The 55,864-nt window shown below is 54.9% G+C and carries 55 protein-coding genes, 1 pseudogene and 1 other annotated feature (2 of these 57 running past the window's edge); of the genes and pseudogenes, 25 read left to right on the top strand and 31 right to left on the bottom strand.

Annotation, left to right across the window (positions count from 1 at the left end; translation table 11 throughout):
* From oppA to oppF, 5 genes are all read left to right on the top strand, one after another.
* A protein-coding gene (oppA, locus tag ACT3RR_RS07410; RefSeq protein WP_496200021.1) for an oligopeptide ABC transporter substrate-binding protein OppA crosses the window boundary here: on the top strand, positions 1-605 show its final stretch. 1,042 nt of this gene lie to the left of the window's left edge; the window shows 605 of its 1,647 coding nt (coding positions 1,043-1,647); its start codon lies off the left edge, out of view; it ends in the stop codon at positions 603-605.
* A 176-nt stretch (positions 606-781) separates the two neighbouring features.
* Positions 782-1,702 (top strand): oligopeptide ABC transporter permease OppB, encoded by a 921-nt coding sequence (oppB, locus tag ACT3RR_RS07415; protein ID WP_353502369.1) that lies wholly within the window; start codon positions 782-784, stop codon positions 1,700-1,702.
* 15 nt (positions 1,703-1,717) lie between these two features.
* Positions 1,718-2,626 (top strand): oligopeptide ABC transporter permease OppC, encoded by a 909-nt coding sequence (gene oppC, locus ACT3RR_RS07420; RefSeq protein ID WP_034791020.1) that lies wholly within the window; start codon positions 1,718-1,720, stop codon positions 2,624-2,626.
* Between the two features lie 11 nt (positions 2,627-2,637).
* Positions 2,638-3,663 carry an ABC transporter ATP-binding protein gene (locus ACT3RR_RS07425; RefSeq protein WP_353502368.1) on the top strand — a complete coding sequence of 342 codons (1,026 nt, stop codon included), beginning with the start codon at positions 2,638-2,640 and terminating at the stop codon, positions 3,661-3,663.
* Positions 3,660-4,697 carry a murein tripeptide/oligopeptide ABC transporter ATP binding protein OppF gene (gene oppF, locus ACT3RR_RS07430; RefSeq protein WP_051899470.1) on the top strand — a complete coding sequence of 346 codons (1,038 nt, stop codon included), beginning with the start codon at positions 3,660-3,662 and terminating at the stop codon, positions 4,695-4,697. Before ACT3RR_RS07425 ends, oppF begins: the two co-directional genes overlap by 4 nt.
* A gap of 188 nt (positions 4,698-4,885) precedes the next feature.
* On the opposite strand, the gene ACT3RR_RS07435 is transcribed toward oppF, so the two are convergent.
* Entirely contained in the window at positions 4,886-5,209 is a 324-nt protein-coding gene (locus ACT3RR_RS07435; RefSeq protein ID WP_013575941.1) for an HI1450 family dsDNA-mimic protein, read from the bottom strand.
* A 71-nt stretch (positions 5,210-5,280) separates the two neighbouring features.
* Positions 5,281-6,741: a cardiolipin synthase gene (cls, locus tag ACT3RR_RS07440; protein WP_034791010.1), complete on the bottom strand. Its 1,461-nt coding sequence runs from the start codon at positions 6,739-6,741 to the stop codon at positions 5,281-5,283.
* Positions 6,742-7,012: 271 nt separating this feature from the next.
* Between cls and ACT3RR_RS07445 the strand changes: the two genes are divergently transcribed.
* Positions 7,013-7,195 carry a YciY family protein gene (locus ACT3RR_RS07445; RefSeq protein ID WP_072009887.1) on the top strand — a complete coding sequence of 61 codons (183 nt, stop codon included), beginning with the start codon at positions 7,013-7,015 and terminating at the stop codon, positions 7,193-7,195.
* Here the strand turns inward: ACT3RR_RS07445 and ACT3RR_RS07450 are convergent, their stop codons facing one another.
* From ACT3RR_RS07450 to ACT3RR_RS07460, 3 genes are all read right to left on the bottom strand, one after another.
* Entirely contained in the window at positions 7,196-7,357 is a 162-nt protein-coding gene (locus tag ACT3RR_RS07450; protein ID WP_218586968.1) for a YnfU family zinc-binding protein, read from the bottom strand.
* 145 nt (positions 7,358-7,502) lie between these two features.
* Complete coding sequence (locus ACT3RR_RS07455) at positions 7,503-7,799, bottom strand: YciI family protein (RefSeq protein ID WP_353502366.1); 297 nt, start codon at positions 7,797-7,799, stop codon at positions 7,503-7,505.
* Entirely contained in the window at positions 7,787-8,011 is a 225-nt protein-coding gene (locus tag ACT3RR_RS07460; RefSeq protein ID WP_353502365.1) for a hypothetical protein, read from the bottom strand. Before ACT3RR_RS07460 ends, ACT3RR_RS07455 begins: the two co-directional genes overlap by 13 nt.
* A gap of 1 nt (position 8,012) precedes the next feature.
* Here ACT3RR_RS07460 and ACT3RR_RS07465 point away from each other — a divergent pair, with 1 nt between their 5' ends.
* Complete coding sequence (locus tag ACT3RR_RS07465; RefSeq protein ID WP_496200022.1) at positions 8,013-8,756, top strand: energy transducer TonB; 744 nt, start codon at positions 8,013-8,015, stop codon at positions 8,754-8,756.
* A 79-nt stretch (positions 8,757-8,835) separates the two neighbouring features.
* On the opposite strand, the gene yciA is transcribed toward ACT3RR_RS07465, so the two are convergent.
* From yciA to ACT3RR_RS07485, 4 genes are all read right to left on the bottom strand, one after another.
* Positions 8,836-9,276 (bottom strand): acyl-CoA thioester hydrolase YciA, encoded by a 441-nt coding sequence (yciA, locus tag ACT3RR_RS07470; RefSeq protein WP_034791002.1) that lies wholly within the window; start codon positions 9,274-9,276, stop codon positions 8,836-8,838.
* A 69-nt stretch (positions 9,277-9,345) separates the two neighbouring features.
* Positions 9,346-9,885, bottom strand: a complete 540-nt coding sequence (locus tag ACT3RR_RS07475; protein WP_100937215.1) for a septation protein A — start codon at positions 9,883-9,885, stop codon at positions 9,346-9,348.
* A 96-nt stretch (positions 9,886-9,981) separates the two neighbouring features.
* Positions 9,982-10,734, bottom strand: a complete 753-nt coding sequence (locus ACT3RR_RS07480; protein ID WP_396130475.1) for a YciC family protein — start codon at positions 10,732-10,734, stop codon at positions 9,982-9,984.
* Positions 10,735-10,836: 102 nt separating this feature from the next.
* Entirely contained in the window at positions 10,837-11,238 is a 402-nt protein-coding gene (locus ACT3RR_RS07485; RefSeq protein WP_396130476.1) for a YkgJ family cysteine cluster protein, read from the bottom strand.
* A gap of 288 nt (positions 11,239-11,526) precedes the next feature.
* Between ACT3RR_RS07485 and ompW the strand changes: the two genes are divergently transcribed.
* Positions 11,527-12,159, top strand: a complete 633-nt coding sequence (gene ompW, locus ACT3RR_RS07490; RefSeq protein WP_353502361.1) for an outer membrane protein OmpW — start codon at positions 11,527-11,529, stop codon at positions 12,157-12,159.
* 83 nt (positions 12,160-12,242) lie between these two features.
* On the opposite strand, the gene ACT3RR_RS07495 is transcribed toward ompW, so the two are convergent.
* The 6 genes and pseudogenes from ACT3RR_RS07495 to ACT3RR_RS07520 all read right to left on the bottom strand — a co-directional run bounded on the left by ACT3RR_RS07495 (position 12,243) and on the right by ACT3RR_RS07520 (position 19,375).
* Complete coding sequence (locus ACT3RR_RS07495; protein ID WP_034790995.1) at positions 12,243-12,557, bottom strand: BON domain-containing protein; 315 nt, start codon at positions 12,555-12,557, stop codon at positions 12,243-12,245.
* 237 nt (positions 12,558-12,794) lie between these two features.
* Positions 12,795-13,601, bottom strand: coding sequence for a tryptophan synthase subunit alpha (trpA, locus tag ACT3RR_RS07500; protein WP_496200023.1), 807 nt, complete (start codon positions 13,599-13,601; stop codon positions 12,795-12,797).
* Positions 13,601-14,791 carry a tryptophan synthase subunit beta gene (gene trpB, locus ACT3RR_RS07505; protein WP_353502359.1) on the bottom strand — a complete coding sequence of 397 codons (1,191 nt, stop codon included), beginning with the start codon at positions 14,789-14,791 and terminating at the stop codon, positions 13,601-13,603. The genes trpA and trpB overlap by 1 nt, the downstream gene beginning before the upstream one ends.
* A gap of 44 nt (positions 14,792-14,835) precedes the next feature.
* A complete protein-coding gene (trpCF, locus tag ACT3RR_RS07510; protein ID WP_496200024.1) occupies positions 14,836-16,200 on the bottom strand; it encodes a bifunctional indole-3-glycerol-phosphate synthase TrpC/phosphoribosylanthranilate isomerase TrpF in 1,365 nt (454 codons plus the stop codon).
* Between the two features lie 3 nt (positions 16,201-16,203).
* Positions 16,204-17,811: pseudogene (gene trpD / locus ACT3RR_RS07515) on the bottom strand (bifunctional anthranilate synthase glutamate amidotransferase component TrpG/anthranilate phosphoribosyltransferase TrpD).
* A gap of 1 nt (position 17,812) precedes the next feature.
* On the bottom strand, positions 17,813-19,375 hold the full coding sequence (locus ACT3RR_RS07520) for an anthranilate synthase component 1 (protein ID WP_485900912.1): 1,563 nt from the start codon (positions 19,373-19,375) through the stop codon (positions 17,813-17,815).
* A 44-nt stretch (positions 19,376-19,419) separates the two neighbouring features.
* Positions 19,420-19,521 (bottom strand) — a sequence feature (Trp leader region).
* A 289-nt stretch (positions 19,522-19,810) separates the two neighbouring features.
* On the opposite strand from ACT3RR_RS07520, the gene rnm reads away from it, so the two are divergent.
* From rnm to rluB, 3 genes are all read left to right on the top strand, one after another.
* Positions 19,811-20,707, top strand: a complete 897-nt coding sequence (rnm, locus tag ACT3RR_RS07525; RefSeq protein ID WP_278879370.1) for an RNase RNM — start codon at positions 19,811-19,813, stop codon at positions 20,705-20,707.
* A gap of 15 nt (positions 20,708-20,722) precedes the next feature.
* Positions 20,723-21,343, top strand: a complete 621-nt coding sequence (locus ACT3RR_RS07530) for an L-threonylcarbamoyladenylate synthase (protein ID WP_353502355.1) — start codon at positions 20,723-20,725, stop codon at positions 21,341-21,343.
* A gap of 793 nt (positions 21,344-22,136) precedes the next feature.
* On the top strand, positions 22,137-23,030 hold the full coding sequence (rluB, locus tag ACT3RR_RS07535; protein ID WP_485900979.1) for a 23S rRNA pseudouridine(2605) synthase RluB: 894 nt from the start codon (positions 22,137-22,139) through the stop codon (positions 23,028-23,030).
* Positions 23,031-23,137: 107 nt separating this feature from the next.
* Here rluB and cobO read toward each other — a convergent pair whose 3' ends face one another.
* Complete coding sequence (gene cobO / locus ACT3RR_RS07540; RefSeq protein ID WP_353502354.1) at positions 23,138-23,728, bottom strand: cob(I)yrinic acid a,c-diamide adenosyltransferase; 591 nt, start codon at positions 23,726-23,728, stop codon at positions 23,138-23,140.
* Positions 23,729-23,733: 5 nt separating this feature from the next.
* Complete coding sequence (locus ACT3RR_RS07545) at positions 23,734-24,495, bottom strand: YciK family oxidoreductase (RefSeq protein WP_396130481.1); 762 nt, start codon at positions 24,493-24,495, stop codon at positions 23,734-23,736.
* 369 nt (positions 24,496-24,864) lie between these two features.
* On the opposite strand from ACT3RR_RS07545, the gene sohB reads away from it, so the two are divergent.
* Positions 24,865-25,911, top strand: coding sequence for a protease SohB (gene sohB / locus ACT3RR_RS07550; protein ID WP_100937208.1), 1,047 nt, complete (start codon positions 24,865-24,867; stop codon positions 25,909-25,911).
* 149 nt (positions 25,912-26,060) lie between these two features.
* On the opposite strand, the gene ACT3RR_RS07555 is transcribed toward sohB, so the two are convergent.
* Positions 26,061-26,312, bottom strand: a complete 252-nt coding sequence (locus ACT3RR_RS07555; RefSeq protein WP_353503982.1) for a YciN family protein — start codon at positions 26,310-26,312, stop codon at positions 26,061-26,063.
* A 436-nt stretch (positions 26,313-26,748) separates the two neighbouring features.
* Here ACT3RR_RS07555 and topA point away from each other — a divergent pair, with 436 nt between their 5' ends.
* On the top strand, positions 26,749-29,346 hold the full coding sequence (topA, locus tag ACT3RR_RS07560) for a type I DNA topoisomerase (protein WP_496200025.1): 2,598 nt from the start codon (positions 26,749-26,751) through the stop codon (positions 29,344-29,346).
* Positions 29,347-29,705: 359 nt separating this feature from the next.
* Positions 29,706-30,680, top strand: coding sequence for an HTH-type transcriptional regulator CysB (cysB, locus tag ACT3RR_RS07565; RefSeq protein ID WP_034790971.1), 975 nt, complete (start codon positions 29,706-29,708; stop codon positions 30,678-30,680).
* 62 nt (positions 30,681-30,742) lie between these two features.
* Here cysB and ACT3RR_RS07570 read toward each other — a convergent pair whose 3' ends face one another.
* A complete protein-coding gene (locus ACT3RR_RS07570; protein ID WP_353502351.1) occupies positions 30,743-31,144 on the bottom strand; it encodes a RidA family protein in 402 nt (133 codons plus the stop codon).
* 135 nt (positions 31,145-31,279) lie between these two features.
* On the opposite strand from ACT3RR_RS07570, the gene ACT3RR_RS07575 reads away from it, so the two are divergent.
* Positions 31,280-31,867 carry a TetR/AcrR family transcriptional regulator gene (locus ACT3RR_RS07575; protein ID WP_353503981.1) on the top strand — a complete coding sequence of 196 codons (588 nt, stop codon included), beginning with the start codon at positions 31,280-31,282 and terminating at the stop codon, positions 31,865-31,867.
* Between the two features lie 36 nt (positions 31,868-31,903).
* Here ACT3RR_RS07575 and ACT3RR_RS07580 read toward each other — a convergent pair whose 3' ends face one another.
* A complete protein-coding gene (locus ACT3RR_RS07580; RefSeq protein ID WP_441655957.1) occupies positions 31,904-32,824 on the bottom strand; it encodes a LysR family transcriptional regulator in 921 nt (306 codons plus the stop codon).
* Between the two features lie 143 nt (positions 32,825-32,967).
* Between ACT3RR_RS07580 and ACT3RR_RS07585 the strand changes: the two genes are divergently transcribed.
* Complete coding sequence (locus ACT3RR_RS07585) at positions 32,968-33,828, top strand: NmrA family NAD(P)-binding protein (RefSeq protein WP_496200026.1); 861 nt, start codon at positions 32,968-32,970, stop codon at positions 33,826-33,828.
* Positions 33,829-34,099: 271 nt separating this feature from the next.
* A complete protein-coding gene (gene acnA / locus ACT3RR_RS07590; protein WP_496200027.1) occupies positions 34,100-36,775 on the top strand; it encodes an aconitate hydratase AcnA in 2,676 nt (891 codons plus the stop codon).
* A gap of 72 nt (positions 36,776-36,847) precedes the next feature.
* Here acnA and ribA read toward each other — a convergent pair whose 3' ends face one another.
* Positions 36,848-37,438, bottom strand: a complete 591-nt coding sequence (gene ribA / locus ACT3RR_RS07595) for a GTP cyclohydrolase II (RefSeq protein WP_353502347.1) — start codon at positions 37,436-37,438, stop codon at positions 36,848-36,850.
* Between the two features lie 440 nt (positions 37,439-37,878).
* Here ribA and pgpB point away from each other — a divergent pair, with 440 nt between their 5' ends.
* The 3 genes from pgpB to lapB all read left to right on the top strand — a co-directional run bounded on the left by pgpB (position 37,879) and on the right by lapB (position 40,408).
* Positions 37,879-38,649, top strand: a complete 771-nt coding sequence (gene pgpB, locus ACT3RR_RS07600) for a phosphatidylglycerophosphatase B (RefSeq protein WP_486030527.1) — start codon at positions 37,879-37,881, stop codon at positions 38,647-38,649.
* 271 nt (positions 38,650-38,920) lie between these two features.
* Positions 38,921-39,232, top strand: a complete 312-nt coding sequence (locus tag ACT3RR_RS07605; RefSeq protein ID WP_353502345.1) for a LapA family protein — start codon at positions 38,921-38,923, stop codon at positions 39,230-39,232.
* A gap of 6 nt (positions 39,233-39,238) precedes the next feature.
* Positions 39,239-40,408 carry a lipopolysaccharide assembly protein LapB gene (gene lapB, locus ACT3RR_RS07610; protein ID WP_353502344.1) on the top strand — a complete coding sequence of 390 codons (1,170 nt, stop codon included), beginning with the start codon at positions 39,239-39,241 and terminating at the stop codon, positions 40,406-40,408.
* 273 nt (positions 40,409-40,681) lie between these two features.
* Here lapB and ACT3RR_RS07615 read toward each other — a convergent pair whose 3' ends face one another.
* The gene (locus ACT3RR_RS07615) at positions 40,682-40,963 is read right to left on the bottom strand and encodes an Arc family DNA-binding protein (RefSeq protein ID WP_100937199.1); all 282 of its coding nucleotides are present in this window, start codon (positions 40,961-40,963) and stop codon (positions 40,682-40,684) included.
* A 202-nt stretch (positions 40,964-41,165) separates the two neighbouring features.
* Between ACT3RR_RS07615 and pyrF the strand changes: the two genes are divergently transcribed.
* Together pyrF and yciH are read left to right on the top strand one after the other, a co-directional pair.
* A complete protein-coding gene (gene pyrF, locus ACT3RR_RS07620) occupies positions 41,166-41,894 on the top strand; it encodes an orotidine-5'-phosphate decarboxylase (RefSeq protein WP_353502343.1) in 729 nt (242 codons plus the stop codon).
* A 9-nt stretch (positions 41,895-41,903) separates the two neighbouring features.
* Positions 41,904-42,233 carry a stress response translation initiation inhibitor YciH gene (gene yciH / locus ACT3RR_RS07625; RefSeq protein WP_353502342.1) on the top strand — a complete coding sequence of 110 codons (330 nt, stop codon included), beginning with the start codon at positions 41,904-41,906 and terminating at the stop codon, positions 42,231-42,233.
* Between the two features lie 235 nt (positions 42,234-42,468).
* On the opposite strand, the gene osmB is transcribed toward yciH, so the two are convergent.
* From osmB to ACT3RR_RS07645, 4 genes are all read right to left on the bottom strand, one after another.
* The gene (gene osmB, locus ACT3RR_RS07630; protein ID WP_034791472.1) at positions 42,469-42,696 is read right to left on the bottom strand and encodes an osmotically-inducible lipoprotein OsmB; all 228 of its coding nucleotides are present in this window, start codon (positions 42,694-42,696) and stop codon (positions 42,469-42,471) included.
* A 308-nt stretch (positions 42,697-43,004) separates the two neighbouring features.
* Entirely contained in the window at positions 43,005-43,751 is a 747-nt protein-coding gene (locus ACT3RR_RS07635) for a DeoR family transcriptional regulator (protein WP_496200028.1), read from the bottom strand.
* 55 nt (positions 43,752-43,806) lie between these two features.
* Complete coding sequence (locus ACT3RR_RS07640; protein ID WP_496200029.1) at positions 43,807-46,239, bottom strand: formate C-acetyltransferase/glycerol dehydratase family glycyl radical enzyme; 2,433 nt, start codon at positions 46,237-46,239, stop codon at positions 43,807-43,809.
* A 5-nt stretch (positions 46,240-46,244) separates the two neighbouring features.
* Positions 46,245-47,144: a glycyl-radical enzyme activating protein gene (locus ACT3RR_RS07645; protein ID WP_496200030.1), complete on the bottom strand. Its 900-nt coding sequence runs from the start codon at positions 47,142-47,144 to the stop codon at positions 46,245-46,247.
* A 154-nt stretch (positions 47,145-47,298) separates the two neighbouring features.
* Between ACT3RR_RS07645 and fsa the strand changes: the two genes are divergently transcribed.
* On the top strand, positions 47,299-47,964 hold the full coding sequence (gene fsa / locus ACT3RR_RS07650) for a fructose-6-phosphate aldolase (RefSeq protein ID WP_100937193.1): 666 nt from the start codon (positions 47,299-47,301) through the stop codon (positions 47,962-47,964).
* Positions 47,965-48,287: 323 nt separating this feature from the next.
* Positions 48,288-49,286 carry a 2-keto-3-deoxygluconate transporter gene (gene kdgT / locus ACT3RR_RS07655; protein ID WP_353502338.1) on the top strand — a complete coding sequence of 333 codons (999 nt, stop codon included), beginning with the start codon at positions 48,288-48,290 and terminating at the stop codon, positions 49,284-49,286.
* A gap of 747 nt (positions 49,287-50,033) precedes the next feature.
* Here kdgT and ACT3RR_RS07660 read toward each other — a convergent pair.
* From ACT3RR_RS07660 to spy, 3 genes are all read right to left on the bottom strand, one after another.
* On the bottom strand, positions 50,034-50,339 hold the full coding sequence (locus tag ACT3RR_RS07660) for a YbdD/YjiX family protein (RefSeq protein ID WP_496200031.1): 306 nt from the start codon (positions 50,337-50,339) through the stop codon (positions 50,034-50,036).
* Entirely contained in the window at positions 50,332-52,398 is a 2,067-nt protein-coding gene (locus ACT3RR_RS07665; RefSeq protein WP_485900884.1) for a carbon starvation CstA family protein, read from the bottom strand. Before ACT3RR_RS07665 ends, ACT3RR_RS07660 begins: the two co-directional genes overlap by 8 nt.
* A gap of 307 nt (positions 52,399-52,705) precedes the next feature.
* Positions 52,706-53,206 (bottom strand): ATP-independent periplasmic protein-refolding chaperone Spy, encoded by a 501-nt coding sequence (gene spy / locus ACT3RR_RS07670; RefSeq protein WP_496200032.1) that lies wholly within the window; start codon positions 53,204-53,206, stop codon positions 52,706-52,708.
* A 367-nt stretch (positions 53,207-53,573) separates the two neighbouring features.
* Here spy and ACT3RR_RS07675 point away from each other — a divergent pair, with 367 nt between their 5' ends.
* Positions 53,574-54,995: an aminotransferase-like domain-containing protein gene (locus ACT3RR_RS07675; protein WP_353502334.1), complete on the top strand. Its 1,422-nt coding sequence runs from the start codon at positions 53,574-53,576 to the stop codon at positions 54,993-54,995.
* Between the two features lie 17 nt (positions 54,996-55,012).
* Here ACT3RR_RS07675 and ACT3RR_RS07680 read toward each other — a convergent pair whose 3' ends face one another.
* Positions 55,013-55,630, bottom strand: coding sequence for an SIS domain-containing protein (locus ACT3RR_RS07680; protein WP_496200033.1), 618 nt, complete (start codon positions 55,628-55,630; stop codon positions 55,013-55,015).
* A 1-nt stretch (position 55,631) separates the two neighbouring features.
* Positions 55,632-55,864, bottom strand: the final stretch of a protein-coding gene (locus ACT3RR_RS07685; protein ID WP_100937188.1) for an FGGY-family carbohydrate kinase. The gene runs 1,405 nt beyond the window's last position; the window shows 233 of its 1,638 coding nt (coding positions 1,406-1,638); its start codon lies off the right edge, out of view — the gene reads right to left on this strand; it ends in the stop codon at positions 55,632-55,634.

Genomic DNA, 55,864 nt, shown 5'->3' on the forward strand with positions numbered 1-55,864 from the left:
CGCCATACACTGACGGCGCTGACGGCAAACTGACTCCTCCAGCCTGGTTCAAAGAAACTCAGGATCAACGTAATGCACAGGCGAAGAAACTGTTGGCAGAAGCCGGTTACACCGACGCTAAGCCATTGACCTTCAAACTGCTTTACAACACGTCTGACCTGCATAAGAAGCTGGCAATCGCCGCAGCGGCAATTTGGAAGAAAAACCTGGGCGTTAACGTTCAGCTGGAAAACCAAGAGTGGAAAACCTTCCTGGATACCCGTCATCAGGGTAACTTCGATGTTTCTCGTGCGGCATGGTGTTCTGACTACAACGAACCTTCATCCTTCCTGAATATGCTGTTGTCTAACAGCAGCAACAACACGGCTCACTATAAGAGCGCAGCCTTCGACAAAGCGATTGCTGACACTCTGACTGCCAAGACTGACGAAGAGCGCGCTTCTCTGTACCAGAAAGCTGAACAGCAACTGGACAAAGATTCCGCCATCGTGCCTGTTTATTACTACGTGAACGCCCGTCTGGTGAAACCATACGTGGGTGGTTACACCGGTAAAGATCCACAGGACAACGTCTACGTTAAAGATCTGTACATTATCAAACACTAATTAGTGTCTGGCAGGGCATCCCCGAGATGCCCTGCCTATTTTTGATAAAGGTATCGTTCTTGGCGCTGACCGTTTCAGCGCTGAAGCAGAGAGCCACCGTCGTAATATTTTTATTATTACGGCGATAAAGCCAAAACTATCAAGCTGTAGTGCAGGCTTAGAAACAGGTACGGGCAATGTTAAAGTTTATTTTACGCCGCTGTCTGGAAGCGATTCCGACGCTATTCATCTTAATTACCATCTCGTTTTTTATGATGCGTCTCGCACCGGGAAGTCCATTTTCAGGTGAGCGTAATCTTCCGCCAGAAGTTATGGCGAACATTGAGGCGAAATATCACCTCAATGATCCAATCTATAAGCAGTACTTCAACTATTTAGGGCAACTGGCGAAAGGTGATTTCGGCCCGTCGTTCAAATATAAAGACTATACCGTTAATGATCTGGTCGCCGCCTCTTTCCCGGTTTCCGCGAAATTGGGTCTGGCAGCTTTCATTATGGCGATTGTATTTGGTGTCTCTGCCGGTGTTATTGCCGCGCTTAATCAGAACACTAAATGGGATTACACGGTAATGGGGGTAGCCATGACCGGCGTTGTTATCCCGAGCTTTGTGGTGGCACCTTTATTGGTGCTGATCTTCGCCATTACCCTGAAGTGGTTACCGGGCGGCGGTTGGAACGGCGGTGGGATCAAATTTATGATCTTGCCAATGGTGGCTCTGTCACTGGCCTATATCGCCAGCATCGCGCGTATTACCCGCGGTTCAATGATTGAAGTCTTGCACTCCAACTTTATCCGTACAGCGCGTGCCAAAGGTTTACCGCTGCGCCGCATTATTATGCGCCACGCGTTGAAGCCTGCACTGTTGCCGGTACTGTCCTACATGGGACCTGCCTTCGTCGGTATCATCACCGGCTCAATGGTTATCGAAAGCATTTTCGGATTGCCGGGCATCGGCCAGCTGTTTGTTAACGGTGCACTTAACCGTGACTACTCGCTGGTTCTGAGTCTGACCATTTTGGTTGGCGCACTGACCATCTTGTTCAATGCGATCGTCGACGTGCTTTACGCCGTTATCGATCCAAAAATCCGTTATTAATGCTGGAGCTTATCAATGATGTTAAGTAAGAAAAACAGCGAAGCTCTGGAAAACTTCACCGAAAAGATGGAAGTTGAAGGCCGCAGCTTATGGCAGGACGCGCGTCGCCGTTTCATCAGCAACCGCGCGGCTGTCACCAGTCTTATCGTGTTGGCAGTGATTGCGTTATTCGTGACCTTCGCGCCAATGATTTCACAATTTGCCTACGCAGATACTGACTGGAATATGATGTCAGCTGCGCCGGACTTTGCTTCTCACCACTATTTCGGTACCGACTCCTCGGGCCGTGATTTGCTGGTACGCGTGGCCATCGGCGGGCGTATCTCTCTGATGGTGGGCGTGGCGGCAGCACTGGTCGCGGTTATTCTGGGCACCTTATATGGCACAGTTTCCGGCTACCTTGGTGGCAAAATTGACTCTGCGATGATGCGCTTCCTGGAGATCCTCAACTCCTTCCCATTCATGTTCTTCGTTATCCTGCTGGTGACCTTCTTCGGCCAAAACATTTTGCTGATTTTCGTCGCTATCGGCATGGTTTCATGGCTGGACATGGCGCGTATCGTGCGTGGACAGACCCTGAGCCTCAAGCGTAAAGAGTTTATCGAAGCGGCGCTGGTGAGCGGGGTGTCTACCCGCAACATCGTTCTGCGCCACATCGTGCCAAACGTACTGGGCGTGGTGGTGGTTTACGCCTCACTGCTGGTACCGAGCATGATCTTATTCGAATCCTTCCTCAGCTTCTTGGGATTGGGTACGCAAGAGCCGTTAAGCAGTTGGGGTGCGTTGCTGAGCGACGGCGCCAACTCTATGGAAGTTTCACCTTGGTTACTGCTGTTCCCGGCAGGCTTCCTGGTTGTAACTCTGTTCTGTTTCAATTTTATCGGCGATGGGCTGCGTGATGCCCTCGACCCGAAAGATCGTTAAGGAGTGCAATCATGAGCACCATTGAACATTCAACTTTCGCGTCACCGGCGTCCGTTGACGGCAAAGCGCCGCCAATCCTGCTTGATGTGAAAGACCTGCGCGTCACCTTCGGCACGCCAGACGGCGACGTGACGGCAGTTAACGACCTGAACTTTGACCTGCGTGCTGGTGAAACACTGGGCATCGTAGGGGAGTCCGGCTCGGGCAAATCCCAGACCGCGTTTGCGCTGATGGGACTGCTGGCCAGCAACGGCCGCATTGGCGGTTCGGCTAAATTTAATGGCCGTGAAATCTTGAACCTGCCGCCGCGCGAGCTTAACAAGCTGCGTGCCGAGCAGATTTCGATGATTTTCCAGGATCCAATGACCTCGCTGAACCCGTACATGCGCGTTGGCGAGCAGTTGATGGAAGTCCTAATGCTGCATAAGAATATGAGCCGTCGCGAAGCCTTCGACGAGTCAGTGCGCATGCTGGACGCGGTGAAAATGCCTGAAGCGCGCAAGCGCATGAAGATGTTCCCGCACGAGTTCTCTGGCGGTATGCGCCAGCGCGTGATGATTGCCATGGCGCTGCTGTGCCGACCAAAACTGCTGATCGCAGACGAACCGACTACCGCGCTGGACGTGACCGTTCAGGCGCAGATCATGACACTGCTGAATGAGCTGAAAAGCGAGTTCAACACCGCCATCATCATGATCACCCATGATCTGGGCGTGGTTGCCGGGATCTGTGACAAAGTGCTGGTGATGTACGCCGGGCGCACCATGGAATATGGTCAGGCGCGCGATGTGTTCTACCAGCCGTCTCATCCTTACTCTATCGGCCTGCTTAATGCCGTTCCTCGTTTGGATTCCGAGGGTGGCATGATGACTACCATTGCCGGTAACCCGCCAAACCTGCTGCGCTTGCCAAAAGGCTGCCCATTCCAGCCTCGCTGCCAGCACGCGATGGAAATCTGTAACACCGCACCTCCACTGGAGCGTTTCGGTGAAGGGCGTTTACGCGCCTGCTTTAAGCCGGTCGAGGAGTTGGTATGACAGATCACACAGTAATTCACAGCCCGTCCAAGCACGAAGCGCCACCAGACAAAAAAGTTCTGCTGGAAGTGGCGGATTTAAAAGTCCACTTTGATATCAAAGATGGTAAGCAGTGGTTCTGGCAGCCATCCAAAACCCTGAAAGCGGTGGATGGCGTGACGCTGCGCCTGTATGAAGGGGAAACTCTGGGTGTTGTGGGTGAGTCAGGCTGCGGCAAATCGACCTTCGCCCGCGCCATTATCGGTCTGGTGAAAGCCACTGACGGCAAAGTGGCCTGGTTGGGTAAAGACCTGCTGGGCATGTCTGCGGCGGAGTGGCAACACACCCGTAGCGACATTCAGATGATTTTCCAGGACCCGCTGGCATCGCTTAACCCGCGCATGACCATCGGCGAAATCATCGCCGAGCCGCTGAAAACCTATCACCCGAAAATGCCTCGCTCTCAGGTTAAAGAGAAAGTGAAGGCGATGATGCTGAAGGTTGGCCTGCTGCCAAACCTGATCAACCGTTATCCGCACGAGTTCTCCGGCGGCCAGTGTCAGCGTATTGGTATCGCCCGCGCGCTGATCCTCGAGCCGAAGCTGATTATCTGTGACGAGCCGGTTTCAGCCCTCGACGTGTCGATTCAGGCGCAGGTGGTGAACCTGCTGCAAGACTTGCAGCGTGAGATGGGCCTGTCGCTGATCTTCATCGCGCATGACCTAGCGGTGGTGAAACACATCTCTGACCGCGTACTGGTGATGTACCTCGGTCACGCCGTGGAGTTAGGGACATACGATGAGGTGTACCACAATCCTCAGCACCCTTACACCCGCGCATTGATGTCAGCCGTGCCGGTTCCAGACCCGGACAAAGAGCGCAATAAAGTGATTCAGCTGTTGGAAGGGGACTTACCGTCGCCAATCAACCCGCCGTCAGGCTGCGTGTTCCGCACCCGCTGCCCGATTGCTGGCCCAGAGTGCGCAGTAACTCGCCCACTGCTGGAAGGCAGCTTCCGCCACGCCGTCTCTTGCCTTAAAGTGGACCCGCTCTAAGCCACTGGAGTCACTCTTGAAGCATAAAAAAACCTGCCCATGGCAGGTTTTTTTTATCAAATCTATCCCCAAAATCATTCGACCTGAATCAAGGCGGCAACGGCATGAACTCTGGGAGCATACATCAGTATGTGACCGGGGTGAATGTCGGCGGCCAACGCCGAGTTAGGTTGAAGGATGCAGGGGGATTATTCTTTCCACAAAATATGGCACAGCTTGTGGTCTTTTTCGCGGCACAGCAGAACGCGCGCGAAAATATCATTAATCGGCTGATCTTCAGCGTCGGCCAGCCCGATAACCACTTCGGCGAAGAAGTCCGGGTTCAGGTCGAAATCGACGTGCTCAACCCAATCTTCGGCCGGGTCATACAGCTCGGCGCCGCCGCGCTCTTCAAATTGCAGATTGAAGATCAAGATATCCGCCGGATCGAGATTGTCGCCCGCCAGTTCCAGAAAAATGTCATAGGCTTGCTCAAGGGTTTCGTCTTCGGTCAGGCGGTTATTTAAATCCATAACGTTCCTATCAATAAATGGTGATCAGTAAAAGAGTGTCTCGGGCTATTAGAACATTCTCGCTGCGGCTTTTACAGCAGCGGGCTGAAAAAGTAGAACAGCCGTTCAATAATGCGATGCCAGAAGGGGCGTTTTAACCAGGCTTCGACGTCAAGCAAGTGCGAGCGGGCGATATAGTCGGCCTGCACCTGCGCCAAATCGTTGCCAAAGCCGTCATCATCAATCACCAGCGTGATTTCGAAGTTCAGCCACAGGCTGCGCATGTCGAGGTTCACGGTGCCCACCAGACTGAGTTGGCCGTCGACCAGAATGCTCTTGGTATGCAGCAAGCCATCTTCGAACTGGTAGATTTTCACGCCGGCTTCCAACAGCTCGTTGAAGAAGGCGCGGCTGGCCCAGCCGACCATCATCGAGTCGTTCTTCATCGGCATAACGATGCTGACGTCAACGCCGCGCTGGGCTGCGGTACAGATCGCATGCAGCAAATCGTCGCTCGGCACGAAATAAGGGGTAGTCATCACCAACTGCTCGCGCGCCGAATACGAGGCGGTGAGCAGCGCCTGATGGATCATATCCTCAGGGAAGCCCGGGCCGGAGGCGATGACCTGAATGGTGTGGCCGCTCTCTTGCTCAAACGGCATCTGATTGACGTCAGGCTCCGGCGGCAGAATGCGTTTACCGGTTTCGATTTCCCAGTCGCAGGAGTAGACGATACCCATGGTGGTGGCGACCGGGCCTTCCATACGCGCCATCAAATCGACCCACTGGCCCACGCCTGCGTCCTGTTTGAAATAGCGCGGATCGACCATGTTCATGCTGCCGGTATAAGCCACATAGTTGTCGATCAGCACCACTTTACGGTGCTGACGCAAATCCATGCGGCGCAAGAATACGCGCCACAGGCTGACTTTCAGCGCCTCGACCACTTCGATACCGGCGTTGCGCATCATGGCGGGATAAGGGCTGCGGAAGAAGGCGACACTGCCCGCGGAGTCGAGCATCAGGCGGCAGTGAATACCGCGACGCGAGGCCGCCATCAGGGATTCAGCCACCTGATCGACCAAACCGCCGGGTTGCCAGATATAGAACACCATCTCGATGTTATGCCGCGCCAGCTCAATATCGCGCATCATGGCGTGCAGGGTGTCGTCACTGGTGGTCAGCAGTTGCAGCTGGTTGCCTTTCACGCCCGCGATGCCCTGACGGCGTTCGCAAAGCTGAAACAGTGAGCTGGCTATCTCGCTATTTTCGGTGGCGAAAATGCGATGACAGCCTTTGAGATCATTCAGCCAGCGCGCGGTAGAAGGCCACATCGCCTTGGCGCGTTCTGCACGCCGTTTCCCAAGATGCAACTCCCCAAACGACAGGTAGGCGATAATGCCGACCAACGGAATAATATAAATGATCAGCAGCCATGCCATAGCCGAAGGCACCGCGCGGCGCTTCATTAAAATGCGCAGCGTCACGCCGGCAATCAGTAACCAGTAGCCAAAAATAAGAAGCCAGCTAATTACCGCATAAAAAGTTGTCATTGGGCGAAAAGTCCTGTTCGCAAGCCGTTGGGAGAGTGTACGCAGAGTCGGTGAAAGGGGAAACTTTTTAACGACTTTAAACCTTTCAATCAATCAGCTACCTCTGAAATCATTATCAGAAACCGTGAATTTCATCTGATTGTCATCAAGGGTAGCTGATAACTGACACATTAGGGTGAAACAGGGCTTGGATCACAATTTCATCGGCCTATAATGTGCACGCATTCTGCGTTTTAAAACGCAGGGAAAGTTGTCAACGGGAACAATGTGCATGAAACGTAGTAAGAATGAAGTAGGGCGCTGGCGCATGCTACGCCAGTCTCAGCGCCGCAGAAGCCGCTGGCTGGAAGGTCAATCAAGACGTTATCGCCACATCTACCGCATTCGGCAGATTCACCATCAGCAGCATCAACGTCTTTCTTTATATGCCGTTACTTATGAATGGCGCTCGTGATCACTGTGATTTCGGTTGAAATAAAGCACCGCATTTCGGGCAGACCAGCGTTGAATTCTTGCGCACTTTGGTGCTCATTTGTTCACTCACCGCTTTGCATTCCGGGCAGGTGACTTTAGTTTTCTGGCTAGAAAGAAACTTCAATCCGTCGAAGAATGACATAGTAGCTTACCTCTGGGGTAGGGAGAGGCAGTCTAACACAGCCACTGCTCGTACACTGTGATTGCTTTAGCGTCTGTGACATATCCCTGAGTACAAGCAAAAAAAGAGGCCACCTGAGTGGCCTTTATTATTTCAAGCGCGGTGTTTAGAAAACGCGCTTAAACGGCTTCACGGTCACGCTTTTATAAACGCCGGCGGCAACGTAAGGGTCAGCATCTGCCCAGGTCTGAGCATCTTTCAGGGTTTCAAATTCAATGATAACCACTGAACCAGTCATGCCTGCCGCGCCCGGATCTGCACTGTCAATTGCAGGCGTTGGGCCAGCGACGATCACGCGGCCTTCATCATGGAGCTTTTGCAAACGTTCGACGTGTGCAGGACGCGCAGCGGCACGTTTTTCCAAAGAGTCGGGTACATCTTCAGAATAAATTACATAGAGCATGCATCACCTTTAAAATCATTAGCTTTAACAGGGAATAACGCGAAATGCCTGTCATCACGGCAGGTGTTAACACCATAGCGAAACCCGTAGTCGCTGGAAAGTGCTTTGCGTTGGATCAATTCAGCTTTGATTTGAGAATAGTTGTCATTGCGGTGTTGAATATGATTGCTATTTGCATTTAAACTTGCGGCTTCACGGGGAAACAGACTCATTATGCCGCTAAAAAAGTTTAGATTTGTTCGCAAGGTCACACTGCCACTGGTATTTTCTGTCGCCTTCCACAGCGCGGTTATTGGCGCCTTGCTTTATGTCACCATGAAGGACGCCGTGACACTGCCCAAACAAGAGCAGCAGGTCATGAGCGTGACCATGGTGAACCCAGCGGATTTCGCTCCGCCGCCGAAACCACAGGTGCAACCGGAGCCAGAGCCAGAGCCAGAACCCGAGCCAGAAGTGAAGCCGGAACCGCCACCGCCGCCAGAGGCCGTCGCGCTTCCTGAGCCGAAGCCAAAACCTAAGCCGGTCAAAAAGCCGGTTGAGAAGCCGAAGCCGAAAGTGAAACCTGTTGAGAAGCCGGTACAAAAGGTTGAGAAGCCGAAAGTCACCGATGACGCGTCGCCGTTCAACAACAGCAAGCCGGACGTCAAGCCTGCGGCCCAGCCGCCAGCGCAGTCTACGCCAAGTGCCAGCAGCGGGCCGCGCCCGTTAGATCGCTCTAAGCCACAGTATCCGGCCCGAGCCTTCGCGTTGCAGATAGAAGGGCGTGTGCGGGTGCAGTTTGACGTGGACAGTGACGGTCGGGTAGATAACATCCGCATTCTGTCCGCCGAGCCGCGCAATATGTTTGAACGCGAGGTGAAACAGGCGATGCGTAAATGGCGCTATGAGCCGAAAGCCGCCAACAATCTGGTAGTCAACTTGGTGTTTAAAATCAACGGCGGATCCACCGTCGAGTAACATCGCCGCCAAGTAAAAAAACAAAAAGGTCGCCTCTTAGGGCGACCTTTTTGTTTATGGCGCGGCTTGAACCGGCGGCTTAGTCCTGCGAAACGCCGTCAGAGTCTACGCTGAAGTTGCTTCTGCCATCTGGCAGTTTGCGTGACTTGCCTTCATCATCCACGGCCACGTAGGTAAACACGGCCTCGGTAGCGCGATAGCGCTGACCAATAGGCTCAGAAGAGACCTTCTTCACCCACACTTCCACATTGATGGTAATCGAACTGTTACCGGTTCGAATACAGCGTGCGTAACAACATACAACATCACCTACAGCAACGGGCTTCAGAAACGTCATGCCGTCAACACGAACAGTCACCACGCGGCCTTTAGCGATTTCCTTCGCCTGGATCGCGCCGCCCATGTCCATTTGTGACATCAGCCATCCGCCAAAAATATCACCGTTAGCATTGGTATCCGCTGGCATAGCCAGTGTACGCAACACCATTTCACCATTAGGTAAGCTATGTTTTTCGTTCATTGAGTTGCTTCACACTGAATTAATCAAAATTAAGGTCTTTCAAGAAGAAAGACCCATGCAGGAGAATGCTTATTTTTTTTCTTCGTCCGGCATATGCCGGTAAATGTAGACCCCACTCAGCAGGGTAAAGACCAGCGTGAGCACGGTCAGGCCGAACACTTTGAAGTTAACCCATACTTCTTGCGGTAACCAGAACGCAACGTAAATATTTGCTAATCCGCACAGCAGGAAGAAGATTGCCCAGCTGACGTTCAGCTTGTTCCAGACGTGATCCGGCAGGGTCAGTTCTTTGCCCAGCATGCGCTGAATCAGCGGCTTTTTCAGGATCAGCTGGCTGACCAGCAGTGCGCCGGAGAACAGCACGTAAATCACCGTCACTTTCCATTTAATGAATTCGTCATTATGGAAGACCAGCGTCAGGGTGCCGAAAATGGCCACCATGGCGAAGGTGATCAGCGTCATTTTCTCCACTTTACGGTATTTAATCCACGTGAAAATCAGCGCGAGGGCGGTGGCGACAATCAGCGCACCTGACGCGTAATAAATGTCGTAAAGCTTATAAAAAACAAAAAAGACCACCAAGGGAAGAAAATCGAGGAGCTGCTTCATACTTCATTCCATAGCTAATGTAGGGTTTGACTATACCGGAATCATTTCTTCGACAAAAGAAAAGGGCGCCAGAGCACCCTTTTGTCATCGCCGAGATTAGGCACGCAATTTGGAGTACAGACGGAACAAGTAGATCAGCAGGAAAGCTGAAATCAGGTTGCTCAACGTACTTAACACGATGGTCGCCGCCATGGTTGGCAGGGCGCTCAGATGGCTCACCGCCAGCAACACCAGCATCTTGGCAGCCAGCCAGAACATAATCGCTGGCAGCACCAGACGCGCATTGCTAAAGGCCAGCTTGCTGCTGACTTTAATCGACTTAAACACGCCCATTCTTTCGACACTGCTAATCACCGGCGACAGCGAAACCGCCACCGCCACCAGCACGCCCGGCACCACGAACAGGGTGATACCCAACTGCACCAGCAGAGTACAAAGCAGCATCAGGCCCAGCAGGCGAGGCAGGATTGGCGCGGAAGCACCAATTGAGCGCAGGGCGCTGGTGCGCATCCCGCTGGACACCATCTGAATCAGCGTCAGCATTCCGCCCACTAACAACACGTTGCCGACCAGCGCGGAGAAGGTGGCCGCACCGGAGACTTTCAACAGCACCATCTGCTGTTCAGGCGACATGTTCTGAATAAGTTCCTGAAGGCTCATGCCTGCGGTACCGGACAAATCATCGCTGTTAGCACTCAGCAGGCTGAGCTGTTCAGCGCTTGGAGTGAAAATCTGATTCAAAATGACGGTGATCAGCGCGGTCAGTAACGCCAACAGCAGGATGCTGGTGAACTGATTACGCAGGAAATTGAAACTGTCACGGTACAAGGTATTGGCCGCGATAGGCATGAACGCTCCTTGGCAAAATAATCAAAAGACAATCAGGCGGGGATTGTACCCTGTAATGTGAACAGGTGGCACCCCGCCATAGGTTATCTCACTGATTTCTTATCAATCGACGTGATAGCTAACCGGATCCGGCATGATGGCTGCGGCCACCAGTGACAGAGGGATCTCCATCTCCAACGGCGGTAAACCATATTTGGCCCGCGCGCGATCACAGGATTCGTTACCCACGCCGTTCAAACCCGATTGGTCGAACTCACGACAGGGCGTCGGGCGATTGAGGTAAATAGAACAGGAAACGGATTGGCCAATCTCACCCTCCAGCGCCACGCAGCGCGGAGATTTACTGTTGGTGCCTTGCATACAACTTAGAAAGGGGGTGACTTGCTCAGTTAAAGCCTGGGGGACCACGCCACCGGCTTCTTCAGATTCAGCCCAATAAAAGGAAACGCGGAAGTAAGCGCAGCATGCGCCACAGGATACACAGGGATTGTTAATTTCGCTCATCTTGGACGCCACCGACTCCTCACGGCACTGACCCAAAACCAACCTAGGAGCAAGCAAATTACTCAGGCCATTTTTTTTAAGCAATAGATATTTATCAAGGTTGAGAGGTAGCAAGTGAAGGGGTTATTTTGATCTAGATCAATTCCTTGTTTTTTAAAGGTTTAGAATGAATTGCGAGGGATGCATTTTCTAAATAAATCATTTAAAGATGTGACCCGACACGGATCAATTCCTAACCCAGAGTAGGTATATTCGTGCAGGTGATAAATCCACATAAAGGGAATGGATATGAAAGCAGCATCTTGGGTTCTTCTCGCGGCGGCAGTTCTGCCGTCAATCGCCAGTGCAAATCAGGCTGGAGATATCATTTTCCGCGTTGGTACCGCAACGGTACGGCCGACCGAAGGGTCAGACAACGTAATGGGTCTGGGATCGTTCAACATTGATAACAATACTCAGATGGGGTTAACGCTGGGGTATATGTTTACCGACAATATTGGCGTGGAGTTACTGGGCGCCACGCCTTTCAAGCATAAAGTCGGTTTAAACAGCACTGGCACCATTGCTGAAGTGAAACAGCTACCGCCTTCATTAATGGCGCAATACTACTTTGGCGACCGTCAGGATAAATTGCGTCCTTATGTCGGTCTGGGTGTCAACTACACCACCTTCTATGATGCTGATTTCAACCAAACCGGGCGCGATGCCGGCTTGTCAGATTTGAGCGTTAAAGACTCGTGGGGCGTGGCGACGCAGGTCGGAATGGATTATAACCTGAACGACAACTGGCTGCTGAACATGTCGGTCTGGTGGATGGACATCGACACTGACATCAAATTCAAAGCAGCAGGGGAAGATCAGTCAATCCATACGCGCATCGACCCTTGGGTATTTATGTTCGCCGCGGGTTATCGTTTCTGATCCATCCGTCTGGTGTAAATATCCAAAAAAAGAGGCGCTCTCAGCGCCTCTATGATGTTTGACGTTGTGCATCAAAACTTGGGTTATTTCACCCGCGTATCATTTTCAATTGATTTCACACCCGCCACGCCACGCGTCACTTCCACTGCGCGATTCGCCTCGGCCGTTGAGGTCACAAAGCCACTCAACTGTACGCGGCCTTTGAAGGTTTCCACGCTAATTTCACGCGATTTAATGTTTTTGTCGGCCAACAGTGCAGACTTAACTTTGGTGGTCACCACGGTGTCGTCGATATAGCCGCCGGTCCCTTCAGATTTCTGGGTAGGAGCACAGGCCGCAACGGACATCACTACCACCGCTGCCATGCAAAATGCTGACAAAGTCTTGAATAGCTTCATAAAATAACTCTCCATGCTAGGTTTGAAACTCACCATTTATCATTCATAACGCGCACTTCCCGCGCGGTCACTCAAACAGAACGGATCCTGCGGGTAGTATGATTGTGGTGTAAGGTCGCCGGATATACAAACTCATCAAGATAAAAAAAGCACGTTCCGTCTCATTTTACTTATAAAGAAACAAGGCCTTATCCGCGCAAACAGATAAGGCCTTGGGCTTTAAAGCGTGGGAATGACTTAAGCGCGAGTCGCGGCTTTCATCTCACTGGTGAAGCGCGAGAGCTGGGCCAGCATTTCGGACGGCTGGTGGAGATTGTTTTCGATGATGCGCACGGTAGCCGAGCCGGAGATAGCGCCTGCTGCACCAGCGGCCAGCGTCTCTTTGACCTGAGAAGGTTCAGAGATACCGAAGCCCTGCAGTGGCGGAGCCGCGTTGTATTCACGCAGCTTATCGACCAAGTGGTTCAATGGCAGCAGGGCGCGTTTCTCAGTCCCTGTCACCCCTGCGCGTGACAGCAGGTAGGTGTAACCCCGGCTGTGGGAAGAGATTTCGCGCAACAGGTCATCTGAGGCGTTCGGCGGGCAGATGTAGATTGGCGCGATGCCGTGGCGCATGGCTGCGGCACGGAATGGCGCTGACTCTTCAAACGGCACGTCGGCGACCAGCACGGAGTCCACGCCCACTTCGGCGCAGCGCTGATAGAAAGTATCAATGCCGTTGTGGAACACCAGATTGGCGTACATCAGCAGGCCAATGGGGATATCCGGGTGCTTCTCGCGGATGCGTTGCAGCATGCCAAAGCACTGGGTCGGCGTCACACCGGCGGCAAAAGCGCGCAGATTAGCGCCCTGAATGGTCGGGCCGTCGGCCAGTGGATCAGAGAAGGGAATACCCAACTCTAAGGCGTCGGCACCGGCTTCAATCAGCGTATCAATGATAGACAGCGACAGCTCTACGCCCGGATCGCCCAGCGTCACGAAGGGAACGAAAGCGCCTTCTTTTTTGCTTTCCAGACGCTTAAATAATTGTTGATAACGTTCCATTAGATTTCTCCCCGCGCGGACAGGATGTCGTGGACGGTAAAGATGTCTTTATCACCACGGCCAGACAGGTTAACCACCAGAATTTGCTCTTTCTGCGGCGTCTCTTTAATCAGTTTCAGGGCATAAGCCAGTGCGTGAGAGGACTCAAGCGCCGGGATGATGCCTTCGCTGCGCGACAGCGCTTTGAACGCGTCCAGAGCTTCATCATCAGTGATTGACACATAGTCGGCACGGCCAATGCTGTTCAGGAAGGCGTGCTGTGGGCCGACGGAGGGGAAGTCCAGACCGGCGGAAATCGAGTAAGACTCTTCGATTTGGCCTTCTGAAGTCTGCATCATCGGGGCTTTCATGCCGAAATAGATCCCCACGTGGCCGTGTTTCAGCGGCGCGCCGTGCTGCCCGGTTTCAATCCCGAGGCCCGCTGGTTCAACGCCAATCAGCTTAACGGTGGTTTCATCGATAAAGTCGGCGAACATGCCGATAGCGTTGGAACCGCCGCCCACGCAGGCAATGACCGCGTCTGGCAGGCGACCTTCGCGCTCAAGCATCTGCGCCTTGGTTTCTTCGCCAATCATGCGTTGGAATTCACGCACGATGGTTGGGTAAGGGTGCGGCCCTGCCGCCGTGCCGAGCATGTAGTGCGCGGTTTCATAGCTGCCAGACCAGTCGCGCAGTGCCTCGTTACAGGCATCTTTCAGCGTGGAGGAGCCGCTGTGTACTGGAATGACTTCCGCGCCCATTAAACGCATACGGAACACGTTTGGTGACTGGCGCTCAATGTCTTTGGCGCCCATGTAGATGCGGCATTTTAGGCCGAGCAGGGCACAGGCCAGTGCTGAAGCCACGCCGTGTTGACCCGCGCCGGTTTCGGCGATGATCTCAGTTTTGCCCATGCGCTTCGCCAGCAGAGCCTGACCCAGCACTTGGTTGGTTTTGTGCGCGCCGCCGTGCAGCAAATCTTCACGCTTGAGATACAGCTTGGTCTTGGTACCGGCGGTCAGATTTTTGCACAACGTCAGGGCCGTCGGACGACCCGCGTAGTTCTTCAGCAGGTCGATAAACTCGGCCTGAAACTCCGGGTCACGCTGGGCGCTGACGAAGGCCTCTTCTAATTGGGTAAGAGCGGGCATCAAAATCTGCGGAACGTACATACCGCCGAATTCGCCGAAGTAGGGATTTAGTAAAGTCATGTTATTCCATCCTGTCTGTCAATTTTTTCATCGTCACGGGGAGATTAATAAGCCCGTAACGTCTGGAATACCGCAGTGATCTTGTCAGCATCTTTGATGCCCGGCTCGCGTTCGACGCCGGAATTAAAATCCAGCCCCGCGCAGCCTAGCTGGGCGGCTTCAACGCAGTTATCTGCGCCTAGCCCACCGGCTAATAAAACGTTGCTCAGGTCTTGTCCGACCAGCTTGCTCCAGTCAAAACGCTGGCCCGTGCCGCCTTTGCCGTTGTCGAGCACATAGCGGTCGACCTGATTCAGTTCGCGCGCTGGCATGCTCTCTTTGACGCTCAGCGCTTTCCAAATCTGGCACTCTGCCGGAAGAAGCGGGCGCAGGCTGTCGATGTAGCTTTGATCTTCGCTGCCGTGCAGTTGAACGGCGGCGAGCTGTAAGTTTTTAGCGATGTCGGCCACGCTGTCTGGCGCGTGGTCGCGGAACACGCCGACGTATTTCAGCGGCGCGCCGGCCTGCACGTCGAGGGCTTTATCGAGCGTGACGTAGCGCGGAGAGGCTTCGACGAAGATCAATCCGCCGTAAATGGCTCCCGCCTGATGGGCGACCGAGGCGTCCTGCGGACGAGTCAGGCCACAGACCTTATTATCGCCTAAGGTGACGCGGCGCACTGCGGCGCTCAGGTCAGGTTCGGACATCAGGGCGCTGCCAATCAGAAAACCATTGGCGAAGCGGCTCAGTTCGCGGATTTGACCATAGGTGTTAATGCCTGATTCGCTGATCACCGTCACGCCGTGCGGCACGCGCGGTGCCAGCTGGCGAGTGCGGTCGAGGTCAATCGACAGGTCGCGCAGGTCACGGTTATTAATGCCCACCACGCGCGCTTTCAGCTGCACGGCGCGGTCTAACTCATCTTCATTACTGGCTTCGGTCAAAATACCCAGCTTCAGGCTGTGCGCCACGGCGGCCAGCTGGACATACTGTTCGTCGCTGAGCACCGACAGCATCAGCAAAATGGCATCCGCCTGATAATGGCGAGCCAGATAAATTTGATAAGGGTCGATGATGAAGTCTTTGCACAACACCGGCTGCGTCACGGCGTTGCTCACCAGCGGCAGGAAATCAAAGCTGCCCTGAAAATACTTCTCATCGGTTAACACCGAGATGGCGGACGCGTGCTCTTTATAGACGCCGGCAATCTCTACCGGGTCAAAGTTCTCGCGAATGGTGCCCTTGGAAGGGGACGCCTTTTTGCACTCAAGGATGAACGCGGTTCGTGCTCCTTGCAGTGCGTCGTAAAAGTTGCGCTCGCTGGGCTTTATCTCGTTTTGAAAACTCGCCAGAGGTTGCTGTTCTTTACGTGCTGCAACCCAAATTGCTTTATCAGCAACAATCTTGTTAAGCACGGTTTCCTTCTGCATGACTTATCCTCTTGCTGCCAGTGCGGTCACGCGCTGATAGGCGGCTCCGCTGCGAATCACTTCTAGCGCCTGTTGCGCGTTTTGCTTTAAATCTTCCTGCCCAAAAAGGCGCAGTAGCATGGCGACGTTTACCGCCACGGCGGCTTCGTGCGCCGGGTCGCCTTTACCTTGTAGCAAGCGTGCCAGAATGTCACGATTTTCTTCCGGCTCGCCGCCCAGCAGGGCTTCGAGAGGGTAATTGTCCAGACCGAAGTCCTGCGGCGTCAGCTCATACGTGGTGATTTCGCCATCTTTCAGCTCTGCCACTTGCGTCGCGGCGTGGATCGCCACTTCATCCATCCCGGCGCCGTGAACCACGGCGGCACGTTGATAACCCAAGGTGCGCAGGGTTTCAGCTATTGGGCGCACCAGCTCGGGGCTGTAGACGCCAATCAGCGCCAGCGGCGGACGCGCAGGGTTGATAAGCGGCCCCAGCACGTTGAACAGAGTGCGGGTTTTCAGCGCCTTGCGTACCGGCATCGCGTGGCGAAAACCGGTATGGTACTGCGGCGCGAACAGGAAGCAGATGCCCAAATCGTCCAGCGCGGCGCGGGATTTCTCCGCCGCCATATCTAACTGGATGCCGAAGGCCGCCAGCAGGTCGGAGGAGCCAGAGCGGCTCGACACGCTGCGGTTGCCGTGCTTCGCCACGCGGATGCCACAGGCCGCCGCCACAAAGGCGCTGGCGGTCGAAATATTGATGCTGTTGGTGCCGTCGCCGCCGGTGCCGACGATGTCAGCAAAAGCGTAATCCGGGCGCGGGAAAGGCTCGGCGTGGGCTAACAGTGCCTGAGCGGCCCCGGCGATTTCTGCCGGTTGCTCGCCGCGCACTTTCATACTGATCAGCGCAGCGGCTAGCTGAGCGGGTTCAAGTTCACCATTCACAATGGCGGTAAACAGCTGCTGGCTCTCCTCCTGTGTCATCACCTGGGCGCGATACAGATTTTCGAGGATGCCGGAAATAGTGTGTTTTTGCATGATCGGCTCCTTACCTTACGCCAACGCCCAGGCCAGCGTCTGTTCCAGCAGACGCGCGCCCTGAGAGGTTAAAATTGATTCCGGGTGGAACTGGAAGCCGCAAACGCGATCTTCTTCATGACGCACTGCCATCACCATCTCGCCGTAGCGCGCATTGACCACCAGACCTTCTGGGATCTGGCTGCCAACCAGTGAGTGGTAGCGAGCCACCGGCAGCGGGTTGTTCATCCCGGCGAACATGCCTTCGTTGTCATGAGTAATAGAAGAGGCTTTACCGTGCAGGATCTCGCCAGCCTGACCGACGTAGCCGCCGTAGGTTTCGACAATCGCCTGATGCCCCAGACAGATGCCGATAATCGGCAGTTGTCCGCGCAGGCGTTTCAGTAGTTCTGGCATGCAGCCTGCTTCAGACGGCGCGCCCGGCCCCGGAGAGAGCATCAGCACCGGTTTTTCCAGCTGGCTGAGTTTCTCGATAATCACCTCAGCAGGGATCTGGTTACGGTAAATCACCACGTTGTGGCCGCTGGAGCGTAGTTGGTCCACCAGGTTGTAGGTGAAGGAATCTACGTTATCAATCAATAAGATATCGGCCATCTTAGAACACCTCTTTGGCATTGTGGGCAGTGGCGATGGCACGCAGCACGGCGCGGGCTTTATTACGGGTTTCGTCAGCTTCGGCTTGAGGGACGGAGTCCAGCACCACGCCGCCGCCAGCCTGGACGGTGGCAATGCCGTCTTCGACATAGGCCGATCGGATCACGATGCAGGTATCCAAATCACCCTGCGCCGTGAAGTAGCCCACCGCGCCGCCGTAGCTGCCGCGACGGGTTTTCTCAGAACCGGCGATCAGCTGCATGGCGCGAACTTTTGGTGCGCCGGTCAGGGTGCCCATGTTCATGACGGCCTGATAGGCGTGCAGCACGTCCAAATCGGCGCGCAGGGTGCCGACGACGCGAGACACCAAGTGCATCACGAAGGAGTAACGGTCAACCTTGGTCAAATCCGCCACGTAGCGACTGCCCGGCTCACAGATGCGCGCTAAGTCGTTACGCGCCAGATCAACCAGCATCAGGTGCTCGGCCAGCTCTTTGTGGTCGGTACGCATTTCCAGCTCGATGCGGCTGTCCAGATCGTTATCCAGCGAACCGTCGGCACGGCGACCGCGCGGGCGAGTCCCGGCAATCGGGTAAATTTCAATCTGGCGGTTGGTCGCGTCATATTTCAGCGCGCTTTCCGGCGATGCGCCGAACAGGGTGAAATCGTTGTCTTGCATGAAGAACATGTACGGGCTTGGGTTGTTGTTTTTCAGCGTTTCATAAGCCGCCAGCGGAGCAGGGCAAGGCAGGGAGAAACGGCGTGAAGGCACTACCTGGAAGATTTCCCCGGCGCGAATGCCTTCTTTCATCTTCTCAACCACCGCGCCGAACTCTTCATCGCTCTGATTCACGCTCAGCTGCATGTCAGTCACGTCTTGGTGCGGGATGGCGTGCGGCGGCAATTGCAGCTGGTGTTGCAGCTGCTCCAGACGGCCGTGCAGGCGCTGTTTTTCATCGCTATCTGGCGTGAACAGGCTGGCTTGCAGGCGGCTGCTGCGGTTCTGGTGATCGAGAACCAGTAAGGTTTCGGACAGGTAGAAGCAGAAGTCCGGGCAACGCTGGTCGGCGCGCAGCTGCGGCAGGTCTTCAAAACCGGCAACCAAGTCGTAAGCGAACAGGCCGCCGAGCAGCATAGCTTCGCGCTCCTCTTCCGGGGTTTCCACCAGATCGAGGATGCTGCGCAGAGCGTCGAACACCGAACGTGAACGCAGACGGGCGTCTTCTTCTTGCATCTGGTCGATAGCCGGGAAGGTCAGCTCGCGGCCGTTTGGGCGCACTTCATTCTGCACGTCCTGTGGCAGCGCGGCGTCCATCAGCGGCAGCAGGGACGCGCCGTTCGGGGTCAATGCCTGTACTGAAACTTTGTTGCCAAGGGCGGTAATGCGCAGCGCGCTGTCGATAACCAGCAGGCTTTTCAGATTCTGTTTGCTGCTGATGTCCGCCGATTCGAGCAACAGGGTTGCCGGGCGAGCGCCGCAAAGCTGGTGGAAGATGGCCGTCGGGTCACCACGGTAGCTTCCTTGTACTGTCAGCAGTTCTAAGCGAGGTTTTTGAATTGTCATGATAGTTCCTAAAATTTTTCTACCAAATGGTGAAGAAGACGGCCATAAAAAAGCCCGCGTTCAGCGGGCTTCGGGTATCTGCATGGTCTGTAAACCGAAATGCGTGATCACACCGCCCGCGAAGGGAAGTGGCGCCACCAGCTGAGTACAGAAATCATTAAAATATTCATCATCAGATACCTTGCGTCATATTTCATATATCGGGCATAAAAGGGTTATCACGTTATGCCGTGAACTTGCGTACTAGTAAACTAGTTCGAGAGGCGATAGTCAACCCTCTTTTTACTCTTTCTCTCGGGAATTGCCATTTGGCAGCCAAGCTTTGGCCGCTATCCCCAAGTATCTCGGCTGATTCAGGCCAATAGGGTTAACCGCAAAGGGTTAACGGGTTATGATAACCGTCGCTTTCAGCAACAGGTTTACAACCCTTACCTTATGACTTTACTTGCCACAGAAACGCCAGAGCTCGGTTCCGCCTTCACTCTCTACGATTTGCACAGCCACACCACGGCCTCCGACGGCTATTTAACGCCCGAGGCGCTGGTCAGCCGCGCGGTAGAGATGCGAGTCGGCGTGCTGGCTATTACCGACCACGACACCACTGACGGCCTTGCTCGTGCCGCTCAGGCCATTGCGGCACAGAATCTGCCGCTGCATCTGGTGAACGGCGTCGAAATCTCGACCCTGTGGGAAAATCACGAAATCCATATTGTGGGTTTGGGCATTGACCCGGCACACCCCGCGATGGTGAATTTACTGGCATTGCAGACTTCATTGCGCATCGAACGGGCACAGGAAATGGGCCGCCGCTTAGAGAAAGCCCGCATTGAAGGGGCATGGGAAGGGGCGCTGCGTCTGGCGCAAAACGGCGCCGTGACCCGCGCCCACTTCGCCCGCTATTTGGTGGAAATCGGTAAGTGCGACACCATTGCGCAGGTGTTCAAAAAGTACCTCGCTAAGGGCAAGACCGGCTACGTTCCGCCACACTGGTGTACAATAGAACAAGCAATTGCAGCAATTCATCAGTCCGGCGGTCAGGCAGTTGTCGCCCATCCGGGGCGCTATGACCTCTCCACCAAATGGTTAAAACGGCTGCTGGCCTATTTTGCCGAGCAGGGTGGAGACGCGATGGAAGTGGCGCAGTGTCAGCAGGGGCCAAATGAACGCACCCAGCTCGCCGCCTTCGCGAGAGACTATAATTTACTGGCATCGCAGGGATCTGATTTCCATCAGCCCTGCTCGTGGATAGAACTGGGACGCAAACTCTGGCTGCCCGCGGGTGTCGAGCCTGTGTGGAAAGACTGGACCCAGACCGCGACCATTACAGAATGAGTTAAGAAGGGAATTATGAGTCAATTTTTCTATATTCACCCCGAGAACCCGCAGCCGCGCTTGATTAACCAAGCAGTGGAAATGCTGCGTAAAGGCTCGGTTATCGTTTACCCAACGGATTCCGGCTATGCGCTGGGCTGCCGTCTGGAAGACAAAAACGCCATGGAGCGTATTTGCCGCATTCGCCAACTCGATGGCAATCACAACTTCACCCTGGTGTGCCGCGACCTGTCCGAGCTGTCGACCTATGCGTATGTCGATAACACGGCATTTCGCCTGATTAAAAACAACACGCCGGGTAACTACACCTTCATCCTCAAGGCGACCAAAGAAGTGCCGCGCCGCCTGATGAGCGAGAAGCGTAAAACCATCGGTCTGCGCGTGCCGTCCAACCCGATTGCACTGGCCTTGCTGGACGTCCTGGGCGAACCGCTGATGTCCACTACGCTGATGCTGCCGGGCAATGACTTCGCCGAATCTGATCCAGAGGACATCAAAGACCGTCTGGAGAAAGTAGTCGATTTGATTATTCACGGCGGTTCGATTGGCCAACAGCCGACCACCGTGGTTGACCTCACCGAGTCCACGCCGGAAGTGGTGCGTGAAGGTGCCGGTGACCCCGCGCCGTTCAGATAATTGCGCGATTATTGGTTATAATTAAACCAGCCCGCGGGCGGCTAATAGATACAAAAGCACGGTAAATGTGTATAATGGCGGGCTGACTTTTCATAACTCTTTGTTTTTCAATCCTGAGTTATGTTGAGCAATGCTGTTAACGCGATGACGAGACTTTCCTGTTTATCAGGCATTCCGCGACAGCCCGCTGACCGATTTATGGGTTAATACTTTATCCATTAACCCGTTCTCAATAGGTCAGACAAACATTACCGATATATATTCTGGCGGGCAGACAATGGGTCACATTGTGCTGCTGGCTCTCCCCGACGCCTGTGAAGGCGACAAATGAGGTTGCTCAATGAGCGAGAAGTTTAATTCCCAGAAGCCGTCAGGCGACAGATCCAAATCAGGCCGTCCGGCCACCGACAAACCAAAAAACGGCAGAAATTCCGGTGCAGCCAAAGGCCGCCCTGAGTCAACGCGCAGTGATTCACGTGGTAAAAAAGCCGGTGGCGACAAGCCACAGACTGACAAAGCACGTTCAGACCAATCACGCGGCCGTTCACGTTCAGACAACAGTCGTGATGATTCACGCATTGAAAAGCCGCGCAATGAGAAACCGCGCGGTGAAAAATCACGTATCGAAAAAGCGCGTCCGGCTGGCAAAGGCCGTCCAGACAGCGCGCGTGCTGATAAGCCACGTTTTGAAAATTCACGTAACGCAGCCAAGCCAAAGGCTCCTGCGGCGCTGAAAAATGTGGCTGAAGAAGTCGAAGACGACGAACCAAAATACGAAAAGCCGAAGAACGCGCTGGACTCCACCGAAGGCCAGAGTGAAAAGCTGCAAAAAATTCTGGCTCGCGCCGGTCACGGTTCACGCCGCGAAGTGGAAGCCATGTTGCAGGCTGGCCGTATCAGCGTTGACGGCAAGATTGCGACGCTGGGCGACCGTGTAGAAATGCACGCGGGCACCAAAATCCGTCTTGATGGCCACGTGCTGTCGATTATCGAGTCTCAGGACACCGTCTGCCGCGTGCTGGCTTACTACAAGCCGGAAGGCGAGTTGTGCACCCGCAGCGACCCGGAAGGCCGTCCGACCGTGTTCGACCGTCTGCCAAAAATGCGTGGTTCACGCTGGGTTGCCGTAGGGCGTCTTGACGTTAACACCTCGGGTCTGCTGTTGTTCACCACCGACGGTGAGCTGGCGAACCGCCTGATGCACCCTAGCCGTGAAGTTGAGCGTGAGTACGCGGTACGCGTCTTCGGCCAGATTGATGATGAAAAAATCAAACAGCTGAGCCGTGGCGTGCAGCTTGAAGATGGCCCGGCGGCATTCCGCACCATCAAGTATCAAGGTGGCGAAGGTCTGAACCAGTGGTACAACGTAACCCTGACCGAAGGCCGCAACCGCGAAGTTCGCCGGTTGTGGGAAGCGGTTGGCGTGCAGGTTAGCCGCCTGATCCGCGTTCGCTACGGCGACCTGACCTTGCCGAAAGGCTTGCCGCGCGGTGGCTATAAAGAGCTGGATCTGCCGGAAACTAACTACCTGCGCACGCTGGTGGAGATGCCGGAAGAGACCGTCAGCAAATTGCCGGTTGAGCGCGATCGTCGCCGTGTGAAAGCTAACCAGATCCGTCGCGCCGTGAAGCGCCACACTCAGGTTGCCCCAGCTCGCCGTAGCGGTACGCCGTCAAAACGCAGCTAACGATGAGTTTATAAGTTCGTAGCCAATAAATGAAAAACCGCAGCCAGTGACTGCGGTTTTTTTTGTTCTTAATTCAGCGAGTTAGTTAATAAGAGAAGGGGGGGTGGCTACCAGTCGATACCCTGCTGGGCCATAATTCCCGCGTCAAAAGCATGCTTCACCGGGCGCAATTCGCTGACGGTATCTGCCAATTCCAGCAGGTCGCGGTGGCAGCCACGCCCGGTAATAATCACGGTTTGATGCACCGGCCTGGCTTTCAGCGCGTCAATCACTTCCTGCAAGTCGAGATAGCCAAAACTGACCATGTAGGTCAGCTCGTCGAGCACCACTAAGTCCAGAGACTGGTCGGCCAGCATGCGCTTGCCGTGCTGCCAAACGGCCTGACAGGCGAGGGTGTCCGTCTCTTTGTTTTGCGTCTCCCAGGTGAAGCCGGTGGCCATCACCTGAAACTCAACGCCGTGCGGCTCGAGCAGGTTTTTCTCGCCGTTTGGCCATTCGCCCTTGATGAACTGAATCACCGCCGCGCGCTGGCCATGGCCGACGGCGCGAGTCACCGTGCCAAAGGCGGCAGTTGTTTTGCCTTTGCCGTTGCCGGTGAAGACAATTAAAATGCCGCGCCGCTCCTGCGCGGCTTCAATCCGCGCATCAACCTGCTCTTTAAGCCGCTGTTGGCGCTGCTTGTGGCGATCCTCGCTCATGACATTTATTCCGCAGGACCGGCTTTGCGCCCCGGCTGGGCGTCGAAGCTGATGCCAGTTTTACGGCGGCTGTCTTCACCCATCAAATAGAGGTACAGGGGCATGATATCGGCCGGGGTTTTCAGCTTGGCGCTGTTCTCATCCGGGAAGGCAGATGCCCGCATACTGGTGCGCGTTCCGCCCGGATTGATGCAGTTCACCCGCAAGTTGGTCTGTTTGTACTCTTCGGCCAGCACCTGCATCATGCCCTCGGTAGCGAACTTAGACACCGCATAGGCTCCCCAGCCGCTGCGGCCTTCGCGGCCGACGCTGGAAGAGGTAAACACCAGCGACGAAGACGGCGCTTTCAGCAGCAGAGGCAGCAGTGACTGGGTCAACATGAAAGTGGCATTCACATTTACCTGCATGACGTTGTGCCAGTCTTCGAGCTTAATCTCGGCCATCGGCACGATTTCGCTCAGCAGGCCCGCGTTGTGCAACACGCCATTAAGATGTGGAACCCACTCAGCGATTTGTTCAGCCACGCGCTGGCAGTCGGCCTGTGAGGCGGTGAGCAGGTCGAGAGTATAAATGTGCGCCGGATGGTAACCGCGCTCGGCGATCTCTTGCTGAACTTTCGCCAATTTGCTTTCGGTGCGGCCAAGAAGAATCAGCTGTGCGCCGAAGCGCGCATAGGTCAGCGCGGCTTCGCGGCCAATGCCGTCACCTGCGCCAGTGACCAGAATGATGCGTTGATTGAGCAGATCGGATTTTGGATGGTAATGCACGGGAATTCCTCTTACCTGAGTCAGGACACGGCGATGGAGTGCATCGCCACATCGGCGCAAAGCGGCGCGCTGGCAGGAGCAAAAGGCTCAACCGCGGGCGGGCGCTTGGCTGGAAAATGGATCATCACGAAGATGAATACTGGGTTTATATGCCTGAAATGACCACCGGTTTCAATGTTTACCCCGATTATCGGCGGATCTTTTGTAACAAAAATGGAACAAGCCTGCACCCCTTTTTGCCATCTGCGCGGCCTAAGCGGGCAGGTTATGCCCAAACAGCGGCATTCGGACACAATCACACAAGACGCTTTAGCGCCAATTGTCTAGAATAAGCAGCATCTTATTACCACTGCGTAAAAGGCGGAATTTGTGGATCTATTATCTCTTTATGGTTTGTTCTTGGCCAAAGTTGTCACCGTGGTGATCGCCATTGGCGCGTTAGTGGTGCTGGTTATCGGCCTGAGGCAGCGTAAGTCTCATGGCAAAGGTCAGTTGCATCTGGTTGATTTGGGTGAAGAATACCGTGAAATGCAGCGCGAAATGCGCACGGCTCGCCTCAATCCAATCGAGCAAAAACTAACTAACAAAGCGTTCAAAAAGCAGGAAAAAGCGGACGCCAAACAGAAGAAATTACAGGCGAAAAGCGGCGCGACGATCAAAAGCAAACCTTGCCTGTACGTGCTTGATTTCAAAGGCAGTATGGACGCTCACGAAGTCACTTCTTTGCGCGAAGAGATCTCGGCGGTGCTAGCGGTTGCCACGCCTGAAGATGAAGTCCTGCTGCGTCTGGAAAGCCCGGGCGGCGTGGTTCACGGCTATGGTCTGGCTTCTTCACAGCTGGCGCGTTTGCGTCAGGGCGGCATTCGCCTGACCGTGGCGGTGGATAAAGTTGCAGCCAGCGGCGGCTATATGATGGCCTGCGTGGCTGACCGCATCGTGGCGGCACCTTTTGCCATCATCGGTTCTATCGGCGTTGTGGCGCAGATCCCTAACTTCAGCCGCCTGCTGAAAAAGAACGATATCGACGTGGAATTGCACACCGCGGGTGAGTTCAAGCGTACTCTGACGCTGTTCGGCGAGAACACCGAAGAGGGGCGCGAGAAATTCCGTGAAGACCTGAATGAAACTCACGTGCTGTTCAAAGAGTTTGTTCATCAGCATCGCCCGTCGCTGGATATCGACAGCGTTGCCACCGGCGAGCACTGGTTTGGCACTCAGGCGCGTGAAAAAGGGCTGATTGACGCCATTGGTACCAGTGATGATTTGCTGATTGCCGAGATGCAAAATCACGAAGTTATCGCGGTGCGTTATAGCCGTCGCAAGCGCATGATGGACAGATTTACCGGCAGCGCGGCAGAAAGCGCCGATCGCCTTTTCTTGCGCTGGTTGCAGCGCAGCCAGAAGCCGCTTTTGTAATAGATTAAGTTAAGAATTTGAGTAATGAAAAAAGGGACCTCGGTCCCTTTTTTATTGGCCACAGCGCGTTAATGCGCACTAAAAGTAAACAGCCAGATTTTCTTCCTTTATTACGTTAAGGAAACACGGTCATTTTGGTGACAATTTGGTTAATCTTGCAGATGATATTTTTCTGAAAAAAGATGTGCCAAATGTTTAAACATATTAAATACGGCGGTGGTTTTTAAGGTCGGCAATCCATTATCATCGAGAAAGAATTCCCCGCGAAACACCAACACATTGCCTTTCTGCTCGACGTCTGTTGCCTCCATGCCGTGCAGATAATCACCGTGTGCGCGAATGACTTTATTCGCCTCGGCCAGTAAAGATTCTCGGCTAATTGCCGTTGTATTTCCCTGCATGATATTTACTCCCATGAAGAATTTCTGCCGATATTGTAATCCCACGCCGAACAAAACCGCAAACCTGCTGAGGTTATAGCAAATGTATTGCTGCAATTTTGTTCGTGTTGGCGAAAAACGGTTTTCCGTGCTAATTAAGTTGCGTGGCAATTTTTATCAGGTAGAGTGTGGGATTTTGTGGCTTTAGGTGGAATGTTTTGTTTACGCTTCACAAAATTTTATCATTTCATGCTCTATAAGTCTGTGGGAGGGATAGCGTTAAACCTCCGTTAAATCAGAGAATTGTGCCTCTGGAAGTCTGTTTGATTCGCTAAAAGAAAAAATTAGTTGATCTCCTGACTCACTGCCGCAATATAAAAAAAGACGTTACATTGTGCCGCGGCATAACAAGTTAAAATCTTCTTCATTAGAAGAACAAATTAGGTAAAAGGTAATTATGGGCAAAGCTCTCGTAATAGTTGAGTCCCCGGCAAAAGCCAAAACGATTAATAAGTATTTAGGAAATGACTACGTGGTTAAGTCCAGCGTCGGTCATATCCGCGATTTGCCTACCAGTGGTTCCGCCAGCAAAAAAACTGCCGCCTCAGCCGAAGAAAAAACAAAGAAAAAAGTAAAAAAGGATGAGAAAACGGCGTTAGTTAACCGCATGGGCGTTGATCCATACCACGGTTGGGAAGCGCAATACGAAATTCTGCCCGGCAAAGAAAAAGTGGTTGCCGAGTTAAAAGCCTTGGCGGATAAAGCCGACCACATCTATCTCGCAACCGACCTTGACCGCGAAGGAGAGGCTATTGCCTGGCATTTGCGGGAAGTGATTGGTGGTGATGACAAACGTTTCAGCCGCGTGGTGTTTAACGAAATTACCAAGAACGCGATTCAGAACGCCTTTAAAGAACCGGGCGAGCTGAATATTGATCGTGTTAATGCTCAGCAGGCGCGTCGCTTTATGGACCGCGTGGTGGGTTACATGGTTTCGCCACTGCTGTGGAAGAAAATTGCTCGTGGCCTGTCTGCCGGCCGCGTGCAGTCGGTTGCTGTGCGTCTGGTGGTTGAGCGCGAAAAAGAGATCAAAGCCTTTGTTCCTGAAGAGTATTGGGAACTGCACGCTGACCTCAACGCGCAAGACAAAACCGCGCTGCAAATGCAGGTGACGCATCACAACGATAAGCCGTTCAAACCGGTGAATCGTGAGCAGACTCATGCCGCCGTCTCTTTATTAGAAAAGGCGCGCTACACCGTTGTTGATCGCGAAGACAAACCGACCAGCAGCAAGCCGGGTGCACCTTTTATTACCTCCACGTTGCAGCAGGCGGCCAGTACGCGTCTGGGCTTCGGCGTGAAGAAAACCATGATGATGGCGCAGCGTCTCTACGAAGCGGGCCACATCACCTACATGCGTACCGACTCCACTAACCTGAGTCAGGACGCGGTAGAAATGGTGCGTGGTTATATCGGCGATAACTTTGGCGCGAAATACCTGCCAAAAGCCGCTAACCACTACAGCAACAAAGAGAATTCACAAGAAGCGCACGAAGCGATTCGTCCTTCCGACGTTAATGTCGTATCCGAGCAGTTGAAGGATATGGAAAACGACGCGCAGAAGCTGTACCAGCTGATTTGGCGCCAGTTTGTTGCCTGCCAGATGATGCCAGCTCAGTACGATTCCACCACCCTGACGGTGAAAGCGGGCGACTATTCGCTGCGCGCCAAAGGCCGTACTCTGCGTTTTGATGGTTGGACCAAAGTCATGCCAGCGCTGCGCAAAGGCGATGAAGACCGCGTGCTGCCAGTGATGGAAGTGGGTACCGAGCTTAGCCTGCAACAGTTGTTGCCGACCCAGCACTTCACCAAGCCGCCAGCGCGTTTTAGCGAAGCGTCATTGGTTAAAGAGTTGGAAAAACGCGGCATTGGCCGTCCGTCTACCTATGCGTCGATCATTTCGACCATTCAGGATCGCGGCTATGTTCACGTTGAAAACCGTCGCTTCTACGCCGAAAAAATGGGCGAGATCGTCACCGATCGTCTGGAAGATAACTTCCGCGAACTGATGAACTATGATTTCACCGCGCGCATGGAAGACGGTCTTGATCAGGTTGCTAATAACCAGGCCGAGTGGAAAGCCGTGCTGGACGAGTTCTTCACCGAATTCAGCAAGCAGTTGGAAACCGCTGAGAAAGAGCCAGAAGAGGGCGGCATGCGCCCGAATCAGATGGTCCTGACCAGTATCGAGTGCCCAACCTGCGGCCGCCCGATGGGTATCCGCACCGCCAGCACCGGCGTGTTCCTCGGCTGTTCAGGCTATGCCTTGCCGCCGAAAGAGCGCTGCAAAACCACCATCAACCTGATTGCTGATGCTGAAATTCTTAACGTGCTGGAAGGGGACGAAGCCGAAACCAACGCACTGCGCGCTAAACGTCGTTGCGGCAAGTGCGGCACGGCGATGGACAGCTACCTGATCGACAACCAGCGCAAATTGCACGTCTGCGGTAACAACCCGGAGTGCGATGGCTATGAAATCGAGCAGGGCGAATTCCGCATCAAAGGCTATGACGGCCCGATCGTTGAGTGTGAGAAATGTGGTTCTGAGATGCACCTGAAAATGGGGCGTTTCGGCAAGTACATGGGCTGTACCAACGACGATTGTAAAAACACCCGTAAGATTTTGCGTAACGGCGACGTCGCGCCACCGAAAGAAGATCCGGTGCCGCTGCCCGAGCTGCCTTGCGAAAAATCAGATGCCTACTTTGTTCTGCGCGATGGCGCAGCCGGGGTGTTCTTGGCGGCCAATACCTTCCCTAAATCGCGCGAAACCCGTGCGCCGCTGGTGGAAGAGTTAGCCCGCTTCAAGGACCGCCTGCCGGAGAAACTGAGCTACCTGGCGGATGCGCCGGTTGCAGACCCAGAGGGCAATAAGTCCATGGTTCGCTTCAGCCGCAAAACCAAGCAGCAATACGTCTCTTCCGAGAAAGACGGCAAAGCCACAGGTTGGTCAGCGTTTTACGTTGACGGCAAGTGGGTTGAAGGCAAAAAGTAAGCAAAGTGTTTTAACCCGCTAGCAAACGTGCAAAAAACCAGCCTTTCGGGCTGGTTTTTTTATTAGGTTAAGATCTATCATCGCAAAGCTTTACGCCTTTTCATGCCAAGGTCTTTTGGGCAAGTTATTCACGTGCTGAAGTCATTCGCATCCGACTATACAACGTGCAAATAATTGATATAATTGTTATATAAAATCTCTTCTTATACTTAAAAATTATAGATATCCGCCGATGACGGCTGTCGGTACGGAGTGAATTTTGGGTATCAATAAGTAGATAACAGTATGTTTCCAGACCTCTCAGCCGCAGGGCGAACAGGAATGGCTGACAGGGTTTGAAAACTAGGATGGTATAAGTTATGAAATTGCAGCAACTGCGCTATATCGTCGAGGTTGTTAATCACAATCTTAACGTTTCTTCGACGGCGGAAGGCCTTTACACCTCGCAACCCGGCATCAGTAAGCAAGTTCGTATGTTAGAAGACGAACTGGGTATCCAGATCTTTGCCCGTAGCGGCAAGCATCTGACGCAGGTCACGCCGGCCGGGCAGGAAATTATCCGTATTGCTCGCGAAGTGCTGTCAAAAGTCGACGCCATCAAAGCGGTTGCTGGGGAACACACTTACCCTGACAAGGGTTCGCTGTATGTCGCAACAACTCATACTCAGGCCCGTTACGCGCTTCCCAACGTCATCAAAGGCTTTATCGAACGCTATCCGCGCGTCTCCCTGCATATGCATCAAGGCTCGCCAACGCAAATCGCCGAAGCGGTTTCCAAAGGTAATGCCGATTTTGCTATCGCCACCGAAGCGCTGCATCTGTACGACGATTTGATCATGCTGCCTTGCTACCACTGGAACCGCGCGGTCGTGGTGCAGCCGGACCATCCGCTGGCTGGCAAAGAGAAAGTGACGATTGAAGAGCTGGCCGAGTACCCGATTGTGACCTACACCTTCGGCTTCACCGGCCGTTCAGAGCTGGACACCGCCTTTAATCGCGCCGGTCTGACCCCGCGCATTGTGTTCACCGCCACTGACGCCGACGTGATCAAAACCTATGTGCGCCTCGGCCTGGGCGTGGGCGTGATCGCCAGCATGGCGGTTGACCCCATCCAAGACCCAGACTTGGTCACTGTCGACGCCCGCGACATCTTCACCTACAGCACCACCAAAATCGGCTTCCGCCGCAGCACCTTCCTTCGCAGCTACATGTATGACTTCATCCAGCGCTTTGCCCCGCACCTGACGCGCGACGTGGTGGATACCGCCATCGCCCTGCGCTCCAATGAAGACATCGAAGCGATGTTCAAAGACATCAAGCTGCCGGTGAAATAAGCCCAGTTTTAGTCGGCAATCCTATCATTCAGCCCTGCTTATGCGGGGCTGAGTTTTTTGCTTTATTGCACTTTGCTCGGCACACGGGCAATAACTTTGATTTCAAAATCGAAGCCAGCCAGCCAATTCACGCCCACTGCGGTCCAGTTTGGGTAGGGCGCGCTTGGAAACACTTCACTCTTCACTTCCATCACGCTGGCAAACTGCTTTTCCGGATCCGTGTGGAAAGTGGTGACGTCCACCAGATCCTCCAACCCGCAGCCTGCTGCACTCAGAGTGGCTTTTAGATTGTCGAACGCCAGTCTGACCTGAGCCGCAAAGTCAGGCTCCGCCGAGCCATCGGCGCGGCTGCCCACTTGCCCGGAGACAAACAGCAAATCACCGGAACGAATGGCAGCGGAGTAACCGTGTTGTTCATAAAGAGCATGGCGATCGGCCGGGAAGATTGCTTGATTGTTCATCATGGTTTTGCCTTCTTTGGAGTAATGTTGGGATGCGAAAAATACAACCTTGATTTAATATACACTTCGTATGCGAATGTAATCACATACGGGGCGTATGTCAATTAACATACACTCCGTATGTTAAGTTGAGGAATGATGGCCGCGAAACGTCGTGCAGAAACAATGGAAGAGAACCGTGAGAAGCTGATCGCCGCCGCGCGCAAGGCTTTTGCTACAAAGGGCTTTGCCGCCGCTTCGATGGATGAACTGACCGCCAGCGTCGGTTTGACCCGTGGCGCGCTGTATCACAACTTCGGCGATAAAAAGGGGCTGTTGGCCGCGGTGGTGGCGCAGGTGGACGGGGAAATAGCCCAGCGAGCGAAGCAGATTGCCAGTGTTGCGCCAGACGATTGGAGCCAGTTGGTGGCCGAAGGCGAGGCTTATATCAAAATGGCCCTCGATCCAGAGGTTCAGCGTATCGTGCTGCTCGACGGTCCGGCTTTCCTCGGCGATCCTTCCCTGTGGCCTAGCCAGAATGCTTGCCTTGAGGGCACGCGATCGGCGGTGGCGAGGATGGTGAAGAATGGCACGCTCAAGCCGGTGGATGTAGAAGCCGCCGCGCGGCTGCTCAGCGGCACGGCGCTTAACGCGGCGCTGTGGGTCGCCGCCAGCGACAATCCGCAGGAAAATCTGCCAAAAGCCCAAGAGGCTTTCGCCATGATGGCCAGCGGCTTGCGCCGGTAGATAAACCGCCCGCCAGCAAGGTGGGCGGGCCTGACTTTAGGTAGTCAGCACCTCGTCTATTTTAAGTATTTGCATCACAAAGTCGATAAAGGCGCGCACTTTGGCGGGAGGCAGATGGCGTGAAGGATAGAGGGCGTACAGTGGGAAGCTCTCCCCCTTCCAGTCGGTCAGTAGCTCGACTAATCGGCCATCGGCCAGCAGATCCTCAATGCCGCTGGTTTTCATTCGCGCAATTCCCGCGCCCGCCAGACAGGCACCGAGCAGGGTGCCGGACTCATTCACCATGAGTCGGCTGGAAATCTTAGCCGGAAACACTTCCCCCTTGAGCGAATATTCCCACTCCAGCGGCTGGCCGGTCATAGAGCTTCTGACCTGAATGCAGGCGTGATGAATCAGGTCCTTAGGGCTTTGCGGCACGCCGTGCTGGCGCAGATACTCTGGCGAGGCGACGGTGGCGGTGGGCGTCTCCAGCAGCTTACGCGCCACCAGTGAAGAAGAGGGCGGATGGCCGAAGCGCACCGCGATATCAAAACCTTCCGACACCAAATCCCCCAGTTGATCCCGCACGACCAGCTCGACGGCAATTTCCGGGTAACGCTGCATAAAGGAGTGGATGTGAGGAGCCAGAATGCGCCGCGAGAAGAAGGTATCCACATTGACCCGCAGCCGACCGTGTACCGCGGTAGAAGCGCCGGACGCCAGGCTCACCGCGTCGCCGATGCCCGCCAGCAGCGGGCTTATCTCTTCATACAGGGTGCGCCCCTCATCGGTCAGGGTGACGGCGCGGGTGGTGCGGTCAAACAGCCGCACGCCGATACTGCCTTCGAGCCGTGTCACCGCCCGGCTGACGCCTGAAGGGGACAAGTTCAGGGCTTCTGCGGCACGCGCAAAACTGCCGCTGTGCACAATGGCGGCTAATACGCTGATATTCGACAGCAGGCGTCCATCAAAGCTCATGGTAAATTCTCTTGGTGACTGAATGGTGATTTTAAGTCATCAAAGTATTGATCATTCGTGCATTCTGTCAAGCAGTCCACTTCTCTATACTCCCGTTCACTGATTTAGCATCAGGCTATTTCTCAGCAAACAGGAGCTATCAAATGTATGTGATCACAGGTATTACCGGAAAAGTCGGCGGCGCGGTTGCCCGCACGTTATTGAGCAAAAACCTTCCTGTTCGCGGCGTGATGCGTGATGCCAGCAAAGCCGACAAATGGCGCGCTCTGGGTTGTGAAGTCGCGATTGCCGAGATGGATGACGCCAAGGCACTGACTGAAGCCTTTAAAGGCGCGACCGGCGTCTTCATCCTGCCGCCTTCAGATTTTGACCCGGCTCCGGGCTTCCCGGCGGCGCGCATTTTCATCGAAGCTATCGTCACGGCCATCAGCGCGGCCTCGCCGGAAAAAGTGGTTTGCCTCTCCACCATTGGTGCGCAGGCGACGCAAACTAACCTGCTGACTCAGCGCACGTTGCTGGAGCAGGCGCTTAATGCGTTGGCGCTGCCAGTTACCTTCCTGCGTCCGGGCTGGTTTATGGAAAACTGCGCGCTGGACGTGGCTTCCGCGCGCGACGCGGGCGTTATTCACAGCTACCTTCAGCCATTGGATAAACCCGTGCCGATGATTGCCACCGCCGACGTCGGCAAGCTGGCGGCCAATTTGCTCCAGCAGCGCTGGGAAGGTAAGCGCGTGGTCGAGTTGGAAGGGCCGCGCCGCGTTACGCCAAACGACATCGCCAGCACCTTCGCGCAGATTCTGGGTCGCCCGGTGGTGGCCGAAGTGGTCGAGCGCCACTCGTGGGAAGCCGTTTTCCGCGCCCAGGGGCATCAGTATCCGTCACCGCGTATGCAGATGATCGACGGTTTTAACCAAGAGTGGATCTGTTTCGAAGGGCCAAAGTCAGAACGCGTCATTGGCGAAACCGAGCTGGAAGAGGTGCTGCGTAACCTGCTGCAAGCCTAAACTCAGGCCAACATCTGCTTTTTATAATGCAGCGGCGACATGAACGATGGGTATGCCATCCTGTATCAGCAGGGTGGCATACGGCAAGTGATGAACACTTCGTGTTGTTATCAAAATGTTAACCAGAATTTGTGTTATCTTTATAAGTGGACTTATTGACCGTCCGGTTATTGGTCTTTCACCCGCTTTGCACTTTTTGAGGTAAAACGCCTTGAAAAGCATTGAGAAAGAACAGAAGTCTGAAAGATAAGCGTTATAAAAAGGAGAAGCTATGTCGTCCGATCTTCGCAAGAATAGTCAGGATAAGCTGGCAGCCCTCGATAAGGAATATCACTATTACAGCCTGCCGAAAGCGGCACAAAAGCTGGGTGACATTCAACGCCTGCCAAAATCTCTAAAAGTCCTGCTGGAAAATTTACTGCGTAACGTCGATGGTGACACTGTCACCGAAGAGGATTTACAGGCGCTGGTGGATTGGCAGAAAGCCGGCCACGCCGACCGCGAAATTGCCTACCGACCGGCCCGTGTACTGATGCAAGATTTCACCGGCGTTCCCGCCGTGGTTGACCTCGCGGCCATGCGCCAGGCGGTCAAGCGACTGGGTGGGAATGTCGACCAAGTCAATCCACTCTCCCCGGTGGATTTGGTTATTGACCACTCGGTCACCGTGGATGAGTTCGGCGATGACGAGGCATTTGACGAAAACGTCCGTCTCGAAATGGAACGTAACCACGAGCGTTACATTTTCCTGCGCTGGGGGCAAAAGGCCTTCAACCGTTTCCGCGTTGTCCCGCCGGGCACCGGGATTTGTCACCAGGTCAACCTTGAGTATCTCGGCCAAACCGTCTGGCACGAAGAGATTGACGGCCGCACCGTCGCCTATCCTGACACCCTAGTCGGCACCGACTCCCACACCACCATGATTAACGGCCTCGGCATTCTCGGCTGGGGCGTGGGCGGTATCGAGGCAGAAGCCGCGATGCTCGGCCAGCCGGTTTCCATGCTGATCCCAGACGTGGTGGGCTTCAAACTCACCGGCAAACTGAGCGAAGGCATCACCGCCACCGACCTTGTGCTGACGGTCACCCAGATGCTACGTAAGCACGGCGTGGTGGGCAAATTCGTCGAGTTCTATGGCGACGGCCTGGCGGACCTGCCGCTGGCCGACCGCGCGACCATTGCCAATATGTCCCCTGAGTTCGGCGCGACCTGCGGCTTCTTCCCGGTTGACGAAGTGACCCTCAGCTACATGAAACTCAGCGGGCGCAGTGACGAACAGATCGCACTGGTCGAGTCCTACAGCCGCGCGCAGGGCCTATGGCGTCACGAGGGCGACGAGCCAATCTTCACCAGCTCGCTGGAACTCGACATGTCGCTGGTGGAATCGAGCCTCGCTGGTCCGAAACGCCCGCAGGACCGCGTCGCCTTGCCGAATGTGCCAAAAGCCTTCAATGCCGCGACCGAGCTGGAGATCGGCAATGCCAAAGGCAAGCAGAGCCAGTCTGAAAGCTTCACCCTCGACGGCCAGCACCACCAGCTCACCACTGGCGCGGTGGTCATTGCGGCCATCACCTCTTGTACCAACACTTCCAACCCGAGCGTGCTGATGGCGGCGGGCCTGCTGGCGAAGAACGCGGCGGATCGCGGCTTAACCAGTAAACCTTGGGTGAAAACCTCGCTAGCCCCCGGCTCGAAAGTGGTGACCGACTACCTCAACGCCGCTGGCCTGATGCCGCATCTGGAAAAGCTCGGCTTCAACCTCGTCGGCTACGGCTGTACCACCTGTATCGGGAACTCAGGCCCACTGCCTGACCCGATTGAGGCGGCGATCAAAGAGGGCGACCTGACCGTCGGCGCGGTGCTTTCCGGCAACCGTAACTTCGAAGGGCGTATTCACCCGCTGATTAAAACCAACTGGCTGGCTTCTCCGCCGCTGGTGGTGGCCTACGCGCTGGCGGGTAACATGAAGGTTGATTTGACCCATGATCCTCTGGGCGAGGACCAAAACGGCAAGCCGGTCTACCTGAAAGACATCTGGCCGTCAGCCAATGAGATTGCCAAAGCCGTGGAGCAGGTGAAAACCGACATGTTCCACAAAGAGTACGCCGAAGTGTTCAACGGCGACGCCAACTGGCAGGCTATCAAGGTCGAAGGCACACCAACCTACGCGTGGCAGGAAGATTCTACCTACATCCGCCATCCGCCGTTCTTCAGCGACATGAAAGCCCAACCGGACCCGGTAGAGGACATCAAAGACGCGCGTATTCTGGCGATACTGGCCGACTCGGTGACCACCGACCACATTTCACCGGCGGGGAACATCAAGGCTGAAAGCCCGGCAGGACGCTATTTAGAGCAGCACGGCGTACCGCCAAAATCCTTCAACTCCTACGGTTCTCGCCGTGGTAATCATGAAGTGATGATGCGCGGGACCTTCGCCAACATCCGTATTCGCAACGAAATGGTGCCGGGCGTGGAAGGGGGCTTCACTCGCCACATTCCGTCTCAGGACCAGTTGGCGATTTACGACGCCGCCATGCGTTATCAGCATGAAAGCGTGCCGACGGCGGTTATCGCCGGTAAAGAGTATGGCTCCGGCTCCAGCCGCGACTGGGCAGCGAAAGGCCCTCGCCTGCTGGGCGTTCGCGTGGTGATTGCCGAATCCTTCGAGCGTATCCACCGTTCGAACCTGATCGGCATGGGCATCCTGCCACTGGAATTCCCACAGGGCGTGACGCGCAAAACGCTGAAACTGACGGGTGACGAAACCATCAGCGTCAGCGGTATGCAGTCCCTCAAGCCGGGCCAGACGGTGCCAGTTAAAATCACCTTCGCCGACGGCCATGTCGAAACCGTCGATGCCCGTTGCCGTATCGACACCGGCAATGAGCTGACCTACTTCGAGAACGGCGGCATCCTGCACTATGTGATCCGCAAAATGCTCTAAGTCCCGTCAGTTTGGCGATGAAATGAAAAAAGCCCCGTAAGGGGCTTTTTTAGCATTCAACCTACACCAAGATTACTTTTCTAACAGGTGGCCCATCTTGGCGGCTTTGGTTGCCAGATAGTGTTCGTTTTTCGGGTTTTTGCCGACGATCAGCGGCACGCGCTCGACGATGTTGATCCCGGCTTCGGTGAGGATTTCGACCTTTTTCGGGTTGTTGGTCAACAGGCGAACGGCAGGGACGCCCAGCAGCTTGAACATATCGGCACACAGGGTGAAGTCACGCTCATCGGCGGCAAAGCCTAGCTGGTGGTTGGCTTCTACGGTGTCGTAGCCTTTATCTTGTAATGCATAGGCGCGGATTTTGTTCAGCAAACCGATGTTACGACCTTCCTGGCGGTGGTACATCAGAATGCCACGTCCTTCTTCGGCGATATGATTTAGCGCGGCTTCCAGTTGGAAACCACAATCACAGCGCAGGCTGAACAGCGCGTCTCCCGTCAGGCATTCGGAATGAACGCGAGCGAGTACCGGCGTGTCGCCAGTAATATCACCAAAAACCAGTGCCAGATGGTCGTGACCGGTTGCCAGTTCTTCGAAACCCACCATCAGGAAATCACCCCATGGTGTAGGTAATTTGGCTTCTGCCACACGTTTCAGCTGCATTTTATACTCCAATACTCTTCATCCTTCACGCTGGGGCTGCGTTAGCGACTCTCATTCATTCGGTTACTGCCTTGCCGCAGCGCGAATAATGCTGAGTAACTCCTCATCTTTCATGCCGGGTTGCGTCATTTCATCGCAATCTTAGCGCGGGGTCGCAGGTGAGGGTGATAGAGTGTTTATTAACGTTCAGTATTTTATTTATTGTTGCGCATGCTACGTTCCAATGCGCGGATTGACCAGTAAAAATCTCAGCGACAGCAGAGATTGCAACAATCCTATGAATATTCTGCCACAAATCGCAGCGGCGCTTAGCGCGAATATTTGAATGATTACGTCATAAGTTATGAATTATCGGTCGCAGCAAAAGCCGATTTTCTTATTAGATGTTAAGCAGTAACAAGATTGTTACACTGCGATTCTTTGGCTGTTTAAGGATGCTTATGTATCACATTGTCAGACGTGTCTTGCTAGGCACAGTGATTCTATTGGCCATGCCCGCCGTCGTGTGGGCTTCGGGATGGTTATGGACGCCGGGGCTGAATCCGGACATTTTGCGCCCGCTGTTCTGGGTGACGGAAACCGTGAGTGAGCCTTGGGGCATTCTCACCACCCTCGTGTTTTGCGCCTGGTTCCTGTGGTGCCTGCGTTTCCGGCTCAAGGCGGCGGTAATGCTGGTGGTTATTCTCTGCGCGTCCGTTGTCATCGGCCAGTATGTGAAGGATTTCATCAAGGCAGAGGTCAAGGAGCCGCGCCCTTATGTGGCATGGCTGGGCACTTCTCATGAGATGGACGTGCTGGAGTTCTACGCCATGAAAGGCAAGGAGCGGGGCAAAGAGGTGAAAGCCTTGCTGGGGGATGACAGCGACCTGCCGAAATGGCTGAAAAAGAGCTGGCAGAGTGACACTGGCTACGCCTTCCCATCGGGCCACACCATGTTCGCCGCTACCTGGGCGCTGCTGGCTCTGGGTATTCTCTGGCCGCGTCGCCACTTCAAAACCGTGGCCTTTATGATGGCCTGGGCAGTAATTGTAATGGGCAGCCGTTTGATGCTCGGCATGCACTGGCCGCGAGACTTGATGGCCTCTACCGCCATAAGCGCGGTGCTGGTGATCATCGCCTGTTGGCTGACGGAAAGGTTTATTGGGCCACTCAAGCCGCCTCCGGCAGAGCAGCGCGAGATAGCCGAGCGCGAGGCCGAAGAGACAAAATAGCCCCTCAGGGTAGACGGCGCAGGGCAACAACTGGCCGTTTACCCTTTTAACCGGGGAGTGGCGTCCCCATATATTAACTATCACGCCCTTTTTACTGTGGGGCGCTAGGCCAAATAGGGAGTTATGCTACGCTTTTGTCTGAAGTTTATCCTAAGTCGGTTTTATCCGTTCTGAGCATTTCCCAGCTTTGTTTGGAAATGCTAACTTATTAGGTTAGGACGCGTATTTTTGGCATAATTCATCCGGTACATCCGGCATTACAGGAATGAATGTGAAATATTTGCTGATATTTTTAGTTGTGTTGGTCGTGTTGGTGATATCCATCACCCTCGGCGCCCACAACGATCAGGTGGTAACTTTCAATTATCTGCTGGCGCAGGGCGACTATCGCGTCTCCACGCTGCTGGCTGTGCTATTTGCGACCGGCTTCGTGCTGGGTTGGGTGATCTGTGGTCTGTTCTATCTGCGCGTTCGCCTGTCTCTAGGCCGCGCTCAGCGTAAAATCAAGCGTCTGGAACAGCAAATCGAACCTGAACCTGTGGTTGTTCCCACTGTCACGCCTACTGTTATCAGTAAGGAATAATCCTTTATGTTAGAGCTGCTGTTTCTGTTGTTGCCCGTTGCGGCCGCCTATGGCTGGTACATGGGGCGCAGAAGTTCTCAGCAGGATAAACAGGAAAATGCTAACCGCCTGTCGCGTGAGTACGTGGCGGGCGTTAACTTTTTGCTGTCCAACCAACAAGATAAAGCCGTCGACCTGTTCCTTGAAATGCTTAAAGAGGACAGCAGTACCGTCGAGGCTCACTTAACGCTGGGCAACCTGTTCCGTTCGCGTGGTGAAGTTGACCGCGCCATCCGCATCCATCAGTCATTGATGGAAAGCGCCTCGCTGACCTTCGAACAACGTCTGCTTGCCGTGCAGCAACTGGGCCGTGACTACATGGCTGCCGGGCTGTATGACCGCGCAGAAGACATGTTCAACCAGCTGGTGAAAGAGCAGGACTACCAAGTCTTTGCTCTGGAGCAGCTGTTGGTCATTCATCAGGCGACCAGCGACTGGCAAAGCGCCATCGAGGTGGCCGAGCGTCTGGTTAAGCTGGGTAAAGACAATCGCCGCAAAGAGATTGCCCATTTCTGGTGTGAACTGGCGCTGCAAGCCATGTCCAGCGACGACCTAGATAAAGCCACCGGCCTGCTGAAGAAAGCCGCCTCGGCCGACAAACTCTGCGCCCGCGTCTCGATCATGCAGGGTCGCATCCTGATGGCTCAGGGCGACTACGCTAAGGCCGCGGACGCCTTAAAACGCGTGCTGGAGCAAGATAAAGAGCTGGTGAGCGAAACCTTGCCGATGCTGCAAGAGTGCTATCAGCACTTAGGCCAGCTGCAGGCGTGGGCCGAATTCCTCAAACGCTGCGTGGATGAAAACACCGGGGCCAGCGCCGAGCTGATTCTGGCTGAGATAATCCAGCAAGCCGAAGGCCGCGAAGTAGCGCAGTTGTACATCAACCGCCAGCTTCAGCGCCATCCGACCATGCGCGTGTTCCATCACCTGATGGATTACCATCTGGCGGATGCAGAAGAGGGGCGTGCCAAGGAGAGTCTGGTCTTACTGCGTGACATGGTAGGGGAGCAGATCCGCACTAAGCCGCGCTATCGCTGCCATAAGTGTGGGTTTACCGCGCATTCGTTGTATTGGCATTGCCCGTCTTGCCGTGCTTGGTCGACCATCAAGCCTATCCGTGGTCTCGACGGCCAATAAAAATCCTCGTCGTCCTTCGCGCTGCTTCTGCGTTGGCTTCCTCTGCTCACCCCAGTCACTGACTTTTGTCAGTTCCTGGGGATTCACATCGTTGCCGCCTTGACCCAACACGAATGACTTAGAGGATTTCCGGTGATCGGGTAGGGCGAAAACTTCCTGCATCTACCTCTGTTATTCGAGCTGTCGCGGGCTTCGTTCAATTGCCGCCTTGATACAACTCGAATGATTTTGAGGAGCCTTCGGCATTGCTGCTTATGTTGCTACCTATAAAGACTACTTCTTCTTACTGATGGTCTTGCGAACGGAGACCAGCAGGGTGCGGAGTTTTTTGATCTCTTTTTGAGTCAGCGCCGGTTCGGTGTTTTCGCTGGTGTGCTGGTTGTCGATTTCATGTTCTGGATTTTTGGCGGCCTTTTTCCCCTTCGGTGCAAAGCTTTCCTCTAGGCGCTCGCACACTTCGGCACTTAATGAACGCTCTGATTCAGCCGCTGCGGCACGAATTAACTCTTTTAATTCCACAGGTATCTTGATGGTCAGGGTAGATATCTCGCTCATTTTATTCTATTTCCTTCAGCCTAAAGCTTTACGCTATGTCAGCAAAGTTAAGCTGTCTAGTGTGTAACAAATAATTCATAAAAATGTAACACAACGCGCGACTGGGATTTAGGGGAGATGACAGGTAAAATGCGGGCGGCTTTTTCCACTGATGAATTTGCCTTAGCCCGATATCCTTAAAAACTGACAAGAGGTTGACGACATGAAGTCTGAAAATAATATCCATAACAATGACTTAAAATCCTCACCCATTGTCGTTGCTCTCGACTACGCCGATAAGTCGGCGGCGCTGGCCTTTGCCGATCGCATCGACCCGCGCGATTGCCGTCTAAAAGTGGGTAAAGAGATGTTCACCCACTTCGGCCCGCAAATCGTTAAAGACCTGCAATCACGCGGTTTTGACGTATTCCTCGATTTGAAATTCCACGACATTCCTAACACTACCGCCCACGCGGTGGCTGCCGCCGCCGATCTCGGCGTGTGGATGGTGAATGTTCACGCCAGCGGCGGGGCACGCATGATGACTGCCGCCAAAGAGGCGTTAACCTCATTCGGGGCCGACGCGCCCCTGTTGATTGCCGTCACCGTGCTGACCAGCATGGAAGGCAGCGATTTGGCTGATCTAGGTATTCAACTCTCTCCGGCGGACTACGCCGAGCGTTTGGCGCGCCTGACACGCGACTGCGGCCTGGACGGCGTGGTGTGCTCCGCGCAGGAAGCCAGCCGTTTCAAAGCCGCGCTGGGGCAAGAGTTTAAACTGGTGACGCCAGGGATCCGCCCGGCGGGCAGCAAAGCCGACGACCAGCGTCGCGTGATGACTCCCGTTGAGGCACTGACGGCGGGCGTCGACTATATGGTGATTGGGCGTCCGATCACCCAATCTGCCGATCCAGCCCAGACTCTGCGTGATATTCGCGCTTCACTGCGTTAAGGCCAGCCAATGAAAAATGATGATAACAGCCGTCTGGTGTACTCCACAGATACCGGCCGAATTGATGAGCCAAAAGCCAAAGTAGAACGCCCGAAAGGTGACGGTATTGTGCGTATTCAGCGCCAGACCAGCGGGCGCAAAGGCAAGGGCGTTTGCCTGATCACCGGCGTAGACGGTGATGACGCCGATCTGGAGAAACTGGCTGCTGAGCTGAAGAAGAAGTGCGGCTGCGGCGGTTCGGTGAAAGAGGGGGTGATCGAGATTCAGGGGGATAAGCGGGATTTGCTCAAACAGCTGCTTGAAGCCAAAGGCATGAAGGTGAAATTAGCCGGTGGCTGATATTGGCTGCATGTCAGAGGCAGCGCTAAATCGGCAAAAATTTTTATTTTTTTGCCGATTTCACCCGGAAAGACAAATTAAAAACGTGATTGCCAAAATGCTGCTCTCTCATCAAAGCAGCATCTTGAGAATACCGGTTTGTCTTCTTAGTAGAAGACAAATTAAAAAGACCTGAAAAAAGCAAATAACCTATTTTTGTTTTAATCCTTTATTCTGCTTTAACCATTCTTTACTACTATTTACTGACCTGATGTCCTACGATCCCGCCGACTGCTGCACCACCTAATGTCCCTAAAGTACTGCCATCGGTCAGTACTGCACCACCCAATGCACCGGCACCCGCACCAATGGCGGTATTACGGTCGCGTTTAGACCAGTTGCCACAAGCAGTGACTGACATTGCCAAGGTCATCACTAAAGCAATGCTGGCAATACGTTTAGAAGTAAGACTTGATAATTGCATCATGGTAACTCTCCTTAATAGGATTAACTCTCCGACACACTCATAAGTATAGGTAATAACCAATATTTCGCTGAGAAATTAACCAACGCAATATTGCCGCTATCACCTGGGTGTTTAACGCGAGACCTCCGCGAAAAACTAACAATATTCAGAGTGGGTCAAACAGTTATCTCAACTTGCTCAATTTCACATTTTCACCGGGCGCAATAGCGACCCAGTGGAATAAAACTAATGAAATTGGCATTTTTGCACTAGGTGAATAGTCCTAATTCACTGCAAAGTCTTTGGGTCAAAGCACAAAAACCTCATTATTGGCTGATGCAATCCACCGTAATCCCGGCGCTGGTGAGATGCTGCCTCACGGGGATGGCAAGTTGGTCATCGGTGATCACCCGGCTGATGTGGCGCATAGGGCCGAGGGAGTGGCCGGTTATCTGGCCAAACTTGCTGGAATCGGTCAGCACGATATTTTCCACGCCTTTGGCCAGCACGGCGTTGACGATGTCGGCGCGCAGCATATCGCGGCCGGTGAAGCCGGTTTCAGGGGTATAGCCGTCGATACCAATAAATGCTTTGCTGAAGTTGACCTGCTGCAAGCAGAGTTTGGTCAGGGGGCCGACCAGCGTCTGGCTGGCTTTCTGATACATCCCGCCGAGCAAAATCACCTCGCACGGCATGCTTTTTAATAGGGTGGCGATGTAGCTGCTGACCGTGACCACCGTCAGGCTGCGCTTATCACTCAGATATTGCGCCAACAGCGCGACGCTGCTGCCGCTTTCGAAAAATACGGTTTCACCCTCTTGGATCAGCGACGCGGCATATTGGGCCAGCTTTTGCTTGCGGCCAAAATTGGACATCATGCGCTGGTCCACATCATCGGTCTGCACCGCCACGGCAAACCCGTGCTCTCGGCGCAGATAGTTGCGCCCTTCGAGCAAAGTCAGATCATGGCGAATGGTCACTTCTGATACCTGACATACCTGCGCCAGCGTGCTGACGCTAACCCGCTGTTTATCATTCACCCATTGCAAAATAATCTGCTGTCTGTCGTTCATGCGATTCCGAAACAGCGGGCAACCTGTCGATTACCCGCATTGTGGTAGGGAAGGGTTAGAGCGAGTGCTCGGTACGGGCGATGATATCATCCTGTGCTTCAGGTGATAAGGCCGTGAAAAATGCCGAGTATCCGGCGACGCGCACCACTAAATCCCGGTAATGCTGCGGCGTCTCTTTGGCTTTCAGCAAAGTTTCGCGCGACACAATGTTGTACTGCACGTGCCAGCCGCGATGCTCTTCAAAGAAAGTGCGTAGCATGAGCATCAGCGTTTGCCGGTCGTGCGGGTTTTCCAGCGAAGCCGGGTTCAACTTCTGATTGAGCAACACGCCGCCGAGGATCGCCTCGGTCGGCAGTTTTCCGAGGGAGTTGAACACCGCCGTTGGCCCAAGATGGTCCGTACCGGAAGAGGGGCTGGCACCCTCAGCCAGCGGGGTGAAGGCTTTGCGACCATCCGGCGTGGCGGTGGTGGCGGCGCCGAAAGGCACGTTGGCGGAAATTGATGAGGTGCCCGCGTAATAGGTGCCGCCAATCGGGCCGCGCCCAAATCGGGTGTTGTGATAGTTCGACAGCTCGTCGATATAGCACTGATAAGCGCGAACCAGCAGGTCGTCTACCTCGTCGCAGTCATTGCCATATTTGTCCGCGCCGTTGATGAGTCGCTGGCGCAGGCGCTCGCCGTCTAGCCCGTCGTAGTCGGACGCCAGCGCCGCCGCCAGCTCTTGCTGACCAACCTGACCCTGCTCGAACACCAGCTTTTTGACTGCTGCCAGACTGTTGCCCAGATTGGCGATCCCCACCTGTAAGCCCGACACCCAATCATATTTCGCACCACCCTGTTTGATGGTTTTGCCGCGCTCAATGCAGTCATCAACCAGCGCCGAGCATAAGATGTCGTGGGCATTTTCTTCCAGCACGGTATCCACCACGCACTCCACTTCAATCGATTTGCGGGTGTAGTAGCGGATCTGCTCATCCCACTGGGCGAAGGCCTGTTCGAAATTGTCGAAGTTACCCAGCGACAGCCCGCGCTGCTGCGGCAGGAAGCAGCGGCCGCTTTTGGCGTCTTTGCCTTGCTCCAGCGCCGCTAGCATTACGCGGGCGAAGTTGATGAAACTCATGCCGGTGCAGCGATAGCCCCACTTGCCGCCGACGGCGGTTTCGATGCAGCCAATCGCGGCGTAGTCATAGGCGTCCTGCGGCTCGACGCCGAGTTTGATGAATTCAGGAATGACAATTTCATCATTATTGAAAGCCGGCATGCCGAAGCCGCAGCGAATCACCTGTACGCAGACGTCGAGGAAGTCATCGCTGATCCCGGCGTGATAGCGCACGCTGAGATTGGGCTGGGTAGAGCGCAACTGGCCGCATGACTCCAGAATGGCGTAAGAGAGTGGGTTGACGGCGTCACTGATCTGGCCGTCGCGCCACTGCTGGCCGCCAATGGTGACATTTTGGTACAGCGGGCTGCCCGCCGAGGCTTTGGAGTGGGTGCCGGAGCGGATTTTGTTGACCTCCAGCAGCTTCAGCCAGCAGCTTTGTAAAAGCTCAATGGCGGCATCGCGGCTCAGGGTTTCAGCCACTTCCACATCGCGGCGATAGTAAGGATAGAGATATTGGTCGAGGCGACCGAAGGAGACCGAGTGGCCGTTGGATTCGATTTGCAGAATCAGTTGGATGAAGTAGCACAGCTGCAACGCCTGCCAGAAGGTCTGCGGCGGCTGGTGGGCAATAAGCTCGCAGTTTTCGGCCATGCTCAGCAGTTCGCTGCGGCGCGCTTCGCGGCTCTCCGTCGCCGCCATTTTCCGCGCCAGCGCAGCAAAACGCAGGATGTGCTCGCCCACCGCCGCTAGCGTGATATCAATCGCCTTCAGCAGCTGCTCTTTATGCAGGTCTTCCCAGTCGGTGAGTTGCAGCCGTTCGCGGCGCTCGGCCACTTTGTTGCGCAGCCCGTCCAGCCCGAGATCGAGCAGCAGCGGGAAGTTGACCGCCAGATGCGCGTCGCCGGAGGTCATATTGCCTTCCGCCTTGACGATGCCGCTGTCGAGCAGGGCCTTCTGCTCATCGGTGAACATGCCGTAGCAGCGATCTTGAACCGTCTGGCCGCGCCACCACGGGCACAGCTGGTGAAGGATGTCCTTGTTCGCTTCGCTGACCGAGAAACCGGCTCCCGGCCTGTCGCCCAGTGCGTCAATTTCACTTTCAATCCAGCCGACAGTGTACTCAGGGAAAATCGGCGCGGCGCGCACTTCACTGGCTTGGTTGCCGATGATTAACTCGTCGTGCTTAATCCAGATGGTGCGTTGTTGCAGATGCTCGGCCAGCGCCATTGCCCGGCGCACGGCCAGCGGTTTGTTGGCATGCTGTTGATAAACATGGGTATAGTGCTGCGCGCGTTCGGTACAGATAGGCGGTTTGACGATATGAATCAGCGCCTCTTTGTGTGCTTTGATGCGGTCAGACAGATGTTCCAGCTTCAGTTGAGTCATTATTATTATCCTCTTAGTAGGGCAGTCAGCCCCTTTTCGGCGGCGTAATCTTGGGCAAACGTCAGCAGATCGGGGTCATTCAGCGGCTGGCGCGGGGCCAGATAGGGTTGGTTGAGCAGAGCGTATTTATTGATGCCCAGCGTGTGGTAAGGCAGAAAATGGATCTCCTGGCAGCCGGTTTCCTCAGCGGCGAAGTCGACAATCGCCCGTACCGAGGCGCGGTCGGCATTGAAGTCAGGGATCAGCGGCACGCGGACAATCAGCGACTGCCCGGCATGAGCCAGTCGGCGGAAATTATCCAGCACGCGCTTGGCCGAGCCGCCGGTCAGGCGTTCAAACGCCGTTTCATCTACGTGCTTTAAGTCGGCCAGCAGCAGATCCAGCACGTCCAGTGAGGGTTCGATGTATTTCCACGGCACGTGCAGGCAGCTTTCAACCGCCGTGTGCAACCCCTCTTGGCGGCAGCGTTGCAATAGCCGGTGAGTCACCTGCGGCTGCATGAAAGGCTCGCCGCCAGATAGGGTGACGCCACCGCCGGTGCGCAGATAGAAGGCTTTGTCGCGCAGGATCTGCTGCATCAGATGGTCTACATCCGCCGACTCGCCGCACAGGCTCAAGGCCCCGGCGGGGCAGACGCGCTCAATGGCGGCCCGGTCGGCGGCGCTGAAGTTCTCGCGGCGGATAATCAGCTTGCCGTCTTCTACATTAATAGCGTGCGGAAAGGCGCTGGCGCAGTAGCTGCAGCCTTCACTGCATAAGCGCGGGTCGAACAAAATGTCCGGCTCGGCCGAGCGGCTCTCCGGGTTCTGGCACCAGGTGCAGCCCAGAGAACAGCCTTTGAGGAACACCACGGTACGCACTCCCGGCCCGTCGTGGGTTGAATAGCGTTGAAGGTTAAAAATCATCGAGGTACTCCAAGCAAAAACGGCCTATTTATTTTCTTTCGCAATTAAGCTACTTTCATTCGAAAGTGATTTTGACTGCGATCAACAAAATAGGCGTTTGAAAGAGTAGACTCATCGATACTTTGTTTTGGTTCACAAGTTTAAGGAGAGAGGGATGGAGCTTTATCTGGATACCGCCGACGTTGGCGCGGTAAAACGACTATCACGCATCCTGCCGTTGCAGGGTGTTACTACCAACCCGAGCATTGTGGCGAAAGAGCGCAAATCGCTATGGGAAGTCCTGCCTGCCTTGCGTGATGCTCTGGGCGGAACCGGCAAACTCTTTGCGCAGGTGCTGGCGTCTGATGCCGAGCAAATGGTTGCCGAAGCGGTGAGCATGACCCAGCGCGTGCCGGGTTTAGTGGTCAAAGTTCCGGTGACGGCGGAAGGCTTGGCGGCGATCAAAAAGCTCAAGCTGATGAACATTCCCACGCTGGGAACGGCGGTTTATGGCGCGGGGCAGGGGTTACTTTCTGCGCTGGCCGGGGCGGAATATGTCGCGCCCTATGTCAACCGTCTGGACGCGCAGGGCGGTGACGGCATCGCCATGGTGACAGAGCTGCAACAGCTACTGAGCCTGCATGCGCCCGGCGCTAAAGTGCTGGCCGCCAGTTTCCGCACGCCGCGTCAGGCGATGGACTGCTTGCTCGCGGGCTGTCAGTCAATCACTCTGCCGGTGGACGTCGCCGAGCAGCTGCTGACCACGCCCGCCGTGACCGCCGCCGTGGCGCAGTTCGACAATGACTGGCAACAGGCTTTCGGGCGCAGCACGCTGGATTAATTCCGCACTCTACTCATCGACTTATCTAACCCGCCTCGGCATCCCCGACGCGGGTTTTTTTATGCCTGAAAATCCTCCAGACATTTAAATGAAACTAGCGATCTATAAAAAAGAAACGTCGTTTCAAAAATATGTGTTTGATCACTTTTATAACTTCCGGAAATGGATACCTTAGCGATCATTGAAAGAGCCGATGAGAGAACCAAGTCGTCACGCCAACCGGGAATGGCACGTTACACCCTTAACCCTAGCTTTCACTACAACACCGCCCGGCGCTGGCAAAACAGTGCCGTGAGCGAATAAAACGATCAGGTGGAAACAACATGCAAATCAAACGTGCTATAGAAAAAATTCCCGGTGGGATGATGCTGGTGCCGCTGTTTATCGGTGCCCTTTGCCATACCTTTGCGCCGGACGCGGGTAAATATTTCGGGTCATTCACCAACGGGCTGATTTCCGGCACCGTGCCGATTCTGGCGGTGTGGTTCTTCTGTATGGGCGCGTCAATCAAGCTCAGCGCCACGGGGACGGTGCTGCGTAAATCCGGCACGCTGGTGGTGACTAAAATCGCCGTGGCCTGGGTGGTCGCCGCGTTGGCGTCGCACTTTATTCCGGAAAACGGCGTCGAGTTTGGCTTCTTCGCCGGGCTGTCTACGCTGGCCTTAGTGGCGGCGATGGATATGACCAACGGCGGCCTGTACGCCTCGGTGATGCAGCAATACGGCACCAAAGAAGAGGCGGGCGCTTTCGTGCTGATGTCTCTGGAATCCGGCCCGTTGATGACCATGATCATCCTCGGCACTGCCGGTATCGCCTCTTTCGAACCTCACGTATTCGTCGGCGCCGTTCTGCCTTTCCTGGTTGGGTTTGCGTTGGGTAATCTTGATTCTGAATTGCGCGAGTTCTTCGGCAAAGCCGTGCAGACGCTGATCCCATTCTTCGCTTTCGCTTTGGGGAATACCATCAATCTGGCGGTGATTGCACAAACCGGCCTGTTAGGTATCGCACTGGGTATCGCGGTGATTATCGTCACCGGCATCCCGCTGATTCTGGCCGACAAGTTTATCGGTGGAGGTGACGGCACGGCAGGCATCGCAGCATCAAGTTCCGCCGGAGCCGCCGTCGCCACCCCGGTGTTAATCGCCGAGATGGTCCCCCAGTTCAAAGCCGCCGCCCCGGCAGCCACCGCGCTGGTCGCCACCTCGGTCATCGTAACCTCGATTCTGGTACCGATTATTACCGCGATGTGGTCGCGCAGAGTGAAGAACAAAGCCATCAAGGGGAAAGTGAATTTGGATGACCAAATGGCGAGAATTAAGTAAGTAGGGGCTGCTGCCCGGGGGCGCTTTTTAACTTCAAATTCAAATTCAAATTCAAATTCAAAACCGTGGGCTCGCCGCCCACACTGGCCCAAAGGGTTTTAAACGAAACCCTTTGGAATCCTGCGTTTTTTTGCTGCTGCAAGATCGAGGCTGCGCAGGGTTGGAATGGACATGTTCCAGCGGCCATTGTGTTCGCCGCGAAGTGGCGCCGCTTAGGCGGTTCCCTCGCGGCGGGATTACAACCCGCGCAAACTAACGCGCGGTTTTCCACCTCTTGCTCGGCGTCACTTCTGAACGCGACTTACTGGCATTTATACCGTGCCGTTTCAGTGGATTTTTTTTCTGCTCATCTCCTAAATAGCGGAGGAGCAAAGCAAAATCACTGAAACGGCACGGCTGAGATGCCTCTAAACCGCAGTCAAAAATGGCGCTGAGCGAACGGTTCGAGACCTATGGCTCGAAGCCTGAAGCGAAGGCACCGCCTAAGCGGCGACATTTTGCGGTGAATAACGGAAGCCCCTGAAACACGTCCGTCCAGCGAGCGGAGCGCGCAGTAAAGAGCCGGGGATTCTTAAGGGGCGCGGCGATAGGCGCCCCTTAAGGCCGGTGTGGCGGCAGCGCACGACCTTGACCTTTGGGCCAGTGTGGGCGGCGAGCCCACGGTTTTGACCTTAAGGCCGGTGTGGCGGCAGCGCACGACCTTGACCTTAAACTTAAAAAGGTGAACAGCAGTTCACCCACCTGATCCTAACATGGGCATTTCCCCATCTTGCCGCCTTCACTCGGAAATCTGGCTTCCAAACATCTGCGATGAAACTCGCGTTCCGACAGCGGGGTGCCTCTTGGGTGGCGAACGCGAAAGTGCGCCACGTAGTTGCCGTAATCCTGCACTCCAACCATCAGCCGGAAGCTTTGGGCGGCGCGGCGTCCGGCGAGTCTTAGCCACTGCAAAGCGTTCTTTGGGCGAGGCTCGACCACAAACAGCGGCTGGCAGTGATGGATGACGAACGCCGCGGGCCGCGGCGCTTTCAACAGTAAACAGTTTTCAGACATTGCGGGCCTCCCGGCGTTGTACCACGGCGGTTTCATGCACGGTCGGGGTGGCGGAGTTCAGTGCGCGGCGGATCACGAAGAACGACGACACCAGCATGGTGACGGCGACCAGCATAAAGAAGGCGCACAGCGCGGCGTTGATCTGATTGTTAATCACGATGGTGTGCATATCGGCAAGAGTTTTGGCCGGTTTAATGATTTCACCGCTGTCGATGCCTGCCGAGAATTTCTTCGCCTGAGCGAGGAAACCGATCGACGGCTTCTCGTGGAAAATCTTCTGCCAGCCCGCCGTCATAGAGGTCACAAACAGCCACACGGTCGGCAGAATGGTTACCCACGCATAGCGCTGCTTCTTCATTTTAAACAGCACCACGGTGCCGAGGATCAAGGCCATCGACGCCAGCATCTGGTTGCCGATACCAAACAGCGGCCACAGCGTGTTTATGCCGCCCAGTGGGTCGACCACGCCCTGATAGACAAAGAAGCCCCAGCCAGCGACCGCCACGGTGGTTCCGGCTATAGTGCCAACCCAAGAGCGGTTATTGGCCAGCGAAGGCACGGCGACGCCCACCAAGTCTTGCACCATAAAACGGCAGGCGCGGGTACCGGCATCCACGGCGGTAAGGATGAACAGGGCTTCGAACAGGATGGCGAAGTGATACCAGAACGCCATCATGGCGCGGCTATTAAACACTTCGGTGATGATGTGCGCCATGCCCACGGCAAAGGTCGGTGCGCCACCGGCGCGGGAGAGAATGGAGTTCTCACCCACGTCTTTGGCAATCAGCGCCAGCGTGTCCGGCGTCACCACAAAGCCCCAGCTGTTAATCACCTGAGAGGCACTCTCTACCGTGGTGCCAATCAGCGCTGCCGGTGAGTTCATGGCGAAATAGACGCCCGGATCGATAACCGAGGCGCAGATCATCGCCATAATCGCCACGAAGGACTCCATCAGCATCGCGCCGTAGCCGATAAAGCGGATATGGCTTTCGCGCTCGACCAGCTTAGGCGTGGTGCCGCTGGAAACCAGCGCGTGGAAACCCGAAATGGAGCCGCAGGCAATGGTGATAAACAGGAACGGGAAAAGGCCGCCGGAGAACACCGGGCCGCTGCCGTCGATAAACTTAGTTACCGCGGGCATTTTCATTTCAGGCATAGCAAATACGATGCCCACCGCCAACCCGGCAATGACGCCGATTTTCAGGAAGGTAGAGAGGTAATCACGCGGGGCCAGCAGCAGCCAAACCGGCAGAACCGAGGCGATAAAGCCGTAAATCACCAACACCCAGGTCAGCGTGGTGCCGTGCAGCGTGAAGAACGGCCCCCAGTAAGGATCCGCCGCTACGTTGCCGCCGTAAATAATCGCCAGCATCATCAGCACGAAGCCAATAATCGATACTTCGGCAATTTTGCCCGGGCGCAGGAAACGCATATAAACGCCCATAAACAGCGCGATGGGAATGGTGGCGGCGATGGTGAACAGGCCCCACGGGCTGTCTGCCAGCGCTTTAACCACCACCAGAGCCAGCGCGGACAGGATAATAATCATCACGCCCAGCGCGCCTAGCATGGTGATCACTCCGGCGAATTGCCCCAGCTCCTGCTTGGCCATTTCACCCAGCGAGCGACCATCGCGGCGGGTTGAGATGAACAGAATAAGGAAGTCTTGCACCGCGCCCGCCAGCATCACGCCGACCAGGATCCAGATAGTGCCCGGCAAGAAGCCCATCTGCGCGGCCAGGATCGGGCCGACCAGCGGGCCTGCACCGGCAATTGCTGCAAAGTGGTGGCCGAACAGCACCCATTTATTGGTGGGAACATAGTCCAGACCGTCATTGTGGCGCTCGGCGGGCGTCATGCGGCGGTCATCCAGTTCGAACACTTTCTTGGCGATAAACAGACTGTAGAAACGATAGGCGATGCTGTAACAAGCAATGGCGGCTATTACCAGCCACACCGCGTTGACGTGCTCTCCACGGCTGAGGGCCAACATGCCAAAGGCAAAGGCGCCGATTAACGCCACTACCAGCCAGGTTATCCCAGACTTGACGCTTTTCATGTGTACTACTCCTTGTGTCACGGGTCCTGTAGGCCCGTTTTATGTTTTATAGGTGCAGAGTTTGGGTGAGGTATGAATGGAACATGCTCAACCGCAGCGCAGAAGTTCCTGAACGATCAGCTTAAATCCCAGTTTTAAGGTAGTGGCTTGGCGGCGACAGGTGAAATGAGAACAACAGAATTGTGATATGGCTTGGGATTTCGTTGGGTAAGGGGGCGGGGAGTACAGAAAAAATGCGCAATAAGATGAATAAATACAAAAAAACCGGCCAGCAGGGCTGACCGGTTGAGCCTGAGCGGTTAAGCGATTATTCAGCAGCAGCCGGTTTTGGCTGGCCTGGTTTATGGTCGCGCATTTTTTCCATTTTCTCAGCGCGCTTCTGGTAGTTCTCATTGAACTGTTTCTTCTGCTCTGGCGTCAGCAGGTTGTACATTTTGTTCTCAGCACGGGCGCGTTCTAGCATGTGCTGGGACTGCGCCTGGGTGATGGTATCAATCTGCGATTTCACTTTGGCTTCATCGAAGCTGTCAGAGGCGACCAGGCCGTGCATGGTGTCCATCTGCGCTTTCATGGCCGCGCGGTCAGGGCGTGCGCCGTTGTCTTTCATGATCTCTTTCATCTGAGTTTTTTGCTGCTCAGTCAGGTTCAGGCCAGCGAACGGGTTCATGTGGTGCGGGCCTTTATGGTGCATCATTTTGCCTTGAGGGGCAGGTGCATCAGGTGCTGGCGTAGTGTCAGCGGCGAAAGCGAAAGAAGCCGAGCTCAGAGCCAGAGTTGAAGCCACAATCATTGCGGTAAGTTTACGCATTATTAGATTCCTCATAGGGTTTCAGGCACGTTGCCCGTTTTGTGTTGACGAAGGAAAGTCTAAACCTATGAATGAATAGTAATACGAGGAAGATGTAAAAGAGTGAAAGGTGCGCTAACGTTTTTCCGCCGAAAGTGGAGAAAACGTTTAGAAAGCGTAAGGTTGCAAACGATCCCTTAGCACTTGCTCAGAATTATCCGACCGCAAAGCGGGTTGCAAAAACATTATCACGGTTAATGTTTGGCCACCAGACGACACCTAAACTAATCATTCTCCGTTTAACCTCGGTTTCGTTCGCCATGAATTAACCAATCTGCCTATAATAGTTGGCATTTCATTAACATTATCTATAACAGTGAATGACTCTATGGCACTTTCTCGTTATGAAAATCTGGCGCAGACCCTGCGTCGGCAGATTGATTCACAGGTGTGGCTGCCCGGCGACAAACTGCCGTCGCTGCGAGATAGCTGTAAACAGTCCGGCCTGAGCTTGATGACCGTCCTACAGGCGTACCAGCTGCTGGAAAGTCAGGGCGTAATCGTTGCCCGGCCGCAGTCGGGCTATTACGTCGCGCCGCGCAAGGTGCGCGAGCTGAATCGCCGCGCCAATCAAACTCTGCACGCCGCCGAGCAGGTGGATGTTAATGACGCCATTTTCGACATTCTCAAAGGCGGCCAAGACCCGTCGGTGGTGCCTTTAGGCTCGGCATTCCCGGACCCAACTTTGTTCCCCCAGCCGCGCCTTGCCCGCTCCCTGGCCAGCGCGGTGCGCCGTATGTCGCCTCATAGCGCCATGGCCAACCTGCCGCCGGGCAACGAAGAGCTGCGCCGCAACATAGCCCAGCGTTACGCCCAAAACGGCATGGAAGTGCCGCCGGACGAAATTGTCATTACCTCGGGGGCCATGGAGTCGCTGGGCCTCAGCCTGCAAGCCGTCACCGAGCCGGGAGACTGGGTGGCGATTGAGTCGCCCGCGTTCTATGGGGTGCTACAGGCGATTGAGCGCCGTAAGCTGAAAGCCGTGGCGATCCCGACCGACGTGCGCAACGGCATGGATCTCGACGCCTTGGAGCAGGCGCTAGATACCTATCCGATCAAAGCCTGCTGGCTGATGTCCAACTTCCAGAACCCTCTCGGCTGCACGCTGTCGGTAGAGAAGAAGGCCCGGCTGGTGGCGATTTTGCAGGCCCACGGCGTGGCGCTGATTGAAGATGATGTTTATGGCGAGCTGTACTTCGGCGGTGAGCGACCTATGCCGCTCAAAGCGTCGGAAAATCGCAGTGAAATTCTGCACTGCTCCTCATTCTCAAAATGTCTGGCTCCCGGCTTTCGCGTTGGCTGGGTGGCGGCGGGGGCCTACGCCGCGCGCATCCAGCGATTGCAGCTGATGAGCACCTTGTCAGCCAGCGTGCCGGTTCAGCTGGCGTTGGCCGACTATATGCAGCAGGGCGGCTATGACACCCATCTGCGCCGCCTGCGTCGCCAGCTGGAACAGAGACAAATGGCGATGTTCAACGCCATCACCGAGACTTTTCCGTCGAGCGTGTCTGTGTCTCAGCCGCAAGGGGGATATTTTTTATGGCTGGATTTAGGCGAAAAGGTGGATGCGGCGAAGGTCTATCAGCGTGCGCTGGCGCAGGGAGTGAGCATTGCGCCCGGCACCATGTTCGCGGTGGACGATCGCTACCGGCACTGTATTCGTATCAATACCTCGTTTGAATGGGGCCCGCACACCGCGCGGGCCATCCAGATTATTGCCAATATTGTGACTGACGAGCTGAAGCACTGACCTGATCTGAAAGGCGACTAGGCTTCATTCTCACGCAAGGTTTTACCAACGTTGCCGCCGGGGTGAACCGTCAGCAGCGTCTGCTTATCAAAGCCGTTGCGCAGCATGATGCAGCCACAAATCGCGTCGAAGATAGCCAGCACCAGCACAATCGAGGTGGTGGCGAGCATATCCAGCGGGTCAATTTCCCGCTGGATATGGGTCTTCAACACCAGCTTTGAAGCCAGCGCAATGGCCGAATCCAGATTCTCCGTCACGCTAATCAGCGTCACCCCTTTGCTGGCAAGGGTTGGCAACAGACGAGTCAGCTCTTCCGAATTCCCCCCTCGCGAAATCATGATAACCACGTCGTCGCTGCGCAGGAAACCGAGATCGCCGTGGGCGGCGTCAGTCGGATTGAGGTAAATCGCCGGTTGCTCGACACAGGCCAGCATGTGCGCCACTTTGCGTGCCGCGATACCCGAGGTGCCGACGCCGGTCACGGCTATCTTACCTTTACATTCCGCGAGGGTGTTGAGCACACGCTGCCAGACCTGCTGGTCGATATTCTGCTGTAAGGCCAGAATCTCTTGGCTATAGGTCTGCCAGCCCGCACAGGCTAGCTGCCACTCATTGGCGTCAAGGGATGGCGACATATCAAACATCCTCCTGCATCAGGCGGCGGTATTTCATGTGGTCGTGGTACATCTCATGGAACACCTTATATTTGCGGTCGTAATACTCTTTAATTTTGTTGGTCTGCGGCGTCACGGTTTTACCAATGCGGCTCATCGCCGCCATGGCTTCCGGCAGGGAGTCATAGGCTCCGGCGGCCACGGTGCCCATCATGGCGCTGCCCAACAGCATGGCTTCACTCTCTTCCGGCAGTA

This window comes from Ewingella sp. AOP8-B2-18 (assembly GCF_052376015.1).
Taxonomy (GTDB): Bacteria; Pseudomonadota; Gammaproteobacteria; order Enterobacterales; family Enterobacteriaceae; genus Ewingella; species Ewingella allii.

What these genes read in the sequence shown, in the direction of transcription:
- ACT3RR_RS07425 (WP_353502368.1), top strand. Translation starts at nt 2,638, where the DNA reads ATGAGCACCATTGAACATTCAACTTTCGCGTCACCGGCGTCCGTTGAC.
- ACT3RR_RS07480 (WP_396130475.1), bottom strand. Translation starts at nt 10,734, where the DNA reads ATGCCTATCGCGGCCAATACCTTGTACCGTGACAGTTTCAATTTCCTG.
- fsa (WP_100937193.1), top strand. Translation starts at nt 47,299, where the DNA reads ATGGAGCTTTATCTGGATACCGCCGACGTTGGCGCGGTAAAACGACTA.
- ACT3RR_RS07465 (WP_496200022.1), top strand. Translation starts at nt 8,013, where the DNA reads ATGCCGCTAAAAAAGTTTAGATTTGTTCGCAAGGTCACACTGCCACTG.
- ACT3RR_RS07645 (WP_496200030.1), bottom strand. Translation starts at nt 47,144, where the DNA reads ATGATTTTTAACCTTCAACGCTATTCAACCCACGACGGGCCGGGAGTG.
- ACT3RR_RS07555 (WP_353503982.1), bottom strand. Translation starts at nt 26,312, where the DNA reads ATGCAGGGAAATACAACGGCAATTAGCCGAGAATCTTTACTGGCCGAG.
- ACT3RR_RS07530 (WP_353502355.1), top strand. Translation starts at nt 20,723, where the DNA reads ATGAGTCAATTTTTCTATATTCACCCCGAGAACCCGCAGCCGCGCTTG.
- oppB (WP_353502369.1), top strand. Translation starts at nt 782, where the DNA reads ATGTTAAAGTTTATTTTACGCCGCTGTCTGGAAGCGATTCCGACGCTA.
- ACT3RR_RS07475 (WP_100937215.1), bottom strand. Translation starts at nt 9,885, where the DNA reads ATGAAGCAGCTCCTCGATTTTCTTCCCTTGGTGGTCTTTTTTGTTTTT.
- ACT3RR_RS07640 (WP_496200029.1), bottom strand. Translation starts at nt 46,239, where the DNA reads ATGACTCAACTGAAGCTGGAACATCTGTCTGACCGCATCAAAGCACAC.
- yciA (WP_034791002.1), bottom strand. Translation starts at nt 9,276, where the DNA reads ATGAACGAAAAACATAGCTTACCTAATGGTGAAATGGTGTTGCGTACA.
- ACT3RR_RS07435 (WP_013575941.1), bottom strand. Translation starts at nt 5,209, where the DNA reads ATGGATTTAAATAACCGCCTGACCGAAGACGAAACCCTTGAGCAAGCC.
- acnA (WP_496200027.1), top strand. Translation starts at nt 34,100, where the DNA reads ATGTCGTCCGATCTTCGCAAGAATAGTCAGGATAAGCTGGCAGCCCTC.
- cls (WP_034791010.1), bottom strand. Translation starts at nt 6,741, where the DNA reads ATGACAACTTTTTATGCGGTAATTAGCTGGCTTCTTATTTTTGGCTAC.
- ACT3RR_RS07570 (WP_353502351.1), bottom strand. Translation starts at nt 31,144, where the DNA reads ATGATGAACAATCAAGCAATCTTCCCGGCCGATCGCCATGCTCTTTAT.
- rnm (WP_278879370.1), top strand. Translation starts at nt 19,811, where the DNA reads ATGACTTTACTTGCCACAGAAACGCCAGAGCTCGGTTCCGCCTTCACT.
- ACT3RR_RS07680 (WP_496200033.1), bottom strand. Translation starts at nt 55,630, where the DNA reads ATGTCGCCATCCCTTGACGCCAATGAGTGGCAGCTAGCCTGTGCGGGC.
- trpA (WP_496200023.1), bottom strand. Translation starts at nt 13,601, where the DNA reads ATGGAACGTTATCAACAATTATTTAAGCGTCTGGAAAGCAAAAAAGAA.
- ompW (WP_353502361.1), top strand. Translation starts at nt 11,527, where the DNA reads ATGAAAGCAGCATCTTGGGTTCTTCTCGCGGCGGCAGTTCTGCCGTCA.
- ACT3RR_RS07580 (WP_441655957.1), bottom strand. Translation starts at nt 32,824, where the DNA reads ATGAGCTTTGATGGACGCCTGCTGTCGAATATCAGCGTATTAGCCGCC.
- kdgT (WP_353502338.1), top strand. Translation starts at nt 48,288, where the DNA reads ATGCAAATCAAACGTGCTATAGAAAAAATTCCCGGTGGGATGATGCTG.
- ACT3RR_RS07455 (WP_353502366.1), bottom strand. Translation starts at nt 7,799, where the DNA reads ATGCTCTATGTAATTTATTCTGAAGATGTACCCGACTCTTTGGAAAAA.
- trpCF (WP_496200024.1), bottom strand. Translation starts at nt 16,200, where the DNA reads ATGCAGAAGGAAACCGTGCTTAACAAGATTGTTGCTGATAAAGCAATT.
- cysB (WP_034790971.1), top strand. Translation starts at nt 29,706, where the DNA reads ATGAAATTGCAGCAACTGCGCTATATCGTCGAGGTTGTTAATCACAAT.
- ACT3RR_RS07520 (WP_485900912.1), bottom strand. Translation starts at nt 19,375, where the DNA reads ATGACAATTCAAAAACCTCGCTTAGAACTGCTGACAGTACAAGGAAGC.
- ACT3RR_RS07495 (WP_034790995.1), bottom strand. Translation starts at nt 12,557, where the DNA reads ATGAAGCTATTCAAGACTTTGTCAGCATTTTGCATGGCAGCGGTGGTA.
- trpB (WP_353502359.1), bottom strand. Translation starts at nt 14,791, where the DNA reads ATGACTTTACTAAATCCCTACTTCGGCGAATTCGGCGGTATGTACGTT.
- lapB (WP_353502344.1), top strand. Translation starts at nt 39,239, where the DNA reads ATGTTAGAGCTGCTGTTTCTGTTGTTGCCCGTTGCGGCCGCCTATGGC.
- pgpB (WP_486030527.1), top strand. Translation starts at nt 37,879, where the DNA reads ATGTATCACATTGTCAGACGTGTCTTGCTAGGCACAGTGATTCTATTG.
- osmB (WP_034791472.1), bottom strand. Translation starts at nt 42,696, where the DNA reads ATGCAATTATCAAGTCTTACTTCTAAACGTATTGCCAGCATTGCTTTA.
- ACT3RR_RS07615 (WP_100937199.1), bottom strand. Translation starts at nt 40,963, where the DNA reads ATGAGCGAGATATCTACCCTGACCATCAAGATACCTGTGGAATTAAAA.
- ACT3RR_RS07675 (WP_353502334.1), top strand. Translation starts at nt 53,574, where the DNA reads ATGGCACTTTCTCGTTATGAAAATCTGGCGCAGACCCTGCGTCGGCAG.
- ACT3RR_RS07460 (WP_353502365.1), bottom strand. Translation starts at nt 8,011, where the DNA reads ATGAGTCTGTTTCCCCGTGAAGCCGCAAGTTTAAATGCAAATAGCAAT.
- ribA (WP_353502347.1), bottom strand. Translation starts at nt 37,438, where the DNA reads ATGCAGCTGAAACGTGTGGCAGAAGCCAAATTACCTACACCATGGGGT.
- spy (WP_496200032.1), bottom strand. Translation starts at nt 53,206, where the DNA reads ATGCGTAAACTTACCGCAATGATTGTGGCTTCAACTCTGGCTCTGAGC.
- ACT3RR_RS07445 (WP_072009887.1), top strand. Translation starts at nt 7,013, where the DNA reads ATGAAACGTAGTAAGAATGAAGTAGGGCGCTGGCGCATGCTACGCCAG.
- ACT3RR_RS07660 (WP_496200031.1), bottom strand. Translation starts at nt 50,339, where the DNA reads ATGTCTGAAAACTGTTTACTGTTGAAAGCGCCGCGGCCCGCGGCGTTC.
- ACT3RR_RS07575 (WP_353503981.1), top strand. Translation starts at nt 31,280, where the DNA reads ATGGCCGCGAAACGTCGTGCAGAAACAATGGAAGAGAACCGTGAGAAG.
- ACT3RR_RS07585 (WP_496200026.1), top strand. Translation starts at nt 32,968, where the DNA reads ATGTATGTGATCACAGGTATTACCGGAAAAGTCGGCGGCGCGGTTGCC.
- ACT3RR_RS07450 (WP_218586968.1), bottom strand. Translation starts at nt 7,357, where the DNA reads ATGTCATTCTTCGACGGATTGAAGTTTCTTTCTAGCCAGAAAACTAAA.
- oppC (WP_034791020.1), top strand. Translation starts at nt 1,718, where the DNA reads ATGATGTTAAGTAAGAAAAACAGCGAAGCTCTGGAAAACTTCACCGAA.
- pyrF (WP_353502343.1), top strand. Translation starts at nt 41,166, where the DNA reads ATGAAGTCTGAAAATAATATCCATAACAATGACTTAAAATCCTCACCC.
- oppF (WP_051899470.1), top strand. Translation starts at nt 3,660, where the DNA reads ATGACAGATCACACAGTAATTCACAGCCCGTCCAAGCACGAAGCGCCA.
- yciH (WP_353502342.1), top strand. Translation starts at nt 41,904, where the DNA reads ATGAAAAATGATGATAACAGCCGTCTGGTGTACTCCACAGATACCGGC.
- ACT3RR_RS07665 (WP_485900884.1), bottom strand. Translation starts at nt 52,398, where the DNA reads ATGAAAAGCGTCAAGTCTGGGATAACCTGGCTGGTAGTGGCGTTAATC.
- ACT3RR_RS07485 (WP_396130476.1), bottom strand. Translation starts at nt 11,238, where the DNA reads ATGAGCGAAATTAACAATCCCTGTGTATCCTGTGGCGCATGCTGCGCT.
- topA (WP_496200025.1), top strand. Translation starts at nt 26,749, where the DNA reads ATGGGCAAAGCTCTCGTAATAGTTGAGTCCCCGGCAAAAGCCAAAACG.
- cobO (WP_353502354.1), bottom strand. Translation starts at nt 23,728, where the DNA reads ATGAGCGAGGATCGCCACAAGCAGCGCCAACAGCGGCTTAAAGAGCAG.
- ACT3RR_RS07635 (WP_496200028.1), bottom strand. Translation starts at nt 43,751, where the DNA reads ATGAACGACAGACAGCAGATTATTTTGCAATGGGTGAATGATAAACAG.